Annotated in this window: 64 protein-coding genes (2 of these 64 only partly in view); 26 read left to right on the top strand and 38 right to left on the bottom strand. The window is 36.1% G+C overall.

The window, feature by feature from the left end; genetic code table 11:
* A protein-coding gene (locus tag BM239_RS01100) for a hypothetical protein (RefSeq protein ID WP_092205809.1) crosses the window boundary here: on the top strand, positions 1-173 show its 3' end. 1,585 nt of this gene lie to the left of the window's left edge; only the last 173 of its 1,758 coding nucleotides appear in the window; its start codon lies off the left edge, out of view; its stop codon occupies positions 171-173.
* Positions 173-3,238 (top strand): AAA family ATPase, encoded by a 3,066-nt coding sequence (locus tag BM239_RS01095; protein ID WP_092205808.1) that lies wholly within the window; start codon positions 173-175, stop codon positions 3,236-3,238. Before BM239_RS01100 ends, BM239_RS01095 begins: the two co-directional genes overlap by 1 nt.
* A 69-nt stretch (positions 3,239-3,307) precedes the next feature.
* On the opposite strand, the gene BM239_RS01090 is transcribed toward BM239_RS01095, so the two are convergent.
* From BM239_RS01090 to BM239_RS00905, 38 genes are all read right to left on the bottom strand, one after another.
* Positions 3,308-4,360, bottom strand: coding sequence for a nucleotidyl transferase AbiEii/AbiGii toxin family protein (locus BM239_RS01090; RefSeq protein WP_092205807.1), 1,053 nt, complete (start codon positions 4,358-4,360; stop codon positions 3,308-3,310).
* A gap of 24 nt (positions 4,361-4,384) precedes the next feature.
* Complete coding sequence (locus tag BM239_RS01085) at positions 4,385-5,215, bottom strand: DUF6577 family protein (protein ID WP_245758168.1); 831 nt, start codon at positions 5,213-5,215, stop codon at positions 4,385-4,387.
* Positions 5,184-5,846 (bottom strand): P-loop NTPase family protein, encoded by a 663-nt coding sequence (locus BM239_RS01080; RefSeq protein ID WP_085767712.1) that lies wholly within the window; start codon positions 5,844-5,846, stop codon positions 5,184-5,186. The genes BM239_RS01085 and BM239_RS01080 overlap by 32 nt, the downstream gene beginning before the upstream one ends.
* On the bottom strand, positions 5,830-6,582 hold the full coding sequence (locus tag BM239_RS01075; protein ID WP_085768267.1) for a hypothetical protein: 753 nt from the start codon (positions 6,580-6,582) through the stop codon (positions 5,830-5,832). Before BM239_RS01075 ends, BM239_RS01080 begins: the two co-directional genes overlap by 17 nt.
* 3 nt (positions 6,583-6,585) lie before the next feature.
* The gene (locus BM239_RS01070; protein ID WP_092205806.1) at positions 6,586-6,870 is read right to left on the bottom strand and encodes a helix-turn-helix domain-containing protein; all 285 of its coding nucleotides are present in this window, start codon (positions 6,868-6,870) and stop codon (positions 6,586-6,588) included.
* 347 nt (positions 6,871-7,217) lie between these two features.
* Positions 7,218-8,069 carry an RteC domain-containing protein gene (locus BM239_RS01065; RefSeq protein ID WP_092205805.1) on the bottom strand — a complete coding sequence of 284 codons (852 nt, stop codon included), beginning with the start codon at positions 8,067-8,069 and terminating at the stop codon, positions 7,218-7,220.
* A 60-nt stretch (positions 8,070-8,129) separates the two neighbouring features.
* On the bottom strand, positions 8,130-9,344 hold the full coding sequence (locus BM239_RS01060; RefSeq protein WP_092205804.1) for an MFS transporter: 1,215 nt from the start codon (positions 9,342-9,344) through the stop codon (positions 8,130-8,132).
* Positions 9,345-11,462, bottom strand: a complete 2,118-nt coding sequence (locus BM239_RS01055; protein WP_092205803.1) for a copper-translocating P-type ATPase — start codon at positions 11,460-11,462, stop codon at positions 9,345-9,347. It abuts the gene before it with no gap.
* An 18-nt stretch (positions 11,463-11,480) separates the two neighbouring features.
* Positions 11,481-11,774 carry a phosphoribosylpyrophosphate synthetase gene (locus BM239_RS01050; protein WP_092205802.1) on the bottom strand — a complete coding sequence of 98 codons (294 nt, stop codon included), beginning with the start codon at positions 11,772-11,774 and terminating at the stop codon, positions 11,481-11,483.
* Between the two features lie 6 nt (positions 11,775-11,780).
* On the bottom strand, positions 11,781-12,383 hold the full coding sequence (locus tag BM239_RS01045) for a hypothetical protein (RefSeq protein ID WP_245758167.1): 603 nt from the start codon (positions 12,381-12,383) through the stop codon (positions 11,781-11,783).
* 44 nt (positions 12,384-12,427) lie between these two features.
* Positions 12,428-13,321 (bottom strand): ribose-phosphate pyrophosphokinase, encoded by an 894-nt coding sequence (locus BM239_RS01040; protein ID WP_092205800.1) that lies wholly within the window; start codon positions 13,319-13,321, stop codon positions 12,428-12,430.
* 11 nt (positions 13,322-13,332) lie between these two features.
* Entirely contained in the window at positions 13,333-14,835 is a 1,503-nt protein-coding gene (locus tag BM239_RS01035) for a thymidine phosphorylase family protein (RefSeq protein ID WP_092206735.1), read from the bottom strand.
* Between the two features lie 28 nt (positions 14,836-14,863).
* A complete protein-coding gene (locus tag BM239_RS01030; RefSeq protein WP_092205799.1) occupies positions 14,864-16,240 on the bottom strand; it encodes an MBL fold metallo-hydrolase RNA specificity domain-containing protein in 1,377 nt (458 codons plus the stop codon).
* A gap of 15 nt (positions 16,241-16,255) precedes the next feature.
* Positions 16,256-16,510, bottom strand: a complete 255-nt coding sequence (locus BM239_RS01025) for a hypothetical protein (RefSeq protein WP_092205798.1) — start codon at positions 16,508-16,510, stop codon at positions 16,256-16,258.
* Between the two features lie 39 nt (positions 16,511-16,549).
* Positions 16,550-17,392, bottom strand: coding sequence for an ATP cone domain-containing protein (locus BM239_RS01020; protein ID WP_092205797.1), 843 nt, complete (start codon positions 17,390-17,392; stop codon positions 16,550-16,552).
* Positions 17,389-18,225 (bottom strand): universal stress protein, encoded by an 837-nt coding sequence (locus BM239_RS01015; protein ID WP_092205796.1) that lies wholly within the window; start codon positions 18,223-18,225, stop codon positions 17,389-17,391. The genes BM239_RS01020 and BM239_RS01015 overlap by 4 nt, the downstream gene beginning before the upstream one ends.
* A gap of 25 nt (positions 18,226-18,250) precedes the next feature.
* Complete coding sequence (locus BM239_RS01010) at positions 18,251-19,024, bottom strand: SDR family oxidoreductase (RefSeq protein ID WP_092205795.1); 774 nt, start codon at positions 19,022-19,024, stop codon at positions 18,251-18,253.
* Positions 19,025-19,067: 43 nt separating this feature from the next.
* Entirely contained in the window at positions 19,068-20,057 is a 990-nt protein-coding gene (locus BM239_RS01005) for a 2-hydroxyacid dehydrogenase (protein ID WP_092205794.1), read from the bottom strand.
* A gap of 10 nt (positions 20,058-20,067) precedes the next feature.
* Positions 20,068-21,336, bottom strand: coding sequence for an MgtC/SapB family protein (locus tag BM239_RS01000; RefSeq protein WP_092205793.1), 1,269 nt, complete (start codon positions 21,334-21,336; stop codon positions 20,068-20,070).
* 2 nt (positions 21,337-21,338) lie between these two features.
* Entirely contained in the window at positions 21,339-22,313 is a 975-nt protein-coding gene (locus BM239_RS00995; RefSeq protein ID WP_092205792.1) for an ATP-dependent 6-phosphofructokinase, read from the bottom strand.
* Positions 22,300-23,220, bottom strand: coding sequence for an alpha/beta fold hydrolase (locus BM239_RS00990; RefSeq protein ID WP_092205791.1), 921 nt, complete (start codon positions 23,218-23,220; stop codon positions 22,300-22,302). Before BM239_RS00990 ends, BM239_RS00995 begins: the two co-directional genes overlap by 14 nt.
* Positions 23,217-24,575 (bottom strand): dicarboxylate/amino acid:cation symporter, encoded by a 1,359-nt coding sequence (locus BM239_RS00985; protein ID WP_092205790.1) that lies wholly within the window; start codon positions 24,573-24,575, stop codon positions 23,217-23,219. Before BM239_RS00985 ends, BM239_RS00990 begins: the two co-directional genes overlap by 4 nt.
* Positions 24,576-24,587: 12 nt before the next feature.
* Complete coding sequence (locus BM239_RS00980) at positions 24,588-25,649, bottom strand: class I fructose-bisphosphate aldolase (protein WP_092205789.1); 1,062 nt, start codon at positions 25,647-25,649, stop codon at positions 24,588-24,590.
* Positions 25,650-25,660: 11 nt separating this feature from the next.
* Positions 25,661-26,674, bottom strand: coding sequence for a type II glyceraldehyde-3-phosphate dehydrogenase (locus BM239_RS00975; RefSeq protein ID WP_092205788.1), 1,014 nt, complete (start codon positions 26,672-26,674; stop codon positions 25,661-25,663).
* Positions 26,675-26,688: 14 nt separating this feature from the next.
* A complete protein-coding gene (locus tag BM239_RS00970; RefSeq protein ID WP_092205787.1) occupies positions 26,689-28,041 on the bottom strand; it encodes an APC family permease in 1,353 nt (450 codons plus the stop codon).
* A 7-nt stretch (positions 28,042-28,048) separates the two neighbouring features.
* Positions 28,049-29,404 (bottom strand): NAD(P)/FAD-dependent oxidoreductase, encoded by a 1,356-nt coding sequence (locus tag BM239_RS00965; protein WP_092205786.1) that lies wholly within the window; start codon positions 29,402-29,404, stop codon positions 28,049-28,051.
* Entirely contained in the window at positions 29,401-29,862 is a 462-nt protein-coding gene (locus BM239_RS00960; protein ID WP_083645375.1) for a universal stress protein, read from the bottom strand. Before BM239_RS00960 ends, BM239_RS00965 begins: the two co-directional genes overlap by 4 nt.
* Before the next feature lie 29 nt (positions 29,863-29,891).
* Positions 29,892-30,407, bottom strand: coding sequence for a hypothetical protein (locus BM239_RS00955; RefSeq protein ID WP_092205785.1), 516 nt, complete (start codon positions 30,405-30,407; stop codon positions 29,892-29,894).
* Positions 30,408-30,423: 16 nt separating this feature from the next.
* Entirely contained in the window at positions 30,424-31,131 is a 708-nt protein-coding gene (locus BM239_RS00950; protein WP_092205784.1) for a lycopene cyclase domain-containing protein, read from the bottom strand.
* Positions 31,132-31,135: 4 nt separating this feature from the next.
* Complete coding sequence (locus BM239_RS00945; protein WP_092205783.1) at positions 31,136-31,936, bottom strand: AlbA family DNA-binding domain-containing protein; 801 nt, start codon at positions 31,934-31,936, stop codon at positions 31,136-31,138.
* 107 nt (positions 31,937-32,043) lie between these two features.
* Positions 32,044-32,319, bottom strand: coding sequence for a DUF5676 family membrane protein (locus BM239_RS00940; protein ID WP_092205782.1), 276 nt, complete (start codon positions 32,317-32,319; stop codon positions 32,044-32,046).
* 17 nt (positions 32,320-32,336) lie between these two features.
* A complete protein-coding gene (locus BM239_RS00935) occupies positions 32,337-32,555 on the bottom strand; it encodes an SHOCT domain-containing protein (protein ID WP_092205781.1) in 219 nt (72 codons plus the stop codon).
* Between the two features lie 22 nt (positions 32,556-32,577).
* Positions 32,578-32,793 carry a heavy-metal-associated domain-containing protein gene (locus tag BM239_RS00930; RefSeq protein ID WP_092205780.1) on the bottom strand — a complete coding sequence of 72 codons (216 nt, stop codon included), beginning with the start codon at positions 32,791-32,793 and terminating at the stop codon, positions 32,578-32,580.
* Between the two features lie 11 nt (positions 32,794-32,804).
* Positions 32,805-33,074 carry a hypothetical protein gene (locus tag BM239_RS00925; RefSeq protein ID WP_092205779.1) on the bottom strand — a complete coding sequence of 90 codons (270 nt, stop codon included), beginning with the start codon at positions 33,072-33,074 and terminating at the stop codon, positions 32,805-32,807.
* A gap of 176 nt (positions 33,075-33,250) precedes the next feature.
* Positions 33,251-33,454 carry a membrane or secreted protein gene (locus BM239_RS00920; RefSeq protein ID WP_092205778.1) on the bottom strand — a complete coding sequence of 68 codons (204 nt, stop codon included), beginning with the start codon at positions 33,452-33,454 and terminating at the stop codon, positions 33,251-33,253.
* Between the two features lie 68 nt (positions 33,455-33,522).
* Positions 33,523-34,125 (bottom strand): WG repeat-containing protein, encoded by a 603-nt coding sequence (locus tag BM239_RS00915; RefSeq protein ID WP_092205777.1) that lies wholly within the window; start codon positions 34,123-34,125, stop codon positions 33,523-33,525.
* A gap of 69 nt (positions 34,126-34,194) precedes the next feature.
* On the bottom strand, positions 34,195-34,776 hold the full coding sequence (locus BM239_RS00910) for a helix-turn-helix domain-containing protein (protein ID WP_015266932.1): 582 nt from the start codon (positions 34,774-34,776) through the stop codon (positions 34,195-34,197).
* A gap of 169 nt (positions 34,777-34,945) precedes the next feature.
* On the bottom strand, positions 34,946-35,368 hold the full coding sequence (locus BM239_RS00905) for an HYC_CC_PP family protein (RefSeq protein ID WP_092205776.1): 423 nt from the start codon (positions 35,366-35,368) through the stop codon (positions 34,946-34,948).
* 292 nt (positions 35,369-35,660) lie between these two features.
* On the opposite strand from BM239_RS00905, the gene BM239_RS00900 reads away from it, so the two are divergent.
* From BM239_RS00900 to BM239_RS00790, 24 genes are all read left to right on the top strand, one after another.
* The gene (locus tag BM239_RS00900) at positions 35,661-36,077 is read left to right on the top strand and encodes an HYC_CC_PP family protein (protein ID WP_092205775.1); all 417 of its coding nucleotides are present in this window, start codon (positions 35,661-35,663) and stop codon (positions 36,075-36,077) included.
* A 134-nt stretch (positions 36,078-36,211) separates the two neighbouring features.
* On the top strand, positions 36,212-39,952 hold the full coding sequence (locus BM239_RS00895) for an efflux RND transporter permease subunit (protein WP_092206734.1): 3,741 nt from the start codon (positions 36,212-36,214) through the stop codon (positions 39,950-39,952).
* A complete protein-coding gene (locus BM239_RS00890) occupies positions 39,949-41,160 on the top strand; it encodes a TolC family protein (protein ID WP_092205774.1) in 1,212 nt (403 codons plus the stop codon). The genes BM239_RS00895 and BM239_RS00890 overlap by 4 nt, the downstream gene beginning before the upstream one ends.
* 2 nt (positions 41,161-41,162) lie before the next feature.
* Positions 41,163-43,481 (top strand): multicopper oxidase domain-containing protein, encoded by a 2,319-nt coding sequence (locus BM239_RS00885; RefSeq protein ID WP_092205773.1) that lies wholly within the window; start codon positions 41,163-41,165, stop codon positions 43,479-43,481.
* Between the two features lie 20 nt (positions 43,482-43,501).
* The gene (locus BM239_RS00880; protein ID WP_092205772.1) at positions 43,502-43,699 is read left to right on the top strand and encodes an SHOCT domain-containing protein; all 198 of its coding nucleotides are present in this window, start codon (positions 43,502-43,504) and stop codon (positions 43,697-43,699) included.
* A 65-nt stretch (positions 43,700-43,764) separates the two neighbouring features.
* Positions 43,765-44,340 carry a hypothetical protein gene (locus BM239_RS00875; RefSeq protein ID WP_245758165.1) on the top strand — a complete coding sequence of 192 codons (576 nt, stop codon included), beginning with the start codon at positions 43,765-43,767 and terminating at the stop codon, positions 44,338-44,340.
* A 35-nt stretch (positions 44,341-44,375) separates the two neighbouring features.
* The gene (locus BM239_RS00870) at positions 44,376-44,564 is read left to right on the top strand and encodes an SHOCT domain-containing protein (RefSeq protein WP_092205770.1); all 189 of its coding nucleotides are present in this window, start codon (positions 44,376-44,378) and stop codon (positions 44,562-44,564) included.
* Positions 44,565-44,570: 6 nt separating this feature from the next.
* On the top strand, positions 44,571-44,957 hold the full coding sequence (locus BM239_RS00865) for a DUF302 domain-containing protein (protein WP_092205769.1): 387 nt from the start codon (positions 44,571-44,573) through the stop codon (positions 44,955-44,957).
* A 51-nt stretch (positions 44,958-45,008) separates the two neighbouring features.
* Positions 45,009-45,641 carry a DUF3347 domain-containing protein gene (locus BM239_RS00860; protein WP_092205768.1) on the top strand — a complete coding sequence of 211 codons (633 nt, stop codon included), beginning with the start codon at positions 45,009-45,011 and terminating at the stop codon, positions 45,639-45,641.
* Entirely contained in the window at positions 45,641-46,093 is a 453-nt protein-coding gene (locus BM239_RS00855; protein WP_092205767.1) for a heme-binding domain-containing protein, read from the top strand. Before BM239_RS00860 ends, BM239_RS00855 begins: the two co-directional genes overlap by 1 nt.
* A gap of 23 nt (positions 46,094-46,116) precedes the next feature.
* Positions 46,117-46,617: a DUF3347 domain-containing protein gene (locus BM239_RS00850; protein ID WP_092205766.1), complete on the top strand. Its 501-nt coding sequence runs from the start codon at positions 46,117-46,119 to the stop codon at positions 46,615-46,617.
* A gap of 394 nt (positions 46,618-47,011) precedes the next feature.
* Positions 47,012-47,146: a hypothetical protein gene (locus BM239_RS15550; protein WP_262484321.1), complete on the top strand. Its 135-nt coding sequence runs from the start codon at positions 47,012-47,014 to the stop codon at positions 47,144-47,146.
* Between the two features lie 14 nt (positions 47,147-47,160).
* Positions 47,161-47,718: an ion channel gene (locus BM239_RS00845; RefSeq protein WP_092205765.1), complete on the top strand. Its 558-nt coding sequence runs from the start codon at positions 47,161-47,163 to the stop codon at positions 47,716-47,718.
* Between the two features lie 44 nt (positions 47,719-47,762).
* The gene (locus BM239_RS00840; protein WP_092205764.1) at positions 47,763-48,989 is read left to right on the top strand and encodes a permease; all 1,227 of its coding nucleotides are present in this window, start codon (positions 47,763-47,765) and stop codon (positions 48,987-48,989) included.
* Between the two features lie 12 nt (positions 48,990-49,001).
* Positions 49,002-49,712: a PepSY domain-containing protein gene (locus BM239_RS00835; RefSeq protein WP_092205763.1), complete on the top strand. Its 711-nt coding sequence runs from the start codon at positions 49,002-49,004 to the stop codon at positions 49,710-49,712.
* A gap of 22 nt (positions 49,713-49,734) precedes the next feature.
* Positions 49,735-50,217 carry a DUF305 domain-containing protein gene (locus tag BM239_RS00830; protein WP_092205762.1) on the top strand — a complete coding sequence of 161 codons (483 nt, stop codon included), beginning with the start codon at positions 49,735-49,737 and terminating at the stop codon, positions 50,215-50,217.
* A gap of 11 nt (positions 50,218-50,228) precedes the next feature.
* On the top strand, positions 50,229-52,031 hold the full coding sequence (locus tag BM239_RS00825) for an efflux RND transporter periplasmic adaptor subunit (RefSeq protein WP_092205761.1): 1,803 nt from the start codon (positions 50,229-50,231) through the stop codon (positions 52,029-52,031).
* A 262-nt stretch (positions 52,032-52,293) separates the two neighbouring features.
* Positions 52,294-52,860 carry a helix-turn-helix domain-containing protein gene (locus BM239_RS00820; protein WP_092205760.1) on the top strand — a complete coding sequence of 189 codons (567 nt, stop codon included), beginning with the start codon at positions 52,294-52,296 and terminating at the stop codon, positions 52,858-52,860.
* Positions 52,861-52,943: 83 nt separating this feature from the next.
* Positions 52,944-53,558 (top strand): class I SAM-dependent methyltransferase, encoded by a 615-nt coding sequence (locus BM239_RS00815; RefSeq protein ID WP_092205759.1) that lies wholly within the window; start codon positions 52,944-52,946, stop codon positions 53,556-53,558.
* Positions 53,559-53,698: 140 nt separating this feature from the next.
* Positions 53,699-54,073 (top strand): ArsR/SmtB family transcription factor, encoded by a 375-nt coding sequence (locus BM239_RS00810; protein WP_092205758.1) that lies wholly within the window; start codon positions 53,699-53,701, stop codon positions 54,071-54,073.
* The gene (gene merTP / locus BM239_RS00805; RefSeq protein ID WP_092205757.1) at positions 54,070-54,690 is read left to right on the top strand and encodes a mercuric transport protein MerTP; all 621 of its coding nucleotides are present in this window, start codon (positions 54,070-54,072) and stop codon (positions 54,688-54,690) included. The genes BM239_RS00810 and merTP overlap by 4 nt, the downstream gene beginning before the upstream one ends.
* A complete protein-coding gene (locus BM239_RS00800; protein ID WP_092205756.1) occupies positions 54,690-54,896 on the top strand; it encodes a GDCCVxC domain-containing (seleno)protein in 207 nt (68 codons plus the stop codon). The genes merTP and BM239_RS00800 overlap by 1 nt, the downstream gene beginning before the upstream one ends.
* A 12-nt stretch (positions 54,897-54,908) precedes the next feature.
* On the top strand, positions 54,909-55,703 hold the full coding sequence (locus BM239_RS00795; protein ID WP_092205755.1) for a cation efflux transmembrane domain-containing protein: 795 nt from the start codon (positions 54,909-54,911) through the stop codon (positions 55,701-55,703).
* Positions 55,704-55,822: 119 nt separating this feature from the next.
* Positions 55,823-57,437 carry the 5' portion of a heavy metal translocating P-type ATPase gene (locus BM239_RS00790; protein ID WP_092205754.1) on the top strand. 644 nt of this gene lie beyond the right edge of the window, so the window shows 1,615 of its 2,259 coding nt (coding positions 1-1,615); its start codon is at positions 55,823-55,825; its stop codon lies off the right edge, out of view.

The raw sequence follows: 57,437 nt of genomic DNA, 5'->3' as shown, positions 1-57,437 counted from the left end.
AACAAATGTTATATAAACTCACAAAACTATTTCCAGCCGAAGATTTAACCAATAAAAGAATCGTAGTATGGTACAAGCCAAATATGATTGCCAATAATTATGCTTATGAAGCCACCGATGTACCAAGAATTACTTTAGAAAAACCAACTAATATTACCTCAATAACAAAATAATGACCTTAGAGAATATCAAAGAAATACTTCCTTCAGATTTTACAATCACAAGTTCAAGTGAAACAGGAAAGCAATTATACCTCAATCAAAAATATAAGGATGATATGGTTGCTAAATACATCTTTGATATCGATTATGAAAATGAAGATATTAATCTTAACGAGTTTCAAGAGAAGTACTTGTCTAAAGATTATTTTAATTCAGAAGGAAATCTTCAATGGAATTATTATTTAATCTTTCTAAGAAACGGTTTGCCTTCTGCAACTAAGAGAGACATTGAAAAAGACGAAACCTACGCCAGAAAATTTGTTTTTACTTTAGATGAACTAAAAGATTACTTAACCTATGAAAAAGCATCTTCAGCTGCAGAGGAAAATATTGTTGAGAAATGGAAAGCCCAACTAACTGAAGCCGATTTGCAAGAAGTGTTCAGTAATGAAAATTATGTAGATGCTGTGCCACGTTATATCGATAATAAAACTAAGGGTGTAGAAGTGCTTCAACCAGTAGATTCTAAACCAGATGAGACTCAAAATTTTGTTTTGGACGAAGTATCATCTTTAAAATTAAATGATGATTATCGAGATTATCCTGAAAAAAGAAATTTTGAATTCAGTAAAGTGAATCTTATTTCTGGCCCTAATGGTGTTGGGAAAACATCCTTAATGGAAGCTATTGAATTGGTGATTACAGGAAACAACGCCAGAAATGAAAATGATTTGCCTAATCCTGGCGCAATAGTAGCAAAGTATGATGTAGATTTAGATGAAAAAGAGGATGCCTTTGTAAACTCTATTCCAAAATTTAAGGCAAGAGACTACTATTGGTACAATACGCGATACAGCCAACGAGGGTCTAATACGCTTCATCATAGTTTTAACAGATACAACTTTTATAATAGCGATAGTGCCTATCATCTTTCCAATAATGCCAGTAGCAATGACTTAACCACTTACCTATCTGCCATTGCCCTTGGTACAGAGTTTGGCGCAATTAGAGATAGGGTAATTAAATTTAGGGATAGGATTTCAAAAAAGTTAGATAAGTTCAACGATACTACTAAACGCGAGGAAGCCATTAAGGCAAAAGCCAATGATCAAAAAGAAAGGTTAAAACAAATTTCTGACCCAGAGGAAGTATTTCAAAAATTTTTAACTGAAGTAAAACAATTAAAGTGGAAGGGATTTCTTCCACAGACTATAAATGATGAAACTAAAAAGTTTGAAGAAGATTATAGCGTTGCTTTTTCACTTCTCAATTCAATAATACACTCTAAAGCAGTAAAGGAATCTGATGTTTTGAAGAGAATATCCAACTTAGAAACCTTGAAATCTCAATTAAAAACCCTTGCAGTTAATAAAAAAGAATTGAATGGTAAAATTAAGGAATATCAAAAAATTGTAGTGGAAAGCGAATCAACTCTAACACGTATTGATAATGCGTTATTATATTTAAAAAAACCCAAATCTTTTAGAATTGCCACTATTGATGAGGACATCAAAACACTAGAAAAAAAGGTAAATAAAATAGAGACATTCCTTTCTGAAATTGAAGCACTCGATATAAGTAAAATAAGTGCTAACAACTCTACTTTTCAAGAGTTCAACAATACTCAAGATAACCTTTTGACTAATAAAAAGAATGAATTAAAGCGCAGTAGAGAACAGCTTCAAGTTCTAAAAAATGCCTTGGATAAGATAAATGCTTTAATGATAGATATTAAGTATTATGGGAGAGAATATATTGAAGCAAAAGAAAATCTGGACGCTTGCCCCTTATGTAATACACCACATACCAAGGCAGAATTAGAAGCTAAGGTGCATACTCAATATAATGATAAAGAAAGTGCGAAAAGCATCGAAATCTTCAATAAAAACATTAGTGAGCTTGAAAAAGAAATATCCGAAATCAATATTAAACTAGAACAGTCAAAAAGCTATGAAAAGTTACTTAAGGGCTACTTTACTGAAGAAGACCTGAAAGTAAAAATTTCAGAAGTGCAGCCCTTACTTGATACTGAAAAATCACAATTAGCCATTTCAAAAAAAGAATTAGACCAACTGAAGAACTTGTCTTTAGATTTAAGGTTAGAAGGATATAGTTTAGATGATTTTTTAAAACTTAAAAACACACTTTCTTCTAAATACCCAACTTTAGAATTTAAAGCTGAGAACAAATCAAAATTCGAAGATTTAAAAAACAATGCTCAGAAAAAAATTGATACGAATAGAAGTGAAATTGAAAAGGTAAATGAGCAATTATCTAAGCTTGACGAGGCGATTAGAGAGCTATTGGACGATAACTTTAGCCAAGATAGATACAACGAAGAAATTGATTTTCAAATTAAAGAATATCAATCTTATAGAGAATATTTTGTAAAACTCAGAACGTACATTGATTTTACTAAAGATGATTTTATAATTGAAATGAGGCATAGTTTAGAGAGTTTAAATAAAACCTTTTCAACTTTTAAAGAACAAAAAGTCAAGTTTGAAGAACTTACTCTAGCTAATAATCTTATTAAAGAGGCAGACAGTAGAATAGAAAAGCTAAAGCCTAAAAAGGCCAGGGCAACATCTGCTTTAAAAGTTTTGAATAAGATTATTTTAGAAGACAGTGAAGAAAAAGTATTAGTCGATTTTTTTCAAAAAAATGAAAATGAAATAAGTGAAATCTTTACAAGCATTCACGCACCAAAAGAATTTTCCAGACTATCATTTAGTTCAAATAAAATAGTTTTATATAAAAAAGACTTAGAGCAAGAAGTACCAATATCACAGATTAGTACTGGTCAACGAAGTGCGTTGGCACTTTCTATTTTTCTAGCTTTAAATAAAAAGCTCGCTAAAGGACCTAACCTAATCATTTTTGATGACCCAGTAACTTATACTGATGACCTAAACATTCTTTCATTTTTAGACTACCTTAGAAGTATGGTGATTAATGAATCTAGGCAGTTGATATTTGCTACAGCAAGCAATAAAATTGCTAGACTGTTTGAGAAAAAATTTGATTTTTTGAAGTCAGACTTCCAAAAGTTCGAGCTTTCAAGAAGTATAACTTAATATGGACTTTTTGTGTTTTAGCAAACGACTTATTCAATGCTATCTTTTCCTTTTCTTACCAATCTATTGCTAAGTTAAATAGTATATTGCCTTAAACCAATAAAAAAACGCTTCAGGGTTGCTCTTTTTCAATTTATTTAGCTTGGTGAATTGAGGGTTCTTAATCAACCAATCTTTAACCTCAAGCGGATTTTTAAACCTTTCGATTTCGCTATCAATACCAGCCTTAATCAGTTCAGATAGGTATGCAACTTTTGAAGCAGCTGTAATGGCTTCTTCAATATTGAATCTTACCAATGTAAAATTGGTAAAATTGCTTATTCCAGTTTGTAGATGTTTAAACTCATTAGATTTAGTGTTACGAGTAGAAAGAACATAACACGCTTCTCGGGTGTCTTCCAAAACCTGTTCTGAGGTTATGTCTAATTTTCTAAACGCTATTTCCTCTGCAACTACTTTTGTGTAACTGTTACGGACTGTTGCCAAGTCCGAAATATTATCCATTAAAAACGCTACGTCGAATAACTGTTTGATAATTTCAACTGGTCTTTCTTTGCTGTATAAAATTCCTGTGGTTTTTGGTGCAAAAGCAGTTAGTTTATCGCCTAAAATAGCATCAAACGTTGGCATTTTTACTGTTGTGATTTCCTCTTGTGTTTGAAGCCAGTTGTGAGCAATAGGAATTTCAGTAAGTTCAGGATAAGGATTTGGCGTGTATAGCACATCCAGTAAAATTGGCTCAACCCGTCCATCTACATTGCTTTTGTAGAACATCTTGAAATGATCAACTGGTGCATCTGGCGTGTGCCATCTGTCATTGTCATCTTCCCAATGTATAAACGCTTCGATTTCCTTGCTTATAACTTCAAGGACAGATTCTATTTCGCTTTGGCTTTGCTCGGTAATAATATCGATGTCGATTGAAAATCTTTTAGGTTCTTCTGTTGCCAACAATAATGCAGTTCCACCTTTAAAAATAAAATCGAGTTTGTTGATTTTAAGTTGTTCCAAAAACAATAAGGCATAGACAACCTTTTCAATAAGTTTTGGGTCATACTTTTTACCTAGTCTTTTTTTTACTTCGTAAATCCACTCTGGTTGATATGTTGTTTCTTTAATCATTAAAATTAATGTTTGGCAATAAAATTAATTATTTGCCAAAGTTAAATTGCTTAAGTGTTCAACTTCCATCTCTCTATTGCGCCTGTGAGCATAGCGTTTCATTTTACTTTTGCTTATCTCAAACTTTTCGAATGCCGATCGGTAAATAAATTCCAATTCACTTTGTTGTGCACCAAATAAATTAGTGTCTATAAGCATATCGACCAACAATTTTTCAAGGGATGGGATAACGATATTTTCGATTTCGGCTAAAGGTGCTTCGGATACCAATTGTTTAAGGATTATTACGTCATCACTATTATGAATGTACAGTTCAAATGTTTCAGCATCTGGTTCTATAAAAACGGTTTTAACGTGGTCTTTCAACTTGTAAAAAATGGACTGTGCCACATCTTTTTCCAATTCAATTATGGTGTAAAACTTAAATGGTTGGTGGCGCATAAATTCGTTTAACCATAAAGTGTTCCATACACAGAATTCAATGAATGGATAGTCTTTTTTTATTTTATTGTACAGTCGTTTTAATTTGGTGTCAATAACTGGAATAAATCTATCCTTACCATTTAAAGCGTACATACCTCTGGATGGGTTTTTTAACACACCTTCTTTTTTAAGTTTAGACAAATACACAGTGATAGAACTTTCCTTTAAGGTTGGAAAATCTTTCTGAATAAGCTCTACCAGACTGGTTTTTGAAATAGCTTGCTGGTCAACAAAGTATGTTGGTATTTTATCTTTAATAGTTTGTTCCAGAACAATGATATTTTGAGTTAAACTTTGGCAAAATACACATTTTTTGCCAAAGTTTAATAGTGAATAGCAATTACTTCCGTTTATCCGTAGCCTTTGTATCAAAAGCAATCAAATTAAAAAGTTCCCGCATTCTGCTACGAACACGGTTTCCGTAGCGTTCTTCCAATTCTTCGGCATTGAGGTTGGTGGTTGCGTGGGTTTTTATTTTACGCTTTGTCTGTAGGTAAAGCTCGTATCGAGATAAGAGCACTTCGCCCATTACGTTTAAATCCTTTCCATAAAACCGACCAGCTGGCTCTACGCCCAAATCATCAAAACAGAAAAATTTGGAGTTACCATATTCTTCAATGGTTTTAAAACCGAGATGGTTAAAACTAAACGCTACATTCCGGCAAGGAATCATTTCATAAGGTCGTTGCATTGGAACGATATGGCGCAGCAATTTCATCAAGGTGGTTTTTCCACATCCTACAGGTCCAGAAAGTAAAATACCTTTGTCGATATCAATTCCGTTCTTTTCACAGTTCTCTTTGTCCTTGATGAAATAATGGCAGAGGTTACGTATGATAGCCGTGTCCTCATCGTAGATTCGGAAATTTTTTCCAAAGAGCATTTTTCCCTTGGCATTCAGGTAAATCAGGATTTTGTCAAAATCGTAGAGAACACTCTTGCCGTCAAACTTGCCAAGCGAATATTCCACGCCACCTTCGGTGATTTTAGAGGGGTTGTCCATAATCTTTGTTTTTAGTGGTTCGCAAGTTGTCCTTGATTTGGGACGCTTGTTTTTTGTTTGGTTTGTTTTCTTTGGCATATAACTCTGTCCTGCCCATCCAGTTAGTGGCCAAGGCTCGCCAATCTCGAATTTCTTTTCCATCGCTCGTTTGCCAATTCCGAGTTTCATAATACTCGAAGAATTTTTTTCCTTCATCAGCATTAAAACCTTTTTCAATAAAAAAATCAATAACGGCCTGCCAGCCCTTTGGTTGTTTTAGATTGTTTACTTGTTTGGTATTGTTTATAGTAGATACCAATGCTTGTCCACTCACGGGACGGTTTGAGTCCACCACTTGTCCATTTTTGGGACGGTGCTGTCCCACAACAGGTTCACGGATGGGATGGTACTCTTCCGCAAGCTGTTCTAATATGGGATCGTACCGTCCCATATCCGGTTCATCACTTGTACCGATAATGGCCATCTTGATTTTGCTTCCTTTGTAAGGGTTATTAGAAGGAAAATAGGTGAGATAGTTCCAAGAATCAAGGTTTGTCACACATCTATGGTAAGTGGATTTTGAGCCAATCTTGGCTACACGCATTAATTCTCGACGGTTCACATAAAATTCATCTGCAAATCGGCTACTGTTCCATTCTTGGAACAGTGCCATATAGAGACTTATATGCGTTGGATTGAGGCGGTCATCAAAAAAGAACTTTTCAAAAGCCGCATTAAGTAGCTTTATGTAGTTCATCATTTAAGAATTTAGCTTATGCTGTACACGATTTGATGTCATCACGTTTTGAATTTCCTCGGCATCGTAGTAGATGATGCCCCCAACTTTGGTGTATGGCAATGTTCCGTTGATGCGAAGATTCTGTAATGTTCCTGGACTGACTTGAAGCAAGTCCATAACTTCGGAAGATTTGAGATATTTTTTGAGTTTTCCAGTGGCTTGTTTGGAAAGAAGGTTTTTAATGTCATCGAACAATTCTATTTTAAATTCTCGAAGATCGTCTGTGGTAATAATATTTGCTGGCATAATAGAACGGTTTTAAAAGAAAGGGGCTATCATTATCGCTTTCAACTAATTTAATAGCCCCTGACTTGATTTAACTCACGAGCTTTAGTATTTTAATAAAAAAGTGTTCGTGAATCTGTCGATTTGACTTTCGTTCTACAAATTTGGGATGATTTATTGGATATTAATCCCAAGTCATACCCAAGTTGGGTGTTTTTATATACTCATTTTCAATGGTTTAAATTAGTTTTGTTTAGTGGTTGTCCTGAAAATAGTATATACCAAATGATAATAACTAAAATTAATTTTATTTTTTCCCAAGTAGTACCCAACTTGGGAAGAAATTTAACATTTAAGCGAAATGGATTTTATCCATCCGTTTCCTCCATTCTCCTTAAAAGTGTTGCTTTCAGTCTATCGATAAACTTGGTTTGGTCAATTTTCCGTTCTCTAATTTCGAGAAAAGTTCTATATACATTTCCAAGTTTTAGTTCAAAGATGTCTTCACAAGCCGAAGCCATTTCTTTAATCCCAGCCGTACCACTTTTTATCGCTCCTGAAGCCTGTAAGGCATAAATCAATTCAATTAGGTCTGTTTTTGAGGCTGTCCATTCAAGTCGCTCGCCATTTGATAAAGTATTCAGCTTATTCGGTACACCGTTTGACAGATCCCTTAAATAACTTAACTCTTCTACGTAATGACTGATTAATAAATCGTAGGCCATAATTTTGGCAATTGCATTATCGTGGCTTGTGGAAAATTCTGCATCGGTATAAAAATGAGATGTGTTTGACACCAGACTGATTTTATCGTTTCCTCGTAGAAAATAGAATTCATCCAAAAGTTCAGAATCCTCCCTGTAATATTTTATAAAATCTATATTTCGCCGATTGCTTTCTTGTAGTTTATTTATTTCTAAATCGATAAATTCCTGTTGAGATTTTATGGTGCCGGCAGGTCTGTTTATTAAAAAATTGTAGAGTTTGGCGTAAAACTTCAATCTGCTATAAACATAAGGTTTGTGCTTTTTAAAGAATATGATTTCATTTTGTTTGTCTTGAAATTCATTTTCCCTTACACAGATTCGCAGTTTCTGTAAGTATTGTCTTGAAATGGAAATACCTTGTTCAACATTATTGAAATCGTTGAGATTAGATTCCTCAACTGCTTTTATTTCCTCTTTGTAATTATCTAATATTTTATGAATCAGCTTATGCAAAATATTTGGGGCTTTAGATTTGGGTTAATTGTCAACAACTATGGTTATGTGCTTATTTTTTTATGGCGGGTTTTTGAAAAAGAATAAAAAACCAATAACAGCCAAAATAATGCTGCCAGCAATTATAAAAGGGTAGTAAAAACCGCCTGAAAGCAACCAAGTCCCTAAAACAGGCCCTAGAATTTGACCAACACTATTAGTAGAGCTCTGAATAGAAATGTTCCTGCCAGTATTTTGCTTTGATATTAATGAAACCGCAGAAAGTAAATTTGGGGTTACCATAGCACCTCCAGCAGCGAAAACAACGATTAATACATATACCAAGTATTCATTCTTAAAAAAAGGAAAGACAATTAAGGATAATCCAGATATAAACAACCCTAATGCAATTTGTTTCTTTGTCGATAAAAACTTCTCTCCATAAGTAGCGAACACAGGTTGTAAAACAGCCATTATTGAACCACATAGCATAAAACCAATACCTATTTGGTTACTGTTAAACCCTAATTCATCTTTCCCATATATTGAAAAGACGGTTTCAAACAGCGTTACTACAAATTGGATGACAAACGACAGAACCAGTAATACGGCAAAATATTTGGTAAATGTGAATCGCAACCTCACTTTTTGGGTTGTGAACTTATGTACACGTGTAGTGTTTTTTAACCATTTCATAACAATAAATAGGACAATCAATCCTAGTAGTGCTGCGAAAAGAAATGGCGTTGAAAATCGGTCTAAATGTAGCAGACCAAAAGAATATTGTAAATGAAGGTCAGTTTGTGAAAGTAACCCACCAATAACAGGACCAAAAATAACCCCAGAACTTATTGCAACACCAGACCAGGCCATTATCTTTGTTCTTCGTTTTTCAGAAGTAATATCGCTTAAATATGCGTTGCTAACTGGAATAACTGACGACGTGAAAATACCACCAAAGATTCGAGCGATATAAAGCATTGTCAAGGATGTAGCCAGACCAGTTAGGAATTGCATAATTACAAAACCGATTAGTCCACAAATGATAATTGGTTTACGACCATATTTGTCTGATAGCTTTCCCCAAACCACCACAAATAGTAATTGAAAAAACGGATAAATGCTAGTGAGCAGTCCAATGTGGAAGTTGATTAGGTCTGTATCAAGATTGTCTTTTAAAGCTAATCTTTCGGTATAGTAGGGAAGGGTTGGCAGTAATATACCATAGCCCAACATCACAACAAATAAACTCAACAGGATTAAAAATATCCTGTTGAGTTTTTCTTTTCTTTCCATTTATTTTTTACCGATTTTTCGCTTTAATAATTGCGCATTAATGGCCACTATAATTGTACTCAAACTCATAAATACAGCTCCTACCGCTGGTCCTAAAACAAAACCTGAAGAATATAGAACGCCAGCCGCTAACGGAATGGCAACGACATTATAACCAGTTGCCCATATTAAGTTCTGAATCATTTTATTGTAGGTAGCCTTTCCGAACAGAATAAGGTTTGCAATATCTTGTGGATTGCTATTTACTAATATAATATCGGCAGTTTCGGCAGCAACATCAGTACCAGATCCAACAGCGATTCCTACATCAGCCTTGGCAAGCGCAGGTGCATCATTCACACCGTCACCCGTCATAGCAACAAACTCTCCCTTGTTTTGTAACTCTTCTACAATTTCTACTTTTTGGTGTGGTAACACTTCGGCATAATAACCATCCAAACCAAGTTTATCGCTAACAGCTTTTGCTGTCTTTTCGTTATCGCCAGTTGCCATTAAAACTTTGATTTTGTTCTTTTTAAATATTTTGATAGCTTCTGCAGATTCTGGTCTAATTTCATCAGCAAGGGCGATATAACCTGCTAGCTGTCCATCGATTAATACAAATACAACAGTTTCAGCAGCGTCACTGTAGGCATCTTCAGGAATAGTGATTTTTTCATCCCTTAAATAACCAGGACTAACCACTTTTACTTGCTTATCTTCTACATTTGCCTCTACACCTTTACCAGTAATCGCATTAAAGTTTTCAGGCTTTGGGATTGTAATATTATCTTCTTTAACTTTTTTAATAATTCCAACAGCAATTGGATGTTCTGAACTTTGTTCCAATGCACTTGACAGTCGTAAGATTTCTTCGTTTGAATAAGCAGCATTTACAGATTTAATTCGTGTTACGCCAAAGTCCCCTTTGGTTAAAGTCCCTGTTTTGTCAAATAGTAAGGCGGATATCTTTCGTGATTCTTCAAATGCAGTTCTATTGCGAATCAATAATCCATTTTGTGCAGATACAGCAGTAGAAATGGCAACTACAAGAGGAATTGCAAGACCCAATGCGTGTGGACAAGCGATGACCATAACGGTAACCATTCTCTCTAAAGCATAAACAAATGGAAATCCTAAAATCAACCAAACTGCCAACGTACCAAAACCAATAGCCAAAGCTATATAAGTCAACCATTTTGCAGCTCTATCGGAAAGATTTTGCATTTTAGATTTGGTCTTTTGCGCTTCCTCAACCATCGTAATAACTTTATTGAGATAACTGTCTTTTCCAGTGTGTTCAACCTTTACTTTTAAGGTGCTATTACCATTTACAGAACCACCGATTACTTTATCTTTTTCTTCTTTTTTTACGGGTTTAGATTCCCCTGTGAGCATTGATTCGTTCAAATAACTTGAACCTTCCACAATAATACCATCAGCTGGCACTTTCTCTCCGGGTTTTACCAATATCACATCATCCTTTAATAAATCTTCAAGTGGAATATCTTCAATAGTGTCGCCCTTGACGCGATGCGCTTCCGCAGGCATCATACTAACTAAAAGCTGTAAGGCTTTTGAAGCACCTAATACACTTTTCATTTCTATCCAATGACCAACTAGCATAATCGCAATTAAAGTCGCCAGTTCCCAGAAAAAATCAACACCACTCAAACCAAAAACGGTTGCAGAGCTATAGAAATAAGCGACACTTATTGCCATAGATATAAGCGTCATCATCCCTGGTGCGCCATTCTTTATTTCTGAAACAAAACCTTTAAGGAAAGGCCAGCCACCATAGAAATATACAATGGTAGAAAGCGCAAAAAGGACATAAGGATTTCCAGGAAGTAAAAATTCATACCCGAAAAAATCTTGGATCATTGGCGAGAAGAACAATATTGGAATGGTAAGGACTAGCGTTACCCAAAATCGTTTTCTAAAGTCTGCAATCATCATTTTATGATGGTCGTGACCCATTTGTCCGTGACCCGGATTATGACCCGAATGGTCTCCACCGCCTTTTTTCATTTTGGAATGATCCATTTTCGAATGGTCTTCTTTTTTGTGATTCATTTTAGAATGATCCATTTTCGAATGGTCCATTTCGTTGTGTTTGTGCTGCTCGTGATTTTCCATTATAGTATTGTTTAAGTGTTATCGTAATTTTTTCCGCATTGCTTCAGAAATGTTTTCTGCATAGACGCCATAGGCATCTACTAAAAGACCTTTGATGTCATCTTTAGAAGATATTGCATATAAAATGCTGTTATCATCGGTACTGCTCATTCCTTCAAAGCGATATATTTTATCTACTTTAAAATCTTCTGGTCGAAGCTCAATTTTCAGGGATGCACATTCCAGACATTCAGGTTTTAAGTTGAAATCATAAGGATATTCATTTACCTGTAAATCGTTTATTGCTTCGGAAAGGGTGTCATAATTTTTCATTTTTCTTTATTTATAAGTCATTATAAAATAACTACCATCCGCTTCAGTAAATTTCTGAAAGGTCAATAGACCTTTTCCATTTAATTCTTCTTTGACATTATAATTGAATTGCTTAATGCGAATTCCCCAGGCATAGGCCTTGATATCGATTTTAGAATTAATAGTATTATAGGTTTGTCCAGTATCTAACTCACGGTTAAAAATCTTTATCACACTTTTTGAACCGAAGAAATTCAGCAAGCCAGAGTCAAAATTCATTTCTAATTCTATATCTTTTAAGTTTTTCAAATCGTAGAGCTCTTTAAAATTTTTAGAAGTGGTATTGATTTCGGTTTCCTTTGATTTTGGGTTGGAAAATGGAAATGCCATTACCATTATACTGGCTTCGTCAGGCTTACAACGATAGGTCGTGGTGTATTTATCAGTAGATTTTTTGTCCTCATCAAATAGTTCTGTAACGACCTCAATTTCATAATAACCGTTCTTATCGATTACTTTTCCAGACTTAAAAGTTTGCTTATTCAAAAAAGCACCTTCTTCATTGAAATTTTCCCTAACGACAAGTCTGTCTGAAATCTGCCCGATAAGCATTTCAGTTTGTCCAGTCATTGTGATGCTGAATAATGAGATTAGTACTATGAAAACTCGTTTTCTCATATATGGTGCATTAATTTTTTTACTTCTTTTGCCAGTATATCGCTTAAATCAATAGCATTTGAAGGGTGTGGAATGGTATTGCAGGTCACTATTTTTTCTACGCCGGAATCCAACAAATCCTGATAGGCATTACCTGAAAAAACGGCGTGAATACCAACACATATAGGTGGTTTCATTCCTGCCCTTTTTAACTGCTCAACGGTTTCAATCATTGTTCGAGCGGTCGAGATAATATCATCTACCAAAATTGGTGTGGCGTTTTTATATTTTTCCACATCTGGTACAGAGACTTCCACATCACGGTCGCCGTGACGCACTTTTTGCAGTACTGTAAATGGTGCTCCTGCATTTTTAGCAACTTCGGAAACCCATTGTTCACTTTCTGAATCGGGGCCAATAAGTACTGGGTTTTCGACGTTTTCTTTTATCCAATCTGAAATAGCATCGGCTGCGTGAATTACTTTATTTGGAATTTGATAGACTTCCCCTAAAGAGCTAATCCTATGCAAATGAGGGTCAACCGTGGTAATGCTATCGGCAAAACCTGAAATCAATTTTCCGAAAAAACCAGAAGTAACGCCTTCGCCTTCATTAAATACTTTATCCTGTCGCATATACGCCAAATAGGGCGCTACCAAGCACGTACACATTGCGCCTAATGATTTGGCAGTATGACTTAAAAAATAAAGTGGCAACAGTTTTTCGTCGGGTTCGTGCAAGGTGCAAATCAATACAACACATTTATCCTTCACATCAGATAAGATACGTGTATAGGATTCTCCATCAGGAAAGTTTCGCAAGGTTGCTTTTCCAATTTCAGCATCCATTTTTTTTGCCATAAGTGCTGTAAGTTTTTCGTTTCCGGGAAGGCTGAATAATATCGTTTTCATCGTGTGTTTTTTTAAGATATGGTTAATATGTTATTGTGGTAGTTTTTATATTCCAGAGCATAGTTGAGTTCGCCTTTGGATTCAGCATATATGGTATATAACAATTGGTCTTTTTTAATTTTTTCATCTAAATGGACATTCAAAAGAATCCCAGCCGATTTAGACTGTGGTGCGCCGGAAAGCTTGGCGAGTTTTGCTATCTTTCTATTATCTATACGCTTTAAAATCCCAGAGTTTTCTGCTCTAATTTCGGTTTTATAGGGTGCTAAAACAGGTTTTGAAAAGCGGCCTTGGGCTTTACAAATGGCAAGAAATTTTTTATAAGCCTGACCAGACTTAAGTACTTCTTTGGCGGTTTCCGTTCCTTTACCTTTTCCAACTTTCCCCGAAAGTTCTATAAGTTTGCCAGCCAAAAGCAATGCTCTTTCCATTAAATCAGTTGGTGCATCTGCCTCATTTCTCAAAACCTTTAATATATCGATAGCTTCTAAAGTGGGCCCGATACCTCTTCCAACAGGCTGCGTACCATCTGTAATAACCACTTTCACATTAAGCCCAACGGCATTGCCTACCTTTTCCATATGATTCTTTAGTTTTTCAGCCATTTCTGCACTTCTAACTTTTGCAGTTTCTCCCACGGGAATGTCTATGACAACGTGTGTGGAACCTGCCGCAGCTTTTTTCGAAAGTACGGAAGCTATGAGCTGCCCTTCACTATCAATATCCAAGGCTTTTTCAATCTTAATCAGCACGTCATCCGCAGGACTTAATTGGGCTGTTCCGCCCCAAACAAAACACCCACCTTCTTTTTCTACCACGGTCTTTATTTCTTCTAAAGAAAGCGTCACATTGGTCAGTACTTCCATAGTATCTGCTGTGCCTGCTGGCGAAGTAATGGCTCGCGACGATGTTTTTGGCATCGTAAGTCCGTATGCAGCGACAATGGCAACTACCAATGGTGTGGTTCTGTTGCCAGGTAATCCGCCAATACAATGCTTATCTACCACAATTTCTTTGTCCCAATTCAGTTGTTCACCAGAGGCTATCATTGCTTTGGTAAGGTCAGATATTTCGTCAATATCCAATCGGTCACCAGCACAGGCTGTAATAAATGCCGAAAGATGGATATTGGAATAATCGCCTTCAACTATATCAGTAATGATTTCATTAAAGGCTGAATAATCCAGTTTTTGATTATAGATTTTCGCCCTGACGTGACTTAAAGATTCAATAGGTTCTAAATGTGAAACATACAAAGTGTCATTGTCTGAAACATTTAGTTTTTTTGCAGCAGCTTCTGATAGTCCGATTTCGTTGGGCAATAGCATATCTGATTTTATAACGTTGAGGCTTGCTACAATTGAATGGGTTGCCTTCGATATCCTTATTCTTGTGAGTGCCTCAAACCCTTCGGAAATACATACGTGACAATCTTCTCGCATATAGACCACATTTTCGTTCTGTGTATAAATGCCCAGGTGTTTATATTTTAGGATATTTGAGTGTTGTTCCATAGTTTTCATTTTTTGTGATTGCTACAACCTATTTTATTTCTTCAATACTATACAGCTGTGGGATTTCAGCATCCCAATCATAAGTTTCCTTTATGCCTTTCTGTAATGCTTCTGCACTTTCTTTTTCGCCGTGTACAATGAAAATCCGCTCTGGCTTATTTTTTATTTTGCGCATCCAATCCATAAGTTCAGTGTGGTCTGCGTGTGCCGAGAGTCCTTCGATTTCCGCAACTTCCATATGAAATGGCACCCATTTTCCGTACACTTTCAATTCCTTATCGCCTTCCAGTAATTTTCTTCCACGTGTCCCTTCAGCTTGATACCCCACAAAAAGCAAAGTGTTATTTGGGTTTTGCGCCTGTGTTTCTAGATAATTGAGCATTCTTCCACCGGTAAGCATTCCACTTCCAGCAATTATGATTTTTGGTTTGTTATCTGTTCGCAATTCCATAGTTTCCCAATAACTGCTTACGACCGTGAAATGTGAACACATTTCATCACATTCATTATCTTCCAATCTGTGCCAATCCCTCGTGCGATGAAACAATTCCAATACACTAGCACCCATTGGGCTATCCATTATCATTTGAACTTTTGGGATTTTCTTTTCTTTCAGTAATTTCCAAAAAATAAGCATCATCAGTTGGGCACGTTCTACTGAAAAGCTTGGAACGAATAAGCTTCCTCCTCTATTAATGGTGTCATTGACCAATTTTTCAATCTGTGGAAGTGCTTCTACTTCATCTGGATGAAACCTTCCACCATAAGTGGATTCAATGAAAAGAACATCCGCTTTTTTTGGTTTCAGAGGTGGATAGAGCAATAAATCATTGGTTCTTCCAATATCTCCTGAAAAAACAAACCGTTTTCCGTGCACATCTAGCTCAATGTAAGTTGCACCCAGAATATGTCCGTTATATTGGAAACGAGCTCTGATATCGTCAAATAACGGAATCCATTGTGCTTGAGGAATGCCCTTAAAATGTGGAATGGTTTTTTCTACATCTTTTAAATCGTAGAGTGGTTCTGCTGGGCTATGCTTTGAATAACCTTCCTTATTGGCACGTTCGGCTTCCTGTTCCTGTATTTTGCCACTATCATTAAGTATGATTTTTGCGATGTCCAATGTTGGATTGGTTCCATAGATAGGGCCTTTAAATCCTTGTTTTACCAACCTTGGCAGATATCCAGTATGGTCCAAATGACCGTGAGTAAGCAAAACCATATCGATTTCTGAAACTTCCACAGGTGGATATTCCCAGTTTTTAAGGCGTAATTCCTTTAACCCTTGAAAAAGTCCGCAGTCTATTAGTATTTTTTTATTTCCTGTGTCCACTAAATATTTTGAGCCAGTTACGGTGCCTGCCGCTCCTAGAAAGTGGATGTTTATTTTATTGTTTTTCATCTTTATAGTATTTATTTAGTGTCCACCACAGCAGGAAGGTGTGCTTCCTTTATCTTGTTCTGATTTACTCAATTCCGCTATTTCATTATATAGATTACGGGAATCCTCTTTGATAAAAAGCGCCAATTTCTTTACCGATTTAGGTTCAAAGTGTACCATACCCAATAATATTTCGAGGGCTTCTTCAAGTAGTTTAGAATCATCTTCCAATGCTTGATAGAATGGTTCTAAATCTAAACGGTTCTGTTCTTTTAGTTCATCTGTTTTCATTTGTCCTATTTTTTTTAGATTAAAAATTTATGTAGTGCTCTAATGAATTCCACATAATTCTCTTGAATCTTCGAGAACCTTTTTGTGTCTTGATTTTGGCACTCCAACTTGTTCTAAAATTTTGGGTGTTTCGTGAAGCTCTTTGCAGAGTACAATACCTGTATCCAATAATTTTGTTTTTTCGGCTTTGGTCAGCGTTGTTAATGCTGTTAATGGATGCAACCCAGATTTATCTATTCTATCTTTTAAACCCTCACCCATTGGGTAATCCCAGCTTGTCAATAATAGTCCCACGCATTTACCATATTGCACCGCATCACTTGTAAATCGTGTATTGGTGTACACACCTCCTTTATGAAGCTTGTCTTCGTGACCTTTTTGACGTTCCCATTGTTTTTCGACATCCAAAAATCTTGAATGGATATATAAAGGGATTTTCACGTTGCAAAACCTACCTTGGTCACTATGGTATTTACATTCAATCATATAATGGGTATTGTCTTTTTGCGCTATCACATCTATTTCGTGCTGAACGCAATTGCCTTGAACTATGACACCAACCTGTGTTGAAAATCCTTCGTGTGCCAATAGTTTGCCAACCAACTTTTCAAAAGGGAAGCCAGAAGGACCCAATTCCATCAATGCTTTTTTGAGCTTGTACTTTGAGGCACTTACACGAGATTTACCTTTAAGCATTCTAAAAGCCATTTTATAGATTTGTTTGGTTGTAATTCCATCGTATAATTGACTTTCAACTTGCTCTACAATTTGCTGAATCAATGCTTCACTAGCTTGTGCACGTCTTAAGGAATTGATGAGTTTATCCACATCAAAAGCTACGACGTCACCAGAATACTTTACTATGTTGATTGAATCTTTCATTTCTTGATATGTATGGTCATCACAGGTAGTTCTGAATGATTAGTTACACCCTCGGCAATGCTTTTTGAAAATAAGCTCAAAAATCCTGTCTTACCGTGTGTACTCATTGCAATCAAATCTGCGGGCTGATGTTTTAAAAATGTATTGATACCTTCTTCTACTGACGATTCGTTGTGAACGTTCATAGAAAAGTTTTTTAAGGCGGGAAACTTTTCAAGGAATTGCTTGACAGGGTTTAATCCAGCGTTAATATTATTAAAGTCTGTTTCTGTGTTGATACGTAACAAATGAATTTTAGCATCACATTTTTCAGCTATGGAAAGCACAGCTTGAAATGGATGACTAACATCTTCTTCAAAAGAAGAGACGAATAGAATATCCTTAAATGGAAACGTTACTTCCTGCTCTTTGACCACGATAATTGGTGCATTGGCTTTTCGTACAATCTTCTCAACATTACTACCTGTTATCTCCCTCACACGACCTTTAGTGCCACTACTTCCTGTAATGATAAAATCGTGATGAAAATGACCAGAATGCTCCAAAATATCTTTTTGTCCTGAATCGAACTGAAGAAAGGTTCGGCATTTAAGACCTTCGTGTTCTGCAATTTTTTCGAGTTCACGTAAATTAGCCTTTGCAGCGCCTATCTGCTTTAAGGTTTCTGGATAACGCTTTTCTTTAAGCTTATCGAGTTTTACCCAATCCACAGGTGTTGTCATTTGATGTAGAAAGTGTATTTCCGCATTGTATGTTTTTGCCATTTTTATTCCAAGGTGTGCGGCTTTGGTACAGTTTTCAGAGAAATCGGTGGGTACGAGTATATTTTTCATAATTTTTGAATTTTATATTTGTCTCTTATTGTGCTGTATAACCACCATCTATTACCAATTCAGAACCGGTCATAAATTTTGATTCATCCGAAGCTAGATAAACGACACCATAACCTATGTCATCTGGTTCTCCAAGGTGTCCAACTGGATGCAAACTTTCTAACTGCTTTTTGCCCTCTTCCACATCACCTTGGGCTTTTAGGAAATTTTCTACCATTGGTGTCCATATATAGGCGGGATGAATGGAATTAACCCGAATTTTGTAACCCTGTTTCGCACAATGAAGTGCTGCTGACTTGGTAAATATGGTTACACCACCCTTGCTGGCATTATAGGCAGGTAGATTGGGGTCACCGACAAGTCCTTCAATGGAAGAAAAGTTAATGATTGAACCTCCTTCTCCAGTCTCCTTCATAGCTTTGATACCATATTGAGTTCCCAAAAAACTACCATCTAGGTTGATACTTAAAAGGTTTTTCCAATCTGCAAGTGTGACTTCTTCGACAGTTCCACCAATTCCTATCCCAGCAGCATTAGCAACAATGTGTAGCTTCCCATATGTTTTGAGCGTAGTATCAATGACCATTTTCCATTCCTCTTCTTTGGACACATCTTGCTTTATGAAGATGGCTTCACCGCCATCATTCTTAATGTCTTGAACTACTTTATTTCCGTTTTCTTCATCTACATCTGTTATCACAATTTTAGCACCTTCACGAGCCAATAAGATTGCACTTGATTTTCCTAGTCCAGAAGCACCTCCCGTGACAATGGCTATTTTGTTTTTTACTCGATTCATAATTTTATAATTTTAAGTGTTACTACTAATTTTTGTTTCTTAATCAAGAAACTTCATTTCCTGAAACTTTACCTTTTTCAAAACAGTCTAGATTATATATCGTGGTTTCAGCAATATTTGTCAATGCTGTTTTGGTCAAAAAAGCTTGATGACTAGTTATTAATACATTATTGAATGTCATTAAACGGGCAATTACATCGTCTTGCAAAATATCGTCGGAATGGTCTTCAAAGAATAATCCTTCTTCTTCCTCATACACATCTATTCCGAAATACCCAATTTTTTTAGTTTTCAATCCTTCGATAACTGCTTTAGTATCTACCAATCCTCCACGACTTGTATTAATAAGCATTACTCCTTCTTTCATCAATGAAATGTGCTTGGTATTTATCAAGTGTTTCGTTGAAGAAGTAAGTGGTACGTGTAAGCTTATGATATCAGACTGTTTGCAGATGGTCTCACAGTCGGTATAGCTTACGTTATAAGAATTGATTAGATTTTCATTTTCAATGACATCTTGAGCAAGTATTTTGCAACCAAAACCGTGTAGAATCTTCACTAATACAGACCCAATTTTTCCTGTCCCGATAACACCGACAGTTTTTCCATTGAGGTCGAAACCAGTAAGACCGTTCAATGAGAAATTTTGGTCACGCACCCTGTTGTGGGCTTTAATTAATTTTCGGTTTAGGGCAAGTATTAGGGCCATTGTATGTTCTGCAATTGCATAAGGGGAATAGGCAGGGACGCGAGCCACTTTTATACCCAGTTCCGATGCTTTTTTTAAATCGACGTGATTGAAACCTGCTGAACGTAGGGCGATATTTTGAATACCGATAGCGTTCAATTTTTCTAGAACATTTGCCGAGCCATCATCGCCAGTAAAAAGACTTATTGTTTTGGAACCTGCGGCAAGTATTGCTGTTTCTTCGGTTAAACGACTCTCCAATAGTTTTAAGTGATGCTTGTCGTTATTCGCTTTTACGAGATACGGTTCTTCAAATTTATGGGTGCTAAATATGGTTGTTTTCATTCTTCTATTTTTAATTTCCTAATTGTATTAATATATAGGCTATACCAACGATAACGACACTTCCAAAAATGAGCATTACCAGTTTCCCCGTTTTTTTGGAACCTTTGAAATAGGTAATACCCAACTTCACTATCATATTACTTATGGTTGCGGTAATAATGACATTAGTTGCGAGTACGAGTTTGTCTTCTAAAGACCCAAATTTTGCCATACTAATAGTTATCGCATCCGTATCTGCCAATCCTGCAATTAGCGCTGAATAATATAAACCGCTTTCGCCAAAAAATTGATTTCCATAAAAAACTGCAAATAAGATAACCACATAAATACCACCAAAGCCAAGGGCGTTCAATATATTAAGTGGGTTGCCAAGGTCAATTGCTGTTTTTGATACTTCAGTATTCTTTCGAATAAATAGGATGGCACTTATCAAACAGATCAGTGTTAGGATAGTAAAGGGAACAGCCAAATAAGAAAGTATGGCACTATTAAAAATATAGGCCAAGATGGCAAGTCTTGGGAACATTATGGCAGAAGCTATAATGATACCGGCAGCATATTCTTTTGAAAGTTCTGGCGATTCTTTACTGCGCGAAGCATATATCCAAGCTACTGCGGTACTTGAAATCAATCCACCCAAAATTGCAGTGAGCAGAATACCTCGTTTAGAACCTACGTATTTTACAAGAAAGTAGCCGATGAAATTCAGAAAAGAGACAATCACTATTATTGCTCCAATCTCAAAAGGGTTTAACAAACCTTCTGGACCATAGTCTTGATTTGGTAAGAAAGGCAAAATCAGAAGCGCAATAATTGCGAACTTAATAAAGGCAAAAAGTTCTTCTGAAGTAATATTCTTAATGAAGGTATTAAATGTTGTTTTCAATGATAATAGAGTAACTACTACTACCGCGGTAGCAACTGCTTCTTTATGCAAATGATTAGCAACCATAACTCCCAAAATCAACGTAGCGAACAATGCCATATTGGTTGTAATTCCAGTCATAATGTGTTTTTGTATCATAGACAGATGACTTAACGAAAGAAACAAAAGGAATGCCGCCGCAATGATAATGACCAACCAAGGCGTATAGGCTGTGGAAAGATTTCCCAAGATAAAACCAATAATGGCGACAATCGGGAAGGTTCTTATTCCGGCAAAACCTTGTTCTTCCTTCAATTTATCGTATTCACGTTCCAATCCCAGAATAAGACCAATGCCCAGGCTGATAAGTAATCCGAGGATAAAGGGGTTGATATTTTTAAAAGCTTCTATCATTTCTACTTTCCAAATAGTTCTAAAAGTTCATATAATTCAGTATTTACTTGATGTTGCTTGACCACCTCTTTAAAAGGGGTTAGATGCAATTGATTATTCAAAACACCAACCATTGCATTCTTTTTACCTTGTGAAAGAGCGTTTATACTTGCCACTCCAAGTCTAATTCCCAACATTCTATCTAAAGCAGAAGGATTTCCGCCTCGCTGCACGTGACCGAGTTTTGTAATTCGTAAATCGACATTGGAATTAATCTCCTTTATTTTTGAGGAAATAAGTTCAGCGCCTAACTCATCACCTTCAGAAACCACAACAAGGAAAGCATCTTCGCTATTGTAGTTTTTGACCTTATCCAATAGGTATATAAAGTCTTTCCCGCTCTCGGGAATTAGTATGGCATCTGCACCTACCATTAATCCAGAATGAATAGCGATGTAACCTGAATCCCTTCCCATTACTTCAACAATAAATACGCGGTTGTGGGATTCGGCGGTGTCCTTTATTTTGTCAATATTTTCAATGGCTGTGTTTACTGCGGAATCAAAACCAAGGGTGTAATCAGTACCGGAAATATCGTTGTCGATAGTCCCAGGAATACCTATAAATGGGATATCGCATATTTCTGAAAAAGCCAATAGACCTTTAAAAGTACCATCGCCACCAATAGCAATTAAAGCATCTATGTTGTTTGTTTTTAGAGTTTGCAATGCTTTTTTACGACCTTCCAATTCCAGAAAGCGTTTGCTTCGTGCTGTTTTTAAAATGGTGCCACCTTTTTGGGTTATTTTTTTTAGTTCGTGAGATTTTAATGGCATCAAATCACCATCTATCAATCCTTCATAGCCTTTTCGAAAACCACTTACTTTTATGTTCTTTACTTCAGCAGATTTGGCAATGGCATAGAGTGCAGCGTTCATCCCAGGGCTATCACCTCCAGATGTAAATACACCTATATGTTTAGTTTTATTCGTGCTCATTGGATATTGTTTTTTGTAACCTTATTTCTGAAATAGTAAAATCTTGAATTGCTTTCCAAACAAATTCTGCTTCTTTCAGAAAGAACTGATGATCTCCTTCAGATGAAGTAATCAATTGTGCATTTTTAAATTCCTTTGATAATTTTAAGGCATTTTCTAAAGGTGCCGTGGTGTCTTTTTCTCCGTGAATAAAAAGCACGTCTTTATCCGAAATTTTCCTTGCCATCGCATATAAATCTGTTTTCAAAATGACTTCTGTGAGAGAATAATAATAACTCATCCAATGATGCTTTTTTGCATCTTCATAGACATCATCCGTGAGGTTATCGGGCTTGAAAGCACGTGACATAAAAATGGGATGAATCATACAAATGTATTTCGAGAATTTGCTTGTTGAAATCCTATCTACAAAAGAATGCGACGACATAATTTCTTTAAATTCATCAGCGTTTTTATAAACGGGTATGCTTATAAAAATTCCTTTCTTGAACCAAGTGGGTTGCTTTTCCAATAGCGCCATTGAAATCATAGCTCCCATAGAATGTCCCGCAATAATCGTTTTTCCATCATTGAATCCTTCTTTTTTAAGAATCAACTCAATAGCAGTTAATTGCATAGAAAGCGTATAGTCACTATTTGGTTTGGGCGAATCCCCAAACCCGAGAAGGTCTATTAAAAGCAACGAATGTGTTTTTTTAATGCTTTCTAATTCACGTTTCCAATAGTTTAAAGAGCCTGTTAATCCGTGCAACAAGACAAGTTTGTTCTCTCCAGAACCTGCTATTTCATAATTCAAAAGTGTTTCCTTGGCATTATAAGCTGGTTGCGTACCAATCTTGTAATGCTGATAGCTCGCTATCGCAACAACTGGTAGAATGAACACTATGGATATGAGTAGTAATGTCATTGTTTTAAACTCGATTTATCATTTGTTTTTTCACTAACCAAAACTGTAGTTTTACCATAAAATCTATTAAAAACCATACAAGCAGTCAAATCACCAGTTACATTAACAGCGGTCCTAAACATTCCCAAGAGTCTTTCCACACCAATAATGATGATGATCCCTTCAGCAGGTATGCCGACACTTCCCAAAACAGAAGCGAGTATAACAACACCACCTCCAGGGATGGCAGGCGTACCAATGGAAGCAGCCACAATAGTTACAATGACTACTATAATATTGAGTAAACTCATTTCCAGTCCGTAAGCTTGGGCAATAAAAAGAGTTGTAATAGTCTGATATAGTGCAGTTCCATCCATATTGACGGTCGCTCCAATGGGAATTATAAAATTACTAATAGTCTTATCTACCTTTAGTTCTTCTTCGGCGGTTTTTAGCGATAAGGGCATTACTGCCGCAGAACTTGTGGTGGAAAAAGCCAATAATTGAACATCCCTTATTTTTTTAAGAAAGTGCAATGGGTTTGTCTTTCCGAGAAGTACGATGAGTCCCAAATAGAAAATTACCAATAACAAAAGTCCAAGAAGCACGACCCCAACATAATACGTTAGACCTGACAATGAACTTAAACCAACACTAGAGGTAAGCTGCGCCATAAGACCAAAAACGGCGATAGGCACTAGAAGCATTGACCATTTTACCACCGTCATACAAACTTCCTGAATGGCACTTAAAAGAAGCTTTACTGGGCGCAGTAAAGAATTCTCAAGCGATAGCACAGCTACACCAATAATGATTGTGAAAATCACGATACTTAACATTTCACCACTAACCATAGATGCCAAAGGGTTTTCTGGAAGCAAGTTCGATATGGCATCTGGGATGGTTTCAAGACCAAAGGAAAGCTCTGGACTTTCCGTTGGGACAGCTGTAATTTCGTTATGTTCATCTAGAGCCTGCTGATGTAAAAAACGCCCAGGTCTAAAAAGTTGAGATAGTATAACACCCAAACTTACCGAAACTATGGTCGTGCCCAGAAAATATAAGAGAACGCCACCACCTAATTTTTTTAGACTGTGCTTGTCATTACTTGCGATTCCGGTAATTATGGAAGCCACGATTAACGGAATCATTATCATCTGTACCAACTTTAGAAATAAAACACCAGGCAATGCCAGCCAATTTCCTGCGATATCAGCTGTTTCTTTAGTAATCCACCCATTTTGAGGACTTAAAAGCAAACCAAACCCAACACCCAGAAATAAGGCAATGATAACCTTTAGCCATAGACGACTTTCTACCAATTTTGAGAGGTAGTGATTGAATGATTTAAGCGATTTTACTTCTGTATCGAACATTTCTTTTTCTTGTTATGCTATGCTAATTTTAGAATCTAAATAAACTTTTTGAACGGATTGTAGTACTTTCACACCTTCACCAAAGGGTTTTTGAAATGCTTTTCGACCCATTATAAGTCCAGATCCACCAGCTCTTTTATTGATTACTGCTGTAGTAATAGCTTCCACTAAATCGGACGCTCCTTTAGAGCCACCACCAGAATTAATTAACCCTATTTTACCCATATAACAATTGGCTACTTGTAACCTACAAAGGTCAATGGGATGATCTGTTGTCAACGTATCATACATTGCATCATCATATTTTCCGAACCCTATCTCTTTAAAGCCAAAATTGTTTGTAGGCAATTTTTGTTTAATAATATCTGCCTGAATAGTAACACCCAAGTGATTGGCCTGTCCAGTTACATCGGCAGCAGCGTGGTAATCTTCTTTTGCAGTTTTAAAGGCTTCGTTTCGGGTATAGCACCATAAAATGGTAGCCATACCTAAATTGTGAGCCTCTTCAAAAGCCTCGGAAATTTCTTCCAGTTGTCTGTTGCTTTCTTCAGAACCAAAATAGATGGTAGCACCCACAGCAACAGCTCCCATATCCCACGCAGATTTTACTTTTCCAAATAGTGTTTGGTCATATTTATTAGGGTAGGTAAGTAGTTCATTGTGGTTAATCTTCACTATAAATGGAATTTTATGGGCATATTTTCTTGCATTTAATCCCAAAACACCAAAGGTTGAAGCCACTCCATTGCATCCCGCTTCCATTGCCAATTTTATAATATTCTCTGGGTCAAAATAATCAGGGTTTTTATAGAAGGAAAAGGCTGCGCTATGCTCAATGCCTTGGTCAACAGGTAGAATGCTCAAGTAGCCTGTGCCACCAAGATTTCCGTGGTTATATAGTTGTGAAAGACTTCGCAGTACTTGCGGATTTCTATTACTTTGGGTAAATACCTTATCTAGGCTTGTTCTACTAGGGGTTTGCAGTTCGTCCTTGGTTATTTTTTCACAAACGTGTTCTAAATAGAAGTCTGCTTTTTCCCCTAATAGTTCTGTAATATTTATGTCTGTTTTCATTTTATTAGTGATTAAAGAATTCCTAAACTTTCATTTGTTTTGGCGATGGATTTTGCACCATCTGTTTCAATTCCAGTTAATGCTCTAATGGCATCAATCGTTTCGGGGATTACAATGGCTTGATTATCTACCACGTATGCATAAAAAAGTTCGTCGCCCTGTACTTTCAACATATCTTCCCATAGGGCTACTTCGTACATATCGCCCCAAGGTCTTCCCATATCCAAAAACATTTCCTTAATGGTGTTGTTTGAAACTAGGCCTTGGTCATATTGAATCAGTTTGATGCGACTAGACGTTTTGAAAGCATTCAGCACTTCTTCTTTTGAGGCTTGTTTTTTTAACTTCACGTTCCAATAGTGCATATGGCTCAAAGTTTCTGGAACCTTTACTGCGGCAGTGATGACATCCAAATCTGGGTCAACACTTTTAGCATCAGGGCCTTGGTGGCTCGGGATGTCTTTTTCAGGAACCATCGTATTCATAATACCACCTAAATGGCTTTCCCAAGGATCTGTTGCTCTTCTCAAAAGTGTTCCTCTGGCGTAATCCAATAAATTGGCTCTTTTTAAAGCGGTTAATGTTCTTAAGATGGAAGTGGTGTTGCAGGAAACTACACGTGTAGCATCTAGATTTAGAGCAGACTGATAATTGTTTTCAGCACTAAAGGAATGGCCTGTGGTTTCGTGTTTTTCGCCTCCGTGTAAAATAAATTTGATGTTTTGTTCTTTATAAATTGCTACATTTTGAGCCGCAATCTTTTTAGGGGTACAGTCCACAACGAGATCCGATTTTTTCAACAGGTCGTGCATATCGCCTTTTACTGAAATACCTTCAGATTTCATTTTGCCTTCTGCTTCTTGAGTTGCAGCGTAGATATCGTACTCTTTTCTTACCGCATTTTGAATGCGCCAATCGCTAATGATATCACACGCGCCCGAAAGTTTCATATCGTCTTGTAGATTGATGGCATCCGCCACCCTTTTTCCAATGACTCCGTATCCTATAACTGCTATATTTTTCATATAAATTGTTTTTATTAATTATGTTTAATTGTTTTTTTAGTTTCCATTCCCATTGGCATATTACCTTCATCGTCTGTATGCGAAATCATAAAAAACCGTTCCGCAACAAGAATCAGGATAATTCCAATTGCTGCTACGATGAGCACCATTGGATCATTCAGATATTTTATATATAGAAAGGCTGCCAGTACTACCGTGTCCATTACAATAGCTATTAACGGAATGATGGGTTTAAATTTCACCTCGTTTTTTAGGTTGCGAAAAAGTCCCCAATGGATAGCTATATCCATAATAAGGTAGAAAATAGCTCCTATAGAAGCGATTCTTGTTAAGTCGAAAAGGGCAGTGAGTAAAATGGCAAGGGCAACCGTGAATATGAGCGCTGGGTTTTTAAAATTACCCATTTTTTTTAAAGAGGGTATCTGTTTCATATTGCTCAACATCCCCAATAAGCGCGATGCCGAAAATACACTGGCGATAACCCCTGAAAAGGTTGCTACAATAGCGATGGCTATAGTGAACCATAAACCCCATTCCCCAAAAACAGGTTCGGCTGCTGCTGCCAAAGCATAATCTTTTGCCTTTATTATTTCAGGGATGCTCAAACCACCTGCAACAGCAAGTGCCAAGGCCACATAGATAAGTGTGCAGATAAGAATTGAAATCACAATGGATCTTCCAAGGTTTTTGTGTGGATTTTTGATATCTCCACCTTGATTCGTGATTGTGGTAAACCCTTTATAGGCAAGGATCGACAATGCCAATGCCGCTACAAAGCCAAATCCTTTTGGTAAGGTTTCGGTATTTTTTGGGATATAGTCTCCTGTAATATCTGCAAATCCGGAAGCTATCAGACCTGCAATCGCAAGTAGTGCAATGCCACCTACTTTAATAATTGCTGTAAAAGTGGCCGTTGCTCCAATTACTTTATTTCCTAGAATATTTATAACATAAGCTGTTACCAAAAGTAGAATACCAAGAATGGATGCATAACCGGCATAACTTTCTGGGAATAATCGAAGGGTATAAGCGCCAAATGTTCCCGCCACCAAACTTTGTGCGACAACCATTGATACATACATTAATAAGGAATAGACACCTGTTGTCGTTCCAGGACCATAGGATTTATTGAAAAACTTAACCACCCCTCCAGATGACGGAAAGGCATTTGAGAACTTTACGTAAGAATAAGAGCTGAAACCCACTACAACAGCTCCTGCAATAAAGGCAATCGGGAACAGATCACCTACTAACTCGGCTATTTGCCCCATAAGGACAAATATCCCAGCACCTATCATTACACCAGTACCTAGGGATATGGATCCTATTAGGGAAAGCTTATTGTTTTTATCTGTTGTGTCTTTCATTCGTAAATTATTTCTTTGTGTTATTAACTGAAGGTTTTGGTTTAAAATTTCTAATAATCAGGCGGTTGCTCTTTTCATATGTGAAATAGCTTACCGCCCAATTAAAACCAACCATCAATCTATTTCTAAATCCGCTTATGGATAATAAGTGTACAATTGACCATAGCAACCAAGCGAAATAACCTGCAAATTTGAATTTGCCCAAATCAGCTACAGCCTTGCGTTTTCCTACGGTGGCCAATGAACCTTTGTCTTTATATTCGAAAGGGTTCACGCCTTTATCCTTAATAATTTTCAATAATACATTACCCAAATATTTACCTTGCTGAATAGCTGTTTGTGCTACTTGCGGATGTCCTTTCGGCGTTTCTTCTGTAATTACAGCCGCTATATCGCCTATGGCAAAAATGTTTTTGTAACCTTCTACCATTAAAAATGAGTCTGTTTTTAAGCGGTTGCCCTTAACCACGTGTTTTTCATCAATACCTTTTGGGAACTGTCCTTTAACACCCGCCGTCCAGATAAGATTTTTAGCCAAAATGGTCTTACCACTTTTGATAGTGACTTCTTTTCCATCATAATTGCTTACAGCTTCATTTAATAATACCTTTACATTCAAATCTTCTAAATATTTGAGGGTTTTCGATGATGCCTTGTCTGACATCGTGCTTAACAACTCATCAATGGCTTCTATTAAATAAATATTCATAATGGAAGAAGGGTACTCTGGGTAATCTTTGGGAAGGATATATTTGCAAAACTCTGCCAAAGCTCCTGCCATTTCTACGCCTGCTGGACCACCACCTACTATTACAAAATTTGTCAACGCGTCGCGTTCTTCATCATCACAAGTAATAGCTGCCTGTTCCAAATTTTGCAACATCATATGACGGATGTTGAGGGAATCGCGAATATCCTTCATCCCCAAACTATTTTCGGCCACAGAATCCATCCCAAAGAAATTGGTGGTCGTGCCAGTAGCCAACACTAAATAGTCATAAGAAATACTTCCCTTATTGGTCAATATAGTATTTGAATCAGGTTGAATTTCCTCAACTTCAGCCAAACGAAAGAAAACATTTTTATAGCCATTGATTTGTTTTCTGAATGGAAATACAATACTGTCAGGCTCCAGGGCACTCGTTGCCACTTGATACAATAAAGGCTGAAACTGATGGAAGTTATTTTTATCGAGTAAAACCACTTGAACTTCTTTGTGTTTCAGTTTCTCAACCAATGCCAAACCTGCAAACCCACCACCAACGATAACCACACGAGGTAATTTAGTATCGGGGAGACATATCTCATCTGTTATCTTACAAGTGGATTCTAATTTAATGCTATGTGTTTGCTTTTCTTTCATTTTTTATTTCTATCTCTTGCAATCAGTACTGAACATTTGGCATTTGTGGTCAAATATTGGGATACAGAGCCCAATACTAAGCGAGAAAAAGCACCGAGACCCTGAGAGCCTACTACAATTAAATCTGCACCCCAATCTTCTGCTTTTTCATTAATAATACTTTTGGGCAGTCCGCTAACAACGCTTGTGGTTATGGTAAGTGCTTTGTTTTCGGCCTTGATTTTATCGGAAGCCTCTGAAACGATTTTGTTTCCCAATTTTTGAGCGTTACTTTTAATTTCTTCTATGTAATTTCCTATCTTGCCGCCCATAGTATGCAATCCCAGACTGGTTGTTTTAGGAACTTCATAAACATTTATAATATGAATTTCACTATTTGAGGATAAAGTCATTTTCTTAAGCTCGTTAATGGCTACTTTACTAAAATCTGAACCATCTATGGCCAATACAATTTTCATAATTTGAAGGTGTTATTAATTGAGATGTCCTATGCCTTATTCTTGTTTATAAATGTTTGGGCATCTTCTTTCGATATGAAGTAAAAAACACTTCCGCTGTTTTTATCCTGAACAATAATTGCCGAAGCTTTATCTACTTTTGAATCATTAAGAGGGTTTACGCCAAAACGGACATCACCCAGATTTTTCTGTAATTTTTCAACACAATTTTCACAACAACCGTAATAAGTAGTTCCGTTGGCTTCAATAGGTATTTGCGTTACGCCCATAAACCTGTCGTTTACCATACACACTTTGTCGTTTGGGACAATTTCATAGTTTTGGGCAGCAGAATTGTTTTCTTTTATCTTTTTAGAGACTTCGGTATTTGACTGTAGTGCACTTTCAGTAACTTCTTTGTTCTTGTCGGCACAAGATAGAAGCAACATTGAGAGCAATAAAAGCATTACAAGACCTATGGACAATCGATAAATCTTTTCCACTGGGTTTTTACGGACTATGACTTGCATCTTACTGTTTTTTTTATTTAAAGGGATTTGTTTCATTTTATATAGTTTTAAATTAATTACGTGCTTTATTTAAGTGTATAAGTTTTCGCCAATAGATGTGTTCGTACAATCCAGACCAGTACATTCCAAAGGTGAAGGCGAACAATAATTCTTCAAAGGGGATTCCCAGAACCAGAATATGGGTTAGGCTGTCAAGGTTCCAGTACAGCTCAACATATTGCGGATAAAATGGAAGGATACTTCCGAAATAAATGAAGTACAATACCGTAAAAAGAATTCCCCCAACCCATATCTTTCCTTTTAAATCCGGACGACAATAAAGGGTTGCTAACCCACCTATGAACAAAGCTATAATGCCGCAATAAATGTGATTGAGCGACGTAAATAGCGCTAGAATGATGAACACGTATGCTGGCGTAAAAAGTAAATAAATATGCAATCGGTGCCTGCTATGACTTCGTTCGCTATGCGGTATGCGGGCAAGACCTCTTTTAAAAATAAGATTGTAGAGTACCGTACCAATACCACCTATGGCGAAAGAGAAGATTAAACTTTCAATATCAAAACCTGTTTTTTCCGCCAAATCAAACAGTGAAGGTGGCATCCAATATTCTGGAACAAATAATGGTTCTGTTAAACCAAAGGGCATTGTAATAAGGCTCATTTTAAGCATTTCTTTTCTATTCCCTTTTTTAGACAAGAAAATAACTGCCCAAAGTGCAAGAATAATGAGAGACCATATAAACCAGACGTATTGCATAGACCTATTGTTTTCTATTTTCTAAATAATTAACAGCTTCCTTAACCGTCAATGGGTAGGTTGCATTACCAGTACGCACATAGAATGTGGTGTTTTCGGTATCGTTGACATAAATGGGTTTTTCCGAAGGTTCGATATCCACTACGCAAACATCTTTTTCATTAATATCGTAGAATGAAATATGGTTGCTGAAACAAGCCTCGTGACCCAATTGTGTAGAAATAATCCTGAACACCTCACGTTCATACCCATCCCTGTTTTTGTGCTTTAGGGTTTTATAATCTTTTTCCAGTCCCAGAACATTTCCTTCGTCATCAACACCAATTATTAATTTCCCGCCTTTTGCGTTCATAAACCCTGTGATGGTTTTGGCTATAATCACTTCTAGGTCGCGATTGGTAGATTTACGGTAATAGTCATAACGTATGGAAGACTTAAATTCTACTCGTTCATTTTCGCCAGATTCGATTAATTCTTCAATATCACGAACAAGTAATCGCTGTTGTGCGCCTATAAGTTCATTTTTCTTTTTCAGTGTTATCCAAAACAAACCTGAAACTATCCCCAAGAATCCCCCCAATAAAGTTAAGAGGCCGCCCATTCCCTGCATATCGAAAGTGAAGGATTCCAAAAAGCGTTCAATTAAGATTTCTTGGAACAAAGAGAATGATAAGGTTGTATCACTGTATTCAAACCAATAGAGTACCATTGTAAAAGGGTGTACCAGGAAATAAAAAATGCCTGCCCCAATTAACAAATGAGTCAAAATGGTCTTGATATTTCTATAAGTGGTACTACTTTTCATATAGTTGTTTTCTTAATTCAAGCGGTGTTGGAATACCTTTTAAATATTCTTGATAGAGGCATACACTAAACCGGAATGAATAAAATTCTTATTTCAGGAATGACAAATCATCTCTTTTTAATTTGGGTATTATAAAAACCTCCAATACAGGCACCTATTAGCCACCAAAGAATAAAAGTTTGCACTATTCCCATTAACACTTCTAATACAGGAACATCCATTCTAATGATATTGGTAGTATCCAAGCCGTGCAATAAGCTATTGAAAAAGGCGATTGTGCCTTCCCGTCCTGCTGTAGCCATTACTATCATACAACCCAAGTAAATTAGTGCTCCAGTAAGACCGAAAGCAAATCCGAGTTTTTTTACGTTTAATCGATACATAATTTTAAAGTTTTAAGTTAGCTGTCTGATTTTAAAATCTTTTTTGATTCTTCAAATTCTTCCTTGGATATTTCGCCTTTTGCAAAGCGGTTTTTAAGAATATTCAGTGGGCTGTCCTTCTTTGTTTTTTGATAAGGGATATCTGCCGGGATAAAAAATATCCACGCGAGTAAGATGACCCATATAATCCACCATATTAGGTGCATTCCGCCAAAATGTCCGTCGTAATAATGCATAATTTTAAATTTTAGATTGTTATTAATTTATTTCTGTAATTGTATAACCATTGAGCTCATCGAGTTGTTCTTGTAAGTCGGCAACCGAAAGTGCTGCATTCATCGTGATAAGTGAAGCACCTTTTGGTGCCAAGAAAATCTCTGCTTTTTCTATATTGGGGTGTGCTTCCAGGGTGTCTTTTACCCTAGCTACACAGCCTCCGCAACTGATTCCGTTTATTTGAAATTTTTGTTTCATTGCTTTTGTTGTTAATGTTTGTGTCCTTTGTGCTGCTCTTCAGCTTTTGCAGATGGTGCTTTTTTACCATTTTTGGTTTCATCATTTTGTTTATGCTGTGAATGGTTATGCCCACCGTGTCGATGCGAGCCGTGGGGCATAAATAAATGACAGGCAAACATAAAAATGATGAAAATAAAAAGTGATGAACCACCTCCTATACCAAATGAAGGTGCCAAAAAAATGAGCAATAATGGCAACCCACAGCCTATGAGCATCCATATCCAGTGATTGTTTTTCATTGTTTTAGTTTTTTTTAGTTATTAATATATTAATAGTTGTCTTTAGAAGTAAACACGTAGCCTAAATCTTAATCATTCAATGGTGTGTGTTTATTTCTTTTTCGCCTATCATATTCATAAATATGGCCATCCTCTATACAATTTGACCGGCCATTTTTATGCCAGTAAACTGTCTATTAAGAATGTTTAGGTTCGTCGCAGTCTTTAAATTGTTCAGGAGTTTTGCCACAAAATCCACATTGCTCTCCATTTTTATTAAGCATAGGGTTTTGGCTTGCGCAAGTTCCGGCAAACTTGCCGTCTTTTTTTGCCCAAAGTTTTATTGCTATTCCTGCAAATGCCAATCCCACAAGGATAAAAGTGATTACTATAAGTTTCATTTTTTAAGTTTATTTATTTGAATTAAACATTTATTTTAATTTCTTATTTATTGAATACGTTTTCATTATCATTCAATTTTTTTAACACGCCATTTCTTGTTACTACCTTTAATTGCTACTAAATTTTCCGAAATCAATTTAGATGTTATGGCAGGTGGGTTTTTATTGTCCTTATTTTTGGGTGATACGTGAATGGCCAATTTCGTTAAATGGTCGGTGGTCTTTCCTTCTTCATCTATAACCAATTCGAAATAATGGTAGCTAACCACGTCTTTTTTGAAAATGTCATTATACCCAATGGTTTCTTTTTCAACTTTTAACGCCAATGCCTTACCGTGTTCAAAGTTGGTGGCATTGAGAAATTGTGGTGTAATGACGGTTTTCCCACTTTTATCGATATAACCATAATAAAGAACACCGTTTTTTTGATGGGCAATTAAGCATTTCCCATTACTGAATATGGGATAGGCAGCATTTTCCGTTTTAGTTAGCACTAAATCATTTCGAAAATCAACGGTTAATTGTCCATCGCGGTCAATGAATCCCCATTCGTTTCCTTTTTTAATCGCAGCCACGTCATTATTAAAGGGCGAGATATAATCTATATTTTCTATAGTTTGTGCAATCCCCAGAAAAGGAATCAAAACTAATGTGATGAGTAGTTTTTTCATTTTTTTTGATTTAATACGGTAAAATTAACAACTGGCACAGGCATTTATCTGCACAACTTTCGTTGTTATCTATATAATTTCATCATAAAAACTTCGTTTCCAGTTTTCAGTATTTTTATAATCGGTCATACTCATACCAACAACGTCTTTAAACTGTCTAGACAGGTGGTTTACACTACTGTAGTCCAATAAATATCCTATATCTGAAAAGGAATGTTGTTTAAGCTGAATGAGCTCTTTAACTTTCTCTATTTTTAATTTGATAAAGTACTTTTCAATGGTTGTCTGTTGGTTGGCTGAAAATAATCTGCTCAATGTTTTGTAATCTTTATGAAGTCTTGAAGCCAATAGTTCAGATGTTTTTACCTTAATGTGTAACGGCAGTTCTTGCAATTGTTCAATTAGAATAATCTTGATTCTTTCTGTGAGCATTTCTTCTTCATTCTGAACAATTTCAAAATCATTGGCGTGAAGTACACTTGTAACGGCATCGATAATTTCATTGTTCGCTTTTTTTGGTGCTTCTACCAGCAACCTTCCCAATTCAAGGGAAAGCACTGTTACTTCAAGTTCTTGTAATTCTTGCTTAATTACTTTTAAGCAGCGGTTACAGACCATATTCTTAATCCAAAATTCTTTTGGTTTGTTCATAGTATAGAATGTATTGTCATTGAGTTTAGCTCAATGGTCTGATAGGTTTAGCCTAACAGGATTAATATTGTGTGGCGTTGTTGAGAATAGGGTACAACAAATGTTAGCCAGAAGTGAAATATTGGCTATAGAGGTAATGCAGATTAATTTTAACCTGCGATGTAGAAAATCAAATTAAAAAGGACTCGTTGAGAATTACAAGGTCTGTGGATAGCAATGGTGGCCTATAAGCCTTAAAAGGAACTGTGTTTTTCTCTAAACCTTCAAAAAGGTTGATATAAGAATAGACGAAATTGTTTAAGAAAACTAAAGTTTCAATCTCTGAAATTTTATTGGCCTTCTTGAAGGTGTCATCTCCTTCTTTCACGATGGTTTGATTATCGCAACAGTCTTTTTCTTGTATTGTAGTACATTGCTTGGAATCATTACCTTTTTTCTGTGCAGTCTCCGAACAAGATTCCGCTTTACTAAAAAAAGCCATATCTACCATTTTATTACAGCAAAAGTGCATATTTACCGTGAAGGAGGTGGTGGAAAACAGTATAAAAACTGCTAATAGAAAGGATAATATTCTAGTAAAAAGAGATTTCACAGTGTAAAGTTAATAAATTTTGTTTAATATTGAAGGATTTTCTAAAATTAAATACAATTGTTCAATTGTTTTATTATCAGTTTTTTACGAAAAAATAACAAAATTAATTGATACGAATATAATTCTAAAAGTTCAACAAAACTATGATTTATATCATATAAAGGAAACTGCAAAAGAATTTTATTTGTAAATAATATTCAAGCGGTTTAATGCGCAAAATAAACATTGATAAATCAAAAAAAAATGTTAAATGAACAAAATGAGATAAATTTTTTATAAATTTGCAACATTAATGAAAAAAGTTTTTCATAAAATATCATCCGTTTGTTTGGCACTTATCGTGTTATTGTCAACAGTTTCTTTTACTATTGATAGTCATTATTGTGGCGATACTTTAGTGGATTCTTCTTTATTTGGGCACGTTGAAACTTGCGGAATGGATAAACAACTATCCAAAAATGATTGTCAAAGTGAAGTTCAGGATGATTCCTGTTGTTCAGATAAACAATTAGTTGTTGAAGGTCAGGATGACCTTAAGATATCTTTTAACTCCTTAAATTTTGAGCAACAAGTCTTTGTTGTCTCTTTTGTACATTCTTATATCAATCTCTTTGAGACTCTTGATTCGCACATTGTTCCTTTTAGAGATTATGCAGTTCCCTTTCTCATACGGGATATACAAAAACTGCACGAGACGTATTTAATTTGATTTTAAACAGTTTCCGATAACTATCGGAATAATTAGCCCTATGGTCAATACGATTTTGGGCTCATTTTCTTGTGTTTAATATTTTGATTATATCAAGATATTATTCGATGTATAACTGTTTAATAATCATTGTAATGCTGAATAAAAGCATCAAATTTTTAATCGAGAACAAGTTAGTAGCCGTTCTACTACTTGCACTTTTTATTGCTTGGGGAGTCGTAAATGCCCCGTTTGAATGGAATACAGGCTCACTTCCTCGAGACCCTGTTGCCGTAGATGCCATACCGGATATTGGCGAAAACCAACAAATTGTATTTACGAAATGGGATGGTCGTTCCCCTCAAGATATTGAGGACCAAATTACTTATCCTCTAACCACATCGCTTCTTGGTATTCCAGGGGTTAAAACAATACGTAGTTCATCTATGTTCGGGTTTTCGAGCATTTATATCATTTTTGAAGAAGATATTGAATTTTATTGGAGCCGAAGCCGAATACTTGAAAAATTAAACTCATTACCAGCCGGACTTCTACCAGAAGGTGTTAATCCAGCACTAGGTCCTGATGCCACAGGATTAGGGCAAATATATTGGTACACCCTTGAGGGACGTGATAAAGATGGTAATGTTACAGGTGGATGGGATTTACAGGAATTGCGAAGCATTCAGGATTTCTACGTAAAATATGCACTGTCTTCGGCAAGTGGTGTTTCTGAAGTCGCCTCAATCGGTGGTTATGTTTTAGAGTATCAAGTTGATGTCAATCCCGAGTTGATGAGGCAGTATAAAATTGGTTTGAATGAAGTTGTAAAAGCGGTCAAACAAAGCAATAAAGACGTTGGTGCTCAAACGCTGGAAATCAATCAAGCGGAATACCTTATTCGTGGTTTGGGATATGTCAAATCTATTGCCGATTTAGAAAATGCGGTTGTAACATCGGAAGATTTTACATCTATACGCTTAAAAGATATTGCCAAAGTTTCCCACGGGCCAGCAACAAGAAGAGGCCTTTTGGATAAAGAAGGAGCTGAAGTGGTAGGTGGTGTTGTGGTAGCCAGATATGGCGCTAACCCAATGGAGGTAATCAATAACGTAAAGGAAAAAATCAACGAATTAAGTTCTGGCTTACCGTCAAAAACATTGAGTGACGGCAGAACCTCACAATTAACCATTGTCCCTTTTTACGATAGAACAGAGCTTATTCAAGAAACATTGGGCACGCTTGACGAAGCACTTACTCTAGAAATTCTAATTACCATTTTTGTGATTATTATAATGGTATTTAATTTAAGAGCCTCGGTATTGATTTCAGGATTATTACCAGTAGCGGTATTAATGGTTTTCATTTCAATGAAACTATTTAATGTAGATGCCAATATTGTAGCCTTGTCGGGTATTGCTATTGCTATTGGTACAATGGTGGATGTGGGTGTCATCCTTTCAGAAAATGTGCTGCGGCATATTGATGAAAACGACGAGAACTTGCCAATGAACACTGTTGTTTATAAAGCGACTGCCGAAGTATCTGGGGCTATCTTAACAGCGGTAATGACCACTATTATAAGTTTCATACCGGTATTTACGATGATTGGTGCCGAAGGTAAATTATTTAGGCCATTGGCTTTTACCAAAACCGCAGCCCTAACTGCATCACTAATTGTAGCTTTATTTTTAATACCACCTTTTGCAGCCTACTTATTTAAAAGGCGTAACGTAAAAAAGTCATTTAGCCTCATATTAAATGGTTTATTGATTGTTGGTGGGATTTTGGCACTAATATTCGGATACCCTCTTGGAATAATATTAGTTGCTTTTGGAGGGGTAGGTTTACTTTCATTAAAAGAAAAAATTACCCCAAAACGTGCTAATATTATCAATATTTTCATTTCAGCATTTGCCATCGTATTCCTATTGGCAGAATATTGGAGGCCATTAGGAGTTGATAGAAGCATCTTGATTAATTTAATTTTCGTAGGGCTTATCTGTTTTGGCCTTTTGGGCGTGTTTACCCTTTTCAGAAACTATTATGTACGAATTTTAAATTGGGCATTACGCAACAAGCTATTATTCCTTTCGGTACCTACTGCCATCGTAATTTTTGGAGTTATGATTATGAATAATACAGGTAAGGAATTTATGCCATCACTTAATGAAGGTTCTTTTCTGTTAATGCCCACATCAATGCCACACGCCGGCGTTGAAGAAAACAAACGCGTATTACAACAATTGGATATGGCAGTAGCAAGCATCCCTGAAATTGAAACCGTAGTAGGTAAATCTGGACGTACAGAATCTGCCCTAGATCCTGCACCTTTATCTATGTACGAAAATGTTATTCAGTACAAGTCTGAATATATCCTTAACGAGAAAAGAAAAAGACAACGTTTTAAAGTCAATGAAGATGGCTTGTTTGTGTTAAAGGATGGTGGATTGGTTACAAATCCAAATATGGAAGTTGATGTAGAAGACGACAAGTACAATGCATCCATTATTAAAGACCCTTTTAAGGTTAAAAGTTCACAGCTTATCCCCGACGATGGTGGAGAGTACTATAGAAACTGGCGACCAGAAATTGAATCACCTGATGACATTTGGAAAGAAATTGTGAAGGTCACAAAGCTTCCGGGAGTTACATCTGCACCAAAACTACAACCCATAGAAACACGTTTGGTAATGTTGCAAACAGGTATGCGAGCACCAATGGGAATTAAAGTAAAAGGTCAGGATTTACAGGAAATTGAAGCCTTTGGTGTACAATTAGAAGATATATTAAAGCAAGCAGAAGGTGTTAAGGAAGAAGCCGTTTTCGCCGACCGTATTGTTGGGAAACCTTATTTGCTTTTGGATATTGATAGAGATCGTTTGGCACGCTATGGTATTTCCATAGAACAGGTGCAGCAAGTCATTCAGGTAGCTGTTGGTGGTATGGTACTAACCCAAACTGTAGAGGGTAGGGAGCGTTATGGTATTAGGGTAAGATATCCTAGAGAACTACGAGCCAATCCTAACGATTTAAAAGATATATATGTTCCTGTTGAAAAAGGAAGCCCAGTACCATTAAGTGAGCTGGTTACTATTAGATATGAGAAAGGGCCACAGGTTATAAAGAGTGAAGACACTTTTTTAGTCGGTTATGTCCTTTTTGATAAATTAGATGGTTTCGCCGAAGTAGATGTGGTAGAAAATGCCCAAGCCCTTATTCAAGAAAAAATTGACAATGGCGAATTGACTGTTCCAAAGGGTATCAACTATCAATTTACGGGAACGTATGAAAATCAGTTGCGAGCAGAAAAAACATTGAGTGTGGTAGTACCTCTGGCTTTGGCTATCATTTTTCTAATCCTATATTTTCAGTTTCGTTCTGTTGGAACGTCATTAATGGTCTTTACAGGAATTGCTGTGGCATTTGCGGGAGGTTTTTTAATGATATGGTTCTACGGTCAAGAGTGGTTTTTAAATTTCAGCTTTTTCGGAGAAAACTTACGAGACCTATTCCAGATGCACACCATTAATTTAAGTGTTGCCGTTTGGGTTGGTTTTATTGCCCTATTCGGTATCGCAACCGATGATGGCGTAGTAATGGCCACCTACCTCACACAAACCTTTGATAAAAACAAACCTAAAGACAGAAAAGGTATAAGGGCATCCGTAGTTGAGGCAGGAGAAAAACGTATTCGTCCGTGTTTAATGACTACGGCGACAACCATTCTTGCTTTGTTACCTGTATTAACATCAACAGGCCGAGGGAGTGATATTATGATTCCAATGGCAATTCCATCCTTTGGAGGAATGTTAATTGCACTTATAACCCTATTTGTCGTCCCAGTATTATTTAGCTGGAAAGAAGAATTTCAATTAAAAAGAGCTACAAAATGAGATATATAGTTTTAATAGCACTTGTTTTTTTCGCTTTCGCGGAAGTAAATGCACAAGACTTAGCATCCTATATTCAGGAGGCTGAAAAGAACAATCCAGAAATTCAAGCTTTTGAATTGCGGTACAATATCGCCGAAGAAAGAGTAAATGAAGTAAACAGCTTACCAAATACTGAATTTAATTTTGGTGTTATGGCTATAGCTCCTGAAATGGATATGCCTATGGAACAATTTAGTGCCTCTGTAATGCAAATGTTACCGTGGTTCGGGACCATTTCAGCAAGGGAAAATTATGCGTCATCTATGGCAGAAGCGCAATTCGTTGATATAGCAATTGCGAAAAGAAAACTTTCATTGTCAGTATCCCAGTCATATTATAAACTCTATGCCATACGTGCAAAACAGCTTATTCTGGACGAGAATATTGAACTTTTACAAACCTATGAACGCCTAGCATTAACCTCATTGGAAGTTGGTAAAGCATCGGCGGTTGACGTACTTCGCCTTCAAATAAGGCAAAACGAATTAGTTCAACAAAAGGAAGTGTTGGAACAGGATTTTCAGGCAGAACAGACGCTGTTCAATAACCTTTTAAATCGTGAGGAAAATATGTCGGTAGATGTTGTGGAGGAAATGATGATTCCGGATGTTGACCCTCTGGTTTTAAATGAGAACCTTCAAATAAACCCGGAACTTATTAAATATGATAAGTTATATGAATCTGTTGAGCAGTCAGAGCTGTTAAACCAAAAGGAAAGTGGTCCTATGGTAGGGTTTGGAGTGCAGTATATTAACCAAGAAAATAGTCCAATGATTACCAGTTCCTTTAAAGATATGGTTATGCCTATGATTTCTATTTCTATTCCCATTTTCAATAAAAAATATAAGTCTTTGACAAGACAAAATGAGTTAAAACAACTGGAAATAAAATCTCAAAAAGAGGATAGGTTGAATAAGCTAGAAACACTTTTAGCACAAGCACTATATAACAGGAATGCGACAAGAATTAAGTTTAATGTCCAGACCGACAATTTAAAACAGGCAAACGATGCCGAAGAAATCCTGATAAAAAATTATGAGACTGGTACTATCAATTTTAATGACGTTTTAGATGTACAGGAATTACAATTGAAGTTTCAAATTAATCTTATCGAATCCATTAAAGGTTATTATGTACAATATGCCTTGATTAATTATTTAACACAATAAGAATGAGAACAATAAACATACTTACATTATTACTATTACTATTTACCTCATTTACTTTTGCCCAAGTAGGCACAAACGGAGCGGATAGAAAAGAAGAAGGACGACCTATTAAAGAGTATCACCTTACCATTGAAGAAAATAAAATGACGCTTGGCGGTTTAACCGCCAAAGGAATGACCATCAATGGAAGAATTCCCGGGCCGGTTTTGGAATTTAATATAGGCGACCTTGCCATTATTAATGTTACCAATAAAATGGATGAAGAAACTTCTGTGCATTGGCACGGTTTAATACTTCCCAATTTTTACGATGGCGTGCCTTATTTAACCACACCACCAATAAAACCTGGAACAACATTTCAATATAGAATCCCTATTAATCAATCAGGAACATATTGGTACCATTCCCATACGATGCTTCAAGAGCAAAGCGGCGTTTATGGTTCAATAGTTATTCAACCAAAAGAAAAAACTTTGGAATATGACAAAGATTTGGTAGTGGTGTTATCAGATTGGACCAACGAAAAACCTATGAATGTATTGCGAAACCTTAAAAGAGGAAACGAATGGTATCAAGTTAAAAAAGGTACAGCAGTTCCACTTAGTAGAGTCATTTCAGAAGGTGCTCTAGGTGCTCAGCTTAAATTTTGGAGAGACCGTATGGAAGGTGCAGACATTGCCGATATTTATTATCCCACATTTTTATCCAATGGTAAAAAAATGGTAGAGTACCCAGAATTCAAACCAGGAGAAAAAGTACGTCTTCGCCTCATCAATGCTTCTGCATCAACCTATTATTGGATGGATTTTGGAGCAGGGAACCCAATGATAGTTGCAAGTGACGGTGTCGATGTAACACCAGAGCAAAAAAACCGAATTCTTTTTGCAATTGCAGAAACCTACGATGTAATTGTGACCATTCCAGAAGGTACATTAGAGATTACTGCCACAGCACAAGACGGCTCTGGTAATACCTCAATTCGTTTGGGTAGTGGCAAGCTTTATCCAGCCAAAAGAATTGACAGACCTAGTAAAATAGAGATGATGAAGCAAATGGCTAAAATGGATATGAAAATGGGAGCACCTGCAATGGTTGGGAACAAAAAAAAGAATACACCTGAAGTTTTAATGCAGAAATATGGAATGAAGATGGATATGAAAGACGGGCAAATGAAAATGGGAATGCAGGATAAAATGTCAATGAAAGATGATAAGATGAATAGCCAAATGGATATGAAGATGGAAAAAGACGGTCATATGCACAATATGCAAATGATACAGAAAGACACCTCTTCTTTTGATTATAATACTCGTAAAACATATTTCAATTACGATTTTTTAAAGGCTAAAGAAAGCACCACTTTTAAGACAGATGCACCGGTAAATGATATTTTACTAAATCTTACTGGTAATATGCAACGCTACGTTTGGAGTATGAATGGCGTACCACTATCCGAAACCGATAAGATAAAAATCAAAGGGGGCGAAGTAACGAGAATTACGATGAACAACCTTACGATGATGCACCATCCAATGCACTTGCACGGTCATTACTTTAGGGTAATTAACGAAAATGGAGAGCGTTCACCACTTAAACATACCGTAAACGTACCACCGATGCAAAAAGTGGTTATTGAGTTTTATAACGAAGAATATGGCGACTGGTTTTTTCACTGCCACATATTGTATCATATGATGGGCGGTATGGCAAGGGTTTTCAGTTATGATACGCCAAGAGACAAAAGGATGGAAGAATATCCAGTCCAGAAACTAATCGATGAGACAGACCATTATTATTCGTGGGGATTGGCTCGTATAGGTTCAAACTTTAATGAACTCTTATTAACATCCAGCAATATCCGTAACGAATTTGGATTAAGGGCAGAGTTCGATTACGACAAAAACCTTGAGGCGGAAGTCAGCTATAACAGGTACCTGAATGATTGGGTGCGTCTTTACGTAGGTGTTAATACCGAAACTGAAATACCAAATTCTTTCGACGAGTTCAATACTGTTGGACTGGTTGGGGTTAAATACTTTACGCCTTACAGATTTAACGTAGATGTGAGTATGGATAATCAACTGCGTCCAAGAATACGTCTGGACAGAGAGTTATTGATTTTTCCTAGAATTTTTCTGGAAGGCGAATACGAATATAGAGCAGACTTTGGATGGGTCAATGATTTAGAGGATAATAAATCCTTTGAAAGTGAAACCCAATGGTTGGTTGGGGCTTCGTATATCCTCTCGCGTAATTTTTCAATCCAAGCAAACTACAATAACCGATATGGTTGGGGTGGTGGACTATTGGCAAGATTTTAACCATTTAAAAATATAAAACTATGGACTATAAATGGGATTTTATAATCGTTTTCGGAGTAATATTTCTAGGCATTCTCATCTATGCAGGAGGAAAAAAAATAAAGCGTTCTAAAAGTTCAAAGGCTATGGACATATTGAATGAGAGATACGCAAAAGGGGAAATATCCAAGGAAGAATATGAAGAAATAAAACAAAAAATCAACTCAAAAATCGAATGATTAACAATAATTAATCACAATCAGAGAACAAATAACTGAATTATTAACAATAAAAAATATCAAGTATGAAAACAATTGTAAAAACAGTATTGATTATCGTAACAATTGGCACATTGGTCAGTTGCAAATCAGCTTTCAATGCCAGCGAAACATTACAGGTTGAAGAAAATAGAGATGCCATTTATCAAGAAATCATTTCAGATCCTATTCAGTTTACCAATTTCATCAGTAAGGCACAAAAAAATGAAGAAGCCAAAAAGATGTTGATGAAAGCACATATGCAAATGATGGAATCTGGAAATATGAAAATGATAATGGATAAAAACCCCGAAATGAAAGAAAAAATGCAGTCGCATATGCAAAAGATGATGGAGGAGAATCCTGAAATGAAAGAAAAAATGCAGGCCAAAATGCTAGACAAAATGATGGGTAGTGAGAAGGGCCGTAAAATGTTGATGAATAAAATGCACAACAATGAAGAAATGAAAAAAGCAATGAAAGAACGGATGAAGAAAATGATGGACGAAAACCCTGAAATGATGAAGGAAATGATGCAAAAAATGATGAACGACCCAAAGATGAAGGAAAAGATGGAAAAAATGAAGGGCAAGAAGAAGAACGCCCAAGGCCATAAGCACTAAAAAGAACTGAATATGAACAATAAAAATTTTCAACTATGATGATGTGGTGGTGGATATTGATACCGATTGTACTGGTATTGGGCATATTTCTATACAATGGAAAAAACAGACAATATACCGTAAAGAAAGAAAATCCTCTGGATATTCTTAACAACCGATTCGCCAAAGGCGAAATATCCAAAGAAGAATACGAAGAACAAAAACGAATGTTGGACAAAAAATAAAAGCTAATGAACTACTATTTTAATAAAACGGTCAACGGAACTTTTGAAGATGTTATTGATAAAGTTACCCAAGGATTGAAAGACGAAGGTTTTGGCATACTCACAGAAATTGACGTCAAAGAGACCTTAAAAAACAAACTGGATGTAAACTTCAAAAAGTATAGAATTCTAGGGGCTTGTAACCCGCCCTTTGCTCATAAAGCTTTGCAGGCAGAAGACAAAATCGGAACAATGTTGCCCTGCAATGTCATAGTGCAGGAAATTGAAGCAGGCATCATTGAAGTAGCAGCCGTAAACCCAATGGCATCGATGCAGGCTGTGGAGAATAAAAATTTGAATGAGATTGCCAATGAAATAACTGCAATGCTAGAAAACGTAATCGAAAAACTATAAAATACATTTCAAAAAGTAATACAAATAAACACAAACATAAATTAAAACAAAATGAGCAAATTAAAATCAACATTAGGTATAGTTGCAATAGCATTTATAACCTTAACAGCAATGTCTTGCAAAGACAACAAAAATGAACAAAATGATACAAATGGGAACCATTCTGAAATGAGTTCCGATGAAGACCATTCAAAAATGAATCACGATAATAGTGATGGCCACCAAGATGGAGATAAGAAGGAAATGGCAATGAGTGGCGATGGTAATTCACAAGGTGTATTAAAGGACTACTTTAATCTTAAAAATGCGTTGGTTGCAGATGACAACGCTAAAGCAAAAACACTTGGTGCAACTCTGGCAACAACTTTAGCGAATTTTGATGTTTCATCAAATTTTTCCGACACTCAAAAAGCCGAATTAAAAGATATTATAGAAGATGCCGTAGAACACGCAGAACATATCTCGGAAAGTGCTATAGATCATCAGCGAGAGCATTTTAAAATATTGAGCAAGGACGTAACTGATATGGTTGCAATCACAGGAACTGAAAATACGCTTTACCAACAGTTTTGCCCTATGTACGATGGTGGTAGTGCTTGGTTGAGTATGAGCAAGGACATTAAGAATCCCTATTACGGAAGTCAAATGTTGAATTGCGGAAAGGTGCAAAAAGAGATTAACTAATGAGGATTGTAAAAATCATAGCAATAATACTATTGGTGGCGTTTGTGGGAATTCAATTTATTCCCACAACACGAAATCAAAGTGATACTGTGCCGTTAACGGATTTTATGTTGGTCAATAATGTGCCAAAAACGATTCAAAAAAAGTTACAGGTATCCTGCTATGATTGCCACAGTAATAACACGCAATATCCTTGGTATAATAAAATTCAACCCGTTGCTTGGTTTTTGGAAGACCATATCAAAGAAGGAAAGGCCGAACTTAATTTTAGCGAATGGGATTCACTTTCTAGTCGAAGAAAATCGAGTAAACTTCGGTCAATTATAAAACAGATAGAAAGCGGAGAAATGCCTTTATATTCGTACACTTTAATTCATAGAGATGCAACATTTTCAGAATTAGAAGCCAAAGAAATGATCAATTGGATCACACAATTAAAAGATAGTTTATAAACAATAATTAAATATATAGAAAAATGAAAAATTTAAAAATGAGTATAGCAGCAATGCTATTGTTAGTCGTTTCTTTTGCAAATGCACAAAGTAGTGACGTAAAAGCAGAGGCGATTTTAAGTGATTACTTCAATTTAAAAGATGCCTTAGTAGGAGATGACACTAAAAAAGCAGCACATTCAGGTACTAAACTGGTAGCCTCTCTTAAAGCATTTGATATGAGTGGTTATACAAAAGAACAGCAAGAAGAACTGGCCGATATCATAGAAGATGCTACTGAACACGCTGAACATATTTCTGAAAGTGCCATAGACCACCAACGCGAGCATTTTAAAACGTTGAGCAAAGATATTACAGATTTGGTGGCTATTACAGGAACAAAAAGCACATTGTACCAACAATTTTGCCCTATGTATGATAAGGGTAGTGCTTGGTTAAGTACAAGTAAGGAGATTAGAAACCCGTATTACGGGAGTAGAATGCTTAAATGTGGAAAAGTTCAAAAAACTATTCAAAATAGATAATTCTTTGTAAAAAAATCTTCTCGATGTTCTGGTTATTAGTTAACAGAAGGTTGTAAGATGATAAAGATATCTGAATAGTGAAGTCCTGTCGTGGGAAGGAAATTAGGTTTAATAGTTAGTGAAATCCTTCCCGTGTACAGGCACAATAAATTTTGAAAAAGAAAAGTTGATTTGGTTAATAGCAGCCTGAATAAGGGAGAGAGATTAAACCCCTAAATATAACGTCTCTCTTCCTATGTCAGGTAATTAAAAACTTATGATGAAGAGAAATTTAGTGAAGAATGCTTGATTTTGAGGGGTAAATATTTTGGTTGGTTGATTAAAATTTACCTCTCACTTTCAAGTATTATTTATAGGCTTTTGTAAGTAACAATAGGGAAAAAAATAGATAGTAATGAAAGAATGTTGCAAAGATGGTTGTCACCAAACAACAGAAAAATCTGTTGTTAAAAAATGGCTCAATTATATAGTATATACAATCCTAATCTTAATAGTTGGTGGTGCATTGGCGCTTCAGTTATTTAGCTAAGAAAGTAAGTTAAAATGGCTAAAGAAAACACAATAGAAAAATCTAAAAGAACAGGCTTTTACAAGCAACTGTTTAAAAAAGTATTGCTTACTGCAAGTATTGTGATTGCTCTATCGTTAAGTTATATACTATGGGCAGGTGTAGATTCCAACAGCCTGTTTCTACCTTTCTTAATTGTTGGTCTAGCATTGGTTAAAACAGTATTTATCGTTAGGCTCACTTTTATACAATTAAGTAAAATAATAGGCGAAAGTCATCAACTAACCCACGTTCTTACCTTATTTGCAGTCTTGATTATTTTGATTGTCTTATCGTTTTCAGCAGATTATCAGGCATTATATCTTTTGAATTCAGAAAATTTTAAATTCGCTACGTTGTCCAGTAGCTCATTTTTCCTACAATTTTTTGAATTTCTATATTTCAGTTTAATCACTTTTTCATCGGTTGGCTTTGGAGATATTGTCCCGTTATCTATTTCAGGCAAACTATTGGTAATGATGGAAGTTTTCTTGAGCTTTTTGGTATTAGTATTTGGTATTGCAAACATTAATAGAATTCACGTCAACACATAAGTGGCTAAAATAATGAAAGTACTAAAATTAACAATTATCAAAATATGAATGACTTTTTAAAACATTGGGGAGAAGCTGCCTACACTACCACCGGATTTTTCTGGATGGCACTTTGGGCATTCGTTTTAGGTTATATCATTAGTAGTATGATACAAATTTTTGTAACCGAAAAGAGAATGCAGAAAACTATGGGAGAAAATGAAGGCAAGAGTATGCTCTTGGGCACTTTTTTTGGCTTTATAAGCAGCTCTTGTAGTTTTTCGGCTTTGGCTGGCACAAAATCAATTTTCAAAAAAGGGGCAAGCTTTGTATCCTCTATAGCTTTCTTGCTTGCATCCACCAATTTGGTTATCGAATTGGGAATCATCATTTCCATATTTCTTGGCTGGCAGTTTGTAGTTGGCGAATACGTAGGCGGAATTCTTTTAATTCTTATTTCGTGGATTCTCATTCGCCTTATCAATCCTAAAAAGCTTATCGAAAAAGCTCGGAAAAACTTGGAAAACGAGGATGATGATGGGATGGACGATTCCAAGGATTGGAAAAAGCAAATCAAGAAAGAAGACAATTGGGCGCGCGTTGCCAAAAAATATAAGATGGAATGGCAAATGGTATGGAAAGATGTAACTGTAGGCTTTACCATAGCAGGTATTGTTGCAGTCTTTGTTCCTGATGCTTTTTTTCAGACCTTATTTATCAATAGTGGACAAGGCAATACAGATTTTACTTTTCTTGAAATTTTGGAACACATTATTGTTGGTCCAATAGCTGCTTTTCTAACCTTTATCGGTTCTATGGGAAACATTCCTTTAGCAGCACTTTTGTTTGGGAAAGGGGTGAGTTTTGCAGGGGTTATGGCATTTATCTTTAGTGATTTGGTTGTTTTTCCTGTATTGCGCATCAATGCAAAATATTATGGTTGGAAGATGTCTCTCTTCATTCTGTTCCTGTTGTTTACCGCATTGGTCGGCACATCCTTGGTGTTGCATTATACGTTTGACCTGTTTAGTATGTTACCAGACCCTTCACAGGTTAAAATTCAAGATAGTGACTATTTTAAAATTGACTATACGTTCTTTTTGAATATGGCTTTTTTAGCAATTACGGGCTACTTAATTTATTTAGGGTTCTTTAAAAAGAAGGACATCGAAAGTAAGATGAGCGAGATGGCACCTAAAAGCCCATTGCTTGAAAAGGTTTTAAAATATGTTGCCTATATCTGTTACGTATGGTTGGCTGGTGGAATCATTGTCAAATTCTTTGTGAATTAAATTATAGAAAGTATGGTCAACAGAAAGACAGCAAAATGGATTCGAAAAGCGCACCGATACTTGGGTATATTCCTAGGCATTCAATTCTTGATGTGGACTGTCAGCGGAATGTATTTTAGCTGGACGGATATTGATGAAATACACGGCGACCAGTTTAAAAAGGAAACACCAAAACAGACGGCTTTTTTCAATTTATTGGGAACAGCAAAATTAAACAGTGAGAAACCTATTCAAACTTTGGAATTATTGGAAATAGCCAATGAGCCGTACTATTGGATTAACGAAGCTAATTTATTTAGTGCTAAAACGGGTAATGTAAAAAAAGGTATTACTAAAGCTGAAGCAAAAGAGGTAGCCAACAGATATATGCTGCCCGATTTCGAAATAAGTAGTATAAAACGAATTGAGAAGGTAGATGAGCATCACGAATACCGTGGCCGTCCATTGCCAGCTTATGAGATTTCATATAAAACCCCACAAAACCTGAAGGCTTATGTCGCCATAGAAAATGGTGCATTTCAGACCGTTCGTCATAGAAACTGGCGCTGGTTCGATTTTTTGTGGATGACCCACACTATGGACTATCAAGGCAGGGACAACTTTAATACCATAATCCTGCGGGCGTTTTCATTGTTAGGGTTAATTACAGTATTAAGTGGGTTCTTACTTTGGTACATATCATCGCCCACAATTAGAAAATTGATTAAAAAGAAACGCAAATAAGTAACACTAAAACCAACATAAAATGGAAAATTCAAATCAAAATTCAAAGAAAAACAACTACACAAAATTTGTAGGTATGCTCGTGGCATCCTTCATAGCAATGTACGTTACAATGTACTTAAACTCTTATGAAATTGACCACGTCTATTTTAGTCTTACCCGATTTTATATGAGCTGTTTGGGTATTGCCGCTATGGCCATTATTATGTTTGTGGCAATGCGTAATATGTACCAAAACAAAAAGAAGAATATAGCAATTGTTCTTGGAAGTATTGTCCTATTTGGTGGTGCGTTAGGCCTTGTGAGGGCACAGGCCCCAATTATTGGCGATGTGCTTTATATGAAGGCTATGATTCCGCATCACTCTATCGCCATTTTAACCAGTAAGCGAGCGGATATACAAGACCCGGAAGTGAAGAAATTAGCAGATGATATAATTAAAGCACAAGAAAAGGAAATTGCAGAAATGAAAGCAATGATTAAACGATTAGAAAATAACAAATAAAAACAAAAACAATGAAAAAAAACATCATTTATATAGGTATTGCCTTGATTGTTGGCCTTCTAGGCGGCTTTCTGCTGTTCGGTGGAGATTCTACTGATAAGGCAACTAATAGTGCTAAAGACAATCACGAACATTCAGAAGAAATTGCTACTAATCAAATGTGGACCTGTTCTATGCACCCACAGATTATGCAACCAGAACCTGGCGACTGCCCAATATGTGGAATGGATTTAATTCCAGCTGAATCGGGTGCCGATGGCCTCAATGCCAATGAAATCAAAATGACCGATAACGCAATGGCCCTAGCCAATATTCAAACGTCACTTGTGGGACAAGGACAAATGGGAAATAATTCCCTAAAGTTATCTGGAAAGATAAAAGCAAATGAAGAGTCAAATGCCGTACAGGTCACATATTTTGGAGGAAGAATTGAAAAATTATACGTTAATTCTACTGGAGAACGTGTGGGCGCAGGACAACGCTTGGCAACTATTTATTCTCCAGAATTAGTTGCGGCACAGCAAGAACTGCTTACCGCTTCATCCTTAAAAGAATCGCAACCAGAATTATATAAAGCTGTTAGAAACAAGCTTAAACTTTGGAAACTTTCAGAAAAGCAAATCAACGCCATAGAAAACTCTGGGAAAGTACAAGAAAACTTTCCTGTGTACGCAACCGTATCAGGAACGGTAACACAGAAAATGGTAGAGGAAGGAGATTATTTAAAACAAGGACAACCCTTGTACAAAATTGCCAATCTCAATACAGTATGGGCAGAATTTGATGCTTACGAAAACCAAATTGCGTCCTTAAAAGAAGGACAAACCATTAAAGTAACCACCAATGCCTATAGAAATGAAGTGTTTGACGCCACGGTCTCGTTTATTGACCCCTTATTAAACTCTGCTACAAGAACGGTGGTCGTGAGAGCAGTTCTACAAAATAAAAAAGACCTTTTTAAGCCGGGAATGTTTGTGGAAGGGATAATCGAGGGTGCTCAAACGAGCACAGAGAACACCGTTTCCATACCGTCAACGGCTGTTATGTGGACGGGCGAACGTTCTGTGGTCTATGTCAAAACAGACCCTGATAAAGCTGTTTTTGAGATGAAAGAAGTTTTATTGGGCAATGCCACTGGCGATAGTTATACCGTTCTTGAAGGTTTAAAAAATGGAGATGAAGTGGTAACTAACGGCACGTTTACAGTAGATGCCGCGGCACAGCTTCAGGGTAAAAAATCAATGATGAATCAAGAAGGAGGTAAAACTATGACGGGACACGAAGGGCATTTGGGAATGCAAGAAGATAGTTCTGGAGAAAATATGGATGTAACCGATCATTCTCAAATGAAGGAAAGAATTAAGGTTTCAAACAAATTTCAGATTCAGTTAGAACAGGTTTTTGATGATTACATTCTTTTGAAGGACGCATTAGTAAACACTGATACCAAGGGTGCTCAACAAGCAGGAGAACAAATCAACCAGTCCTTGAAAAAAGTAGATATGAAATTATTATCTGATGAAAAGGCACATAACCATTGGATGACCATTCAAAAGGAACTAAAGTCATCAGCAGATGCTATTGAGAACAGTTCAGACATAGCAGCACAAAGAGGGCATTTCAAGCATCTTTCGGCACATATGATAAGTGGTGTACAGCTTTTTGGGGTCAATCAAAATGTATATATCCAGTTTTGCCCAATGGCCGATAACAATAAAGGTGCCTATTGGATAAGTTTGGAAGAAGAAGTGCGAAATCCATATTATGGAGAGGCTATGTTAACCTGTGGAGAGGTAAAAGCAACTTTAAAATAAAACGAATTACGGATTAATCAAGTAATCTTCATAAGGCCAAAAAATAATCTTGGTTTTATAATGGCGAACGATAATGAGTGAAAGAAGAAGAAATAGACGAAAAAATGAAAGGAAGAAGCATCAACCTAAAAGTAATATCTCAAAAAAAGATAAAATTATAGCTTTTGTTGTGATAGTATTGGTTTTTGTAATTGCTGCGATAGCTGCTGTTTACTATTCACTAAACAAATCTGGGTTAACCTTGTTTTAAAACAAGTATTATATGAGTGAGATTATCTATATTAAAAATATGGTCTGCCCAAGATGTATCTCGGCAGTATCCAATATTTTAAAACAACTTGAAATATCCTATGCTTCTATTAAATTGGGAGAGGTTAAATTATTGTCAACATTAAATACAAACACCAAAAAAGAGCTTTCCGAAGCCCTTCAAAATTCAGGTTTCAATTTGATTGACGACCGTAAAAGTCAACTTATCGAACAGATGAAAACATTGGTTGTAAATAAAATTCATATCTCATCCAGCGAACTGAACATTAAATGGGCAGATTATGTAAGCGACAACATACATCTTGATTATAAATATTTAAGCTCACTGTTTTCATCGGTTGAAAGTATCACCTTTGAGCAATACATTATCAACCAAAAAATTGAACATATAAAAGAACTTTTAGTTTACGACGAATTAACTTTGAGTGAAATAGCCTTTAAAATGAATTACAGTAGTGTGGCCTATTTGAGTAACCAATTTAAAAAAGTTACAGGAATGACACCTTCACAGTTTAAAAAGGCAATTGATAAAAACCGTAAATTTTTGGATGAGATTTAAAGTGTTTTCTCTGCTATTAATTGGGATAATTTAAAATCAAAATTATATATCAATATATTTAAAAGCCGAATAAAGGCATCAAAATGAAAATAGACAGAAAGAAACATTGGGAATCAGTTTACGAAACTAAAAATCCAGACCAAGTAAGTTGGACACAAGAAACACCAAAAACTTCGCTGGAGTTTATTCATTCATTTGGGCTAAATAAAAATGCAAAAATCATCGATGTTGGAGGCGGAGACAGTAAACTTGTTGACCATTTACTTGAAGAAGGATTTAATAGCATTACTGTACTAGACACATCAGAAAGAGCAATTGCTAAAGCAAAAAACAGGCTTGGAAAGAAAGCAAACAAAGTTAATTGGATTGTAAGCGACATTACCGAATTTAAACCTGATTCGTCTTTTGATGTTTGGCACGATAGGGCAACTTTTCATTTTCTTACTACGGACCAACAGATTAAAAATTATATTAAAACAGCGACAAAATGTGTAAGCGGTTATTTAATAATAGGAACCTTTTCTTCAATCGGACCAAAAAAATGTAGCGGACTTGACATAAAGCAATACGACGAAGATGAATTAACTATGGAATTTAAAAATGGATTTGATAAAATACAGTGTGTAACGGAAGACCACTTAACACCATTCAACACCACACAAAATTTCTTGTTCTGTAGTTTTAAAAGACAATTGTAACGTTATAAGCCAGCAACATATTTGGTTTTCGTCAATAGTAATCCCCTTTAATAACATTAAAGAGCTAAAATCTTCCTAACAATTTAAAGTTTATTTATTTTAGTATTTGCTTAAATAAGAAATAATAGTAGCTTTGCATTATGGAAAATAATTCTTGCATAAGACAAAAAGCTGATATTGAACAAATGAACCGTTGCAAAGACACAGTTTCGGAATTAAACGACTCGTTCGACTATTTAGCGAACGGACTTTCATTGGTTGGAAATAGTGTTCGACTAAAAATTCTTTACCTACTCTTTGAGGAAAAAAGGCTTTGCGTTTGTGATTTAAGCGATATTCTCGGAATGAATATTTCCGCTATTTCTCAACATTTAAGGAAAATGAAAGACCGAAATCTATTGGAAACAGAAAGAGAAGCTCAAACAATTTTTTACTCACTTACTGCTGAATACGAAAAATTACTAAATCCGTTTTTTGATATACTTGAGAAAAACAAAATAATTGAGACGGTGTGAAAAGTGAAAACAAATTAATTGGTACAAGTTTGTTAACTGCAATTGCAGCTTCATTATGCTGTATGACACCAGTTTTGGCTTTAATCGCAGGAACAAGTGGAATTGCTTCAACATTTTCTTGGATTGAGCCTTTTAGACCTTATTTAATCGGACTAACAATTTTAGTTCTTGGTTTTGCTTGGTATCAAAAACTAAAACCGCAAAAAGAAATTGACTGCGAATGTGAGACGGACGACCTGCCTGCCGGCAAGGCAGGAAAAACAAAATTTATTCAATCAAAAACCTTTTTAGGAATTGTAACCGCATTTGCGATTGTGATGTTGGCTTTCCCATACTATTCAGGAATTTTTTACCCAAACACAGAAAAGCAAATAATTGTAGTTGACAAATCAAACATTAAAACAACTGAATTTAAAATCAGCGGAATGACTTGTGCGAGTTGCGAAGAACACGTAAATCACGAAGTAAATAAACTTAACGGAATTGTAATCTCAAAAGCATCCTACGAAAATGGAAATGCAATCATTGAATTTGACAAAACCGAAACCAATGTAACAGAAATTGAAAAAGCAATTAACTCAACTGGGTATAAAGTAACCGATAAAAAAGAAAACTAATGGAACTCATATTAAAATCAGAAATTACCTGTCCAAACTGCGGATATAAAAAAGAAGAAGATATGCCAACAAATGCTTGTCAATTCTTTTACGAGTGTGAGAACTGCAAAACGGTTCTGAAACCAAATGAAGGAGATTGTTGTGTTTATTGCTCTTATGGAACTGTTGCTTGTCCATCAATTCAAGAGAATAAAAGTTGTTGTTAATAAACAATTATTATGCAAAAAACAACATTTGAAATTACCAAAATGGATTGTCCTTCAGAGGAAAATCTAATCCGAATGAAATTAGACGGAATTTCAAGTATTGCGAATTTGAATTTTGATATTCCCAATCGAAAATTGACTGTTTTTCATTTTGGAGAAATAGACCAAATTGAAAAGTCTTTATACGAACTGAATTTGGGTGGAAAAAAAATATCGACAGAAAAAACCGAGCAAACCGATTTCGAAGAACATACAAATCAAAGGAAATTGCTTTGGACGGTTCTTGCAATCAACTTTGCTTTTTTCATTATTGAAATGACAACGGGCTTGATTTCAAAATCAATGGGACTTGTTGCGGACAGTTTGGATATGTTAGCAGACAGTTTTGTTTATGGAATTAGTCTTTTTGCAGTTGGCGGAACTTTAATCAAAAAGAAAAGAATAGCTAAAATTGCTGGATATTTTCAAATATTACTAGCCACGATTGGATTTCTGGAAGTTTTAAGGAGATTTTTTAATGAGGAAAAACTACCAGATTTTTCAACAATGATTATCGTTTCAATTTTTGCACTTATCGCCAATGGAATTTGTTTATACCTCCTTCAAAAATCAAAAAGCAAAGACGAAGCGCATATGAAAGCAAGTATGATTTTCACCTCAAATGATGTAATAATCAATACAGGTGTAATAACTGCAGGACTTTTAGTTTACTGGTTAAATTCCAATAAACCAGATTTGATTATTGGAACAATTGTCTTTGTTATAGTCATTAAAGGTGCTTTAAGAATATTAAAGTTGAGCAATTAACGACATAAAGTGTCGTTAGTTTCCGTAATCAGCAAATTCTACAAATCATTCAGCAAATAACATAATACATTAAAGTCTTTTAATCCTGAAATTTGCAGAGTACAAATTAGAATAGGACTATGGATACAATTAACATATTTGAAACCAAAGAAAAGACCCATAAACAAGGAATAAAAGAATCATTCCCGGTTACAGGAATGACCTGCGCATCGTGTGCAGCAAGCGTTGAATCTGTATTAAAGCATACGGAAGGCGTTTTTGATGCAAGCGTAAATTTTGCCAATAGCTCTGTTCTTGTAGAGTACGACAAAGAGTTGAGTCCTAATCAACTTCAAAATGCACTTCGCGAAGTGGGCTATGACATTATCATTGATGCGGAGAATCCTTCGGAAGTACAACAAGAACTACAGCAAAAGCACTATCAAGACATAAAAAATCGCACTATTTGGTCAGCCATTCTTACGCTTCCAATTTTTGTATTAGGAATGTTTTTTATGCAATGGGAACCAGGTAAGTGGATTTCTTTACTATTGGCTTTCCCTATTCTATTTTGGTTTGGTCGTAGCTTTTTTATCAATGCTTTCAAGCAAGCCAAACACGGTAAGGCGAATATGGATACCTTGGTGGCCTTGAGTACCGGAATTGCATTTTTGTTTAGTGTTTTCAACACCTTTTTTCCTGAATTTTGGTTGAGTCGTGGTATCGAGCCTCACGTCTATTATGAGGCGGCTACTGTCATTATAACCTTTATTTCCTTGGGGAAACTCTTGGAAGAAAAGGCAAAATCCAATACCTCTTCAGCCATTAAAAAGCTGATGGGTTTACAACCCAAAACGCTAAAGATTATTGAGAATGGGGAAGAAAAGGAGATTCCTATTTCGACTGTGCAAGTAGGTCAAACTATTTTGGTAAAACCTGGAGATAAAATTCCTGTAGATGGGTTGGTGTCTAAAGGAAGCTCTTATGTAGATGAAAGTATGATTACGGGAGAACCAGTTCCAGTAGAAAAATCAGATGGTGGAAAAGTATTTGCGGGTACGGTAAACCAAAAAGGTAGTTTCCAATTTATTGCTGAAAAAGTAGGTGGAGAAACCTTGCTTTCCCAAATCATTAAAATGGTTCAGGAAGCCCAAGGAAGTAAAGCACCTGTACAGAAACTAGTTGATAAAATCGCAGGAATATTTGTTCCGATTGTATTAGGGATTTCTGTTATTACCTTTATTATTTGGATGTCGGCTGGAGGGGATAATGCATTTTCACAAGCCTTGTTGACATCTGTAGCAGTATTGGTTATAGCCTGTCCTTGTGCGTTAGGTTTGGCAACACCTACTGCCATTATGGTGGGTATTGGTAAAGGTGCAGAAAACAATATTCTTATAAAAGATGCCGAGAGTTTAGAACTCGGTCATAAAGTGAATGCGGTCATTCTCGACAAAACAGGCACAATTACAGAAGGGAAACCGTTAGTAACTGATATACTTTGGAAGGATAAACTTGAAAATCAAAATCAATACAAACAAATTCTTTTGGCAATAGAAGCACAATCAGAACATCCTTTGGCTGAAGCGGTAGTCAACCACTTAAAAAATGAAAATATTGAAAAAGTGGATATTGCTTCGTTTGAAAGTATTACAGGGATGGGTGTGAAAGCTCAAGCAAAAAATGGGTCGAAATACTATGTGGGGAATCATAAACTAATGTTTGAGAAAAATATTCAAATTGACGCTTCCTTAA

The sequence above is a fragment of the Algorimicrobium echini genome (genome assembly GCF_900115185.1).
Classification (GTDB): domain Bacteria; phylum Bacteroidota; class Bacteroidia; order Flavobacteriales; family Flavobacteriaceae; genus Algorimicrobium; species Algorimicrobium echini.
Note: the sequence above shows the minus strand (reverse complement) of the source record. Positions and strands in the feature narration are given on the sequence as shown.

What these genes read in the sequence shown, in the direction of transcription:
- BM239_RS01095 (WP_092205808.1), top strand. Translation starts at nt 173, where the DNA reads ATGACCTTAGAGAATATCAAAGAAATACTTCCTTCAGATTTTACAATC.
- BM239_RS01090 (WP_092205807.1), bottom strand. Translation starts at nt 4,360, where the DNA reads ATGATTAAAGAAACAACATATCAACCAGAGTGGATTTACGAAGTAAAA.
- BM239_RS01080 (WP_085767712.1), bottom strand. Translation starts at nt 5,846, where the DNA reads ATGGACAACCCCTCTAAAATCACCGAAGGTGGCGTGGAATATTCGCTT.
- BM239_RS01075 (WP_085768267.1), bottom strand. Translation starts at nt 6,582, where the DNA reads ATGAACTACATAAAGCTACTTAATGCGGCTTTTGAAAAGTTCTTTTTT.
- BM239_RS01070 (WP_092205806.1), bottom strand. Translation starts at nt 6,870, where the DNA reads ATGCCAGCAAATATTATTACCACAGACGATCTTCGAGAATTTAAAATA.
- BM239_RS01060 (WP_092205804.1), bottom strand. Translation starts at nt 9,344, where the DNA reads ATGGAAAGAAAAGAAAAACTCAACAGGATATTTTTAATCCTGTTGAGT.
- BM239_RS01055 (WP_092205803.1), bottom strand. Translation starts at nt 11,462, where the DNA reads ATGGAAAATCACGAGCAGCACAAACACAACGAAATGGACCATTCGAAA.
- BM239_RS01050 (WP_092205802.1), bottom strand. Translation starts at nt 11,774, where the DNA reads ATGAAAAATTATGACACCCTTTCCGAAGCAATAAACGATTTACAGGTA.
- BM239_RS01045 (WP_245758167.1), bottom strand. Translation starts at nt 12,383, where the DNA reads ATGACTGGACAAACTGAAATGCTTATCGGGCAGATTTCAGACAGACTT.
- BM239_RS01040 (WP_092205800.1), bottom strand. Translation starts at nt 13,321, where the DNA reads ATGAAAACGATATTATTCAGCCTTCCCGGAAACGAAAAACTTACAGCA.
- BM239_RS01035 (WP_092206735.1), bottom strand. Translation starts at nt 14,835, where the DNA reads ATGGAACAACACTCAAATATCCTAAAATATAAACACCTGGGCATTTAT.
- BM239_RS01030 (WP_092205799.1), bottom strand. Translation starts at nt 16,240, where the DNA reads ATGAAAAACAATAAAATAAACATCCACTTTCTAGGAGCGGCAGGCACC.
- BM239_RS01025 (WP_092205798.1), bottom strand. Translation starts at nt 16,510, where the DNA reads ATGAAAACAGATGAACTAAAAGAACAGAACCGTTTAGATTTAGAACCA.
- BM239_RS01020 (WP_092205797.1), bottom strand. Translation starts at nt 17,392, where the DNA reads ATGAAAGATTCAATCAACATAGTAAAGTATTCTGGTGACGTCGTAGCT.
- BM239_RS01015 (WP_092205796.1), bottom strand. Translation starts at nt 18,225, where the DNA reads ATGAAAAATATACTCGTACCCACCGATTTCTCTGAAAACTGTACCAAA.
- BM239_RS01010 (WP_092205795.1), bottom strand. Translation starts at nt 19,024, where the DNA reads ATGAATCGAGTAAAAAACAAAATAGCCATTGTCACGGGAGGTGCTTCT.
- BM239_RS01005 (WP_092205794.1), bottom strand. Translation starts at nt 20,057, where the DNA reads ATGAAAACAACCATATTTAGCACCCATAAATTTGAAGAACCGTATCTC.
- BM239_RS01000 (WP_092205793.1), bottom strand. Translation starts at nt 21,336, where the DNA reads ATGATAGAAGCTTTTAAAAATATCAACCCCTTTATCCTCGGATTACTT.
- BM239_RS00995 (WP_092205792.1), bottom strand. Translation starts at nt 22,313, where the DNA reads ATGAGCACGAATAAAACTAAACATATAGGTGTATTTACATCTGGAGGT.
- BM239_RS00990 (WP_092205791.1), bottom strand. Translation starts at nt 23,220, where the DNA reads ATGACATTACTACTCATATCCATAGTGTTCATTCTACCAGTTGTTGCG.
- BM239_RS00985 (WP_092205790.1), bottom strand. Translation starts at nt 24,575, where the DNA reads ATGTTCGATACAGAAGTAAAATCGCTTAAATCATTCAATCACTACCTC.
- BM239_RS00980 (WP_092205789.1), bottom strand. Translation starts at nt 25,649, where the DNA reads ATGAAAACAGACATAAATATTACAGAACTATTAGGGGAAAAAGCAGAC.
- BM239_RS00975 (WP_092205788.1), bottom strand. Translation starts at nt 26,674, where the DNA reads ATGAAAAATATAGCAGTTATAGGATACGGAGTCATTGGAAAAAGGGTG.
- BM239_RS00970 (WP_092205787.1), bottom strand. Translation starts at nt 28,041, where the DNA reads ATGAAAGACACAACAGATAAAAACAATAAGCTTTCCCTAATAGGATCC.
- BM239_RS00965 (WP_092205786.1), bottom strand. Translation starts at nt 29,404, where the DNA reads ATGAAAGAAAAGCAAACACATAGCATTAAATTAGAATCCACTTGTAAG.
- BM239_RS00960 (WP_083645375.1), bottom strand. Translation starts at nt 29,862, where the DNA reads ATGAAAATTGTATTGGCCATAGATGGTTCAGATTTTAGTAAAGTAGCC.
- BM239_RS00955 (WP_092205785.1), bottom strand. Translation starts at nt 30,407, where the DNA reads ATGAAACAAATCCCTTTAAATAAAAAAAACAGTAAGATGCAAGTCATA.
- BM239_RS00950 (WP_092205784.1), bottom strand. Translation starts at nt 31,131, where the DNA reads ATGCAATACGTCTGGTTTATATGGTCTCTCATTATTCTTGCACTTTGG.
- BM239_RS00945 (WP_092205783.1), bottom strand. Translation starts at nt 31,936, where the DNA reads ATGAAAAGTAGTACCACTTATAGAAATATCAAGACCATTTTGACTCAT.
- BM239_RS00940 (WP_092205782.1), bottom strand. Translation starts at nt 32,319, where the DNA reads ATGTATCGATTAAACGTAAAAAAACTCGGATTTGCTTTCGGTCTTACT.
- BM239_RS00935 (WP_092205781.1), bottom strand. Translation starts at nt 32,555, where the DNA reads ATGCATTATTACGACGGACATTTTGGCGGAATGCACCTAATATGGTGG.
- BM239_RS00930 (WP_092205780.1), bottom strand. Translation starts at nt 32,793, where the DNA reads ATGAAACAAAAATTTCAAATAAACGGAATCAGTTGCGGAGGCTGTGTA.
- BM239_RS00925 (WP_092205779.1), bottom strand. Translation starts at nt 33,074, where the DNA reads ATGAAAAACAATCACTGGATATGGATGCTCATAGGCTGTGGGTTGCCA.
- BM239_RS00920 (WP_092205778.1), bottom strand. Translation starts at nt 33,454, where the DNA reads ATGAAACTTATAGTAATCACTTTTATCCTTGTGGGATTGGCATTTGCA.
- BM239_RS00915 (WP_092205777.1), bottom strand. Translation starts at nt 34,125, where the DNA reads ATGAAAAAACTACTCATCACATTAGTTTTGATTCCTTTTCTGGGGATT.
- BM239_RS00910 (WP_015266932.1), bottom strand. Translation starts at nt 34,776, where the DNA reads ATGAACAAACCAAAAGAATTTTGGATTAAGAATATGGTCTGTAACCGC.
- BM239_RS00900 (WP_092205775.1), top strand. Translation starts at nt 35,661, where the DNA reads ATGAAAAAAGTTTTTCATAAAATATCATCCGTTTGTTTGGCACTTATC.
- BM239_RS00895 (WP_092206734.1), top strand. Translation starts at nt 36,212, where the DNA reads ATGCTGAATAAAAGCATCAAATTTTTAATCGAGAACAAGTTAGTAGCC.
- BM239_RS00890 (WP_092205774.1), top strand. Translation starts at nt 39,949, where the DNA reads ATGAGATATATAGTTTTAATAGCACTTGTTTTTTTCGCTTTCGCGGAA.
- BM239_RS00885 (WP_092205773.1), top strand. Translation starts at nt 41,163, where the DNA reads ATGAGAACAATAAACATACTTACATTATTACTATTACTATTTACCTCA.
- BM239_RS00880 (WP_092205772.1), top strand. Translation starts at nt 43,502, where the DNA reads ATGGACTATAAATGGGATTTTATAATCGTTTTCGGAGTAATATTTCTA.
- BM239_RS00875 (WP_245758165.1), top strand. Translation starts at nt 43,765, where the DNA reads ATGAAAACAATTGTAAAAACAGTATTGATTATCGTAACAATTGGCACA.
- BM239_RS00870 (WP_092205770.1), top strand. Translation starts at nt 44,376, where the DNA reads ATGATGATGTGGTGGTGGATATTGATACCGATTGTACTGGTATTGGGC.
- BM239_RS00865 (WP_092205769.1), top strand. Translation starts at nt 44,571, where the DNA reads ATGAACTACTATTTTAATAAAACGGTCAACGGAACTTTTGAAGATGTT.
- BM239_RS00860 (WP_092205768.1), top strand. Translation starts at nt 45,009, where the DNA reads ATGAGCAAATTAAAATCAACATTAGGTATAGTTGCAATAGCATTTATA.
- BM239_RS00855 (WP_092205767.1), top strand. Translation starts at nt 45,641, where the DNA reads ATGAGGATTGTAAAAATCATAGCAATAATACTATTGGTGGCGTTTGTG.
- BM239_RS00850 (WP_092205766.1), top strand. Translation starts at nt 46,117, where the DNA reads ATGAAAAATTTAAAAATGAGTATAGCAGCAATGCTATTGTTAGTCGTT.
- BM239_RS15550 (WP_262484321.1), top strand. Translation starts at nt 47,012, where the DNA reads ATGAAAGAATGTTGCAAAGATGGTTGTCACCAAACAACAGAAAAATCT.
- BM239_RS00845 (WP_092205765.1), top strand. Translation starts at nt 47,161, where the DNA reads ATGGCTAAAGAAAACACAATAGAAAAATCTAAAAGAACAGGCTTTTAC.
- BM239_RS00840 (WP_092205764.1), top strand. Translation starts at nt 47,763, where the DNA reads ATGAATGACTTTTTAAAACATTGGGGAGAAGCTGCCTACACTACCACC.
- BM239_RS00835 (WP_092205763.1), top strand. Translation starts at nt 49,002, where the DNA reads ATGGTCAACAGAAAGACAGCAAAATGGATTCGAAAAGCGCACCGATAC.
- BM239_RS00830 (WP_092205762.1), top strand. Translation starts at nt 49,735, where the DNA reads ATGGAAAATTCAAATCAAAATTCAAAGAAAAACAACTACACAAAATTT.
- BM239_RS00825 (WP_092205761.1), top strand. Translation starts at nt 50,229, where the DNA reads ATGAAAAAAAACATCATTTATATAGGTATTGCCTTGATTGTTGGCCTT.
- BM239_RS00820 (WP_092205760.1), top strand. Translation starts at nt 52,294, where the DNA reads ATGAGTGAGATTATCTATATTAAAAATATGGTCTGCCCAAGATGTATC.
- BM239_RS00815 (WP_092205759.1), top strand. Translation starts at nt 52,944, where the DNA reads ATGAAAATAGACAGAAAGAAACATTGGGAATCAGTTTACGAAACTAAA.
- BM239_RS00810 (WP_092205758.1), top strand. Translation starts at nt 53,699, where the DNA reads ATGGAAAATAATTCTTGCATAAGACAAAAAGCTGATATTGAACAAATG.
- BM239_RS00800 (WP_092205756.1), top strand. Translation starts at nt 54,690, where the DNA reads ATGGAACTCATATTAAAATCAGAAATTACCTGTCCAAACTGCGGATAT.
- BM239_RS00795 (WP_092205755.1), top strand. Translation starts at nt 54,909, where the DNA reads ATGCAAAAAACAACATTTGAAATTACCAAAATGGATTGTCCTTCAGAG.